Source organism: Rhizobium sp. 3T7 (assembly GCF_020166565.1).
Lineage (GTDB): Bacteria > Pseudomonadota > Alphaproteobacteria > Rhizobiales > Rhizobiaceae > Rhizobium.
On sequence record NZ_JAIQXS010000003.1, the window covers coordinates 333,694 to 389,057 of the forward strand.

General features: G+C 61.1%; 56 protein-coding genes (2 of these 56 only partly in view). 16 read left to right on the forward strand and 40 right to left on the reverse strand.

Annotated features, from left to right (window positions below):
• Both dnaA and K9B32_RS06865 read left to right on the forward strand, forming a co-directional pair.
• Positions 1-503, forward strand: the 3' portion of a protein-coding gene (gene dnaA, locus K9B32_RS06860) for a chromosomal replication initiator protein DnaA (RefSeq protein WP_007799619.1). Its footprint begins 1,045 nt before the window's first position; 503 of the gene's 1,548 nt are visible here — the last part of the coding sequence; the start codon falls outside the window, past its left edge; it ends in the stop codon at positions 501-503.
• Between the two features lie 118 nt (positions 504-621).
• Positions 622-1,701, forward strand: coding sequence for a saccharopine dehydrogenase family protein (locus K9B32_RS06865; protein WP_224561122.1), 1,080 nt, complete (start codon positions 622-624; stop codon positions 1,699-1,701).
• On the opposite strand, the gene K9B32_RS06870 is transcribed toward K9B32_RS06865, so the two are convergent.
• The 4 genes from K9B32_RS06870 to gcvA form a co-directional block, all read right to left on the reverse strand.
• Positions 1,698-2,825, reverse strand: a complete 1,128-nt coding sequence (locus K9B32_RS06870) for an ABC transporter substrate-binding protein (RefSeq protein WP_224561123.1) — start codon at positions 2,823-2,825, stop codon at positions 1,698-1,700. The two genes, K9B32_RS06865 and K9B32_RS06870, sit on opposite strands and share 4 nt — an antisense overlap.
• Positions 2,822-3,571 (reverse strand): siderophore-iron reductase FhuF, encoded by a 750-nt coding sequence (gene fhuF / locus K9B32_RS06875; protein WP_224561124.1) that lies wholly within the window; start codon positions 3,569-3,571, stop codon positions 2,822-2,824. Before fhuF ends, K9B32_RS06870 begins: the two co-directional genes overlap by 4 nt.
• Positions 3,572-3,575: 4 nt before the next feature.
• Complete coding sequence (locus K9B32_RS06880) at positions 3,576-5,756, reverse strand: TonB-dependent siderophore receptor (RefSeq protein ID WP_224561125.1); 2,181 nt, start codon at positions 5,754-5,756, stop codon at positions 3,576-3,578.
• Positions 5,757-5,893: 137 nt separating this feature from the next.
• Entirely contained in the window at positions 5,894-6,778 is an 885-nt protein-coding gene (gene gcvA, locus K9B32_RS06885) for a transcriptional regulator GcvA (protein WP_224561126.1), read from the reverse strand.
• A gap of 218 nt (positions 6,779-6,996) precedes the next feature.
• Here gcvA and K9B32_RS06890 point away from each other — a divergent pair, with 218 nt between their 5' ends.
• Positions 6,997-7,914, forward strand: a complete 918-nt coding sequence (locus K9B32_RS06890) for a DMT family transporter (protein WP_224561127.1) — start codon at positions 6,997-6,999, stop codon at positions 7,912-7,914.
• On the opposite strand, the gene hemW is transcribed toward K9B32_RS06890, so the two are convergent.
• Genes hemW through rph form a run of 4 tightly spaced genes read right to left on the reverse strand, consistent with a single transcriptional unit; the run spans position 7,911 to position 10,900 of the window.
• A complete protein-coding gene (gene hemW, locus K9B32_RS06895) occupies positions 7,911-9,113 on the reverse strand; it encodes a radical SAM family heme chaperone HemW (RefSeq protein WP_224561128.1) in 1,203 nt (400 codons plus the stop codon). The genes K9B32_RS06890 and hemW overlap by 4 nt on opposite strands.
• An 8-nt stretch (positions 9,114-9,121) precedes the next feature.
• Positions 9,122-9,760 carry an RdgB/HAM1 family non-canonical purine NTP pyrophosphatase gene (gene rdgB, locus K9B32_RS06900; RefSeq protein ID WP_224561129.1) on the reverse strand — a complete coding sequence of 213 codons (639 nt, stop codon included), beginning with the start codon at positions 9,758-9,760 and terminating at the stop codon, positions 9,122-9,124.
• Positions 9,761-9,767: 7 nt separating this feature from the next.
• Complete coding sequence (locus K9B32_RS06905; protein ID WP_224561131.1) at positions 9,768-10,184, reverse strand: VOC family protein; 417 nt, start codon at positions 10,182-10,184, stop codon at positions 9,768-9,770.
• Complete coding sequence (gene rph, locus K9B32_RS06910) at positions 10,181-10,900, reverse strand: ribonuclease PH (protein WP_224561133.1); 720 nt, start codon at positions 10,898-10,900, stop codon at positions 10,181-10,183. The genes K9B32_RS06905 and rph overlap by 4 nt, the downstream gene beginning before the upstream one ends.
• Before the next feature lie 176 nt (positions 10,901-11,076).
• Between rph and hrcA the strand changes: the two genes are divergently transcribed.
• A complete protein-coding gene (hrcA, locus tag K9B32_RS06915; RefSeq protein WP_224561134.1) occupies positions 11,077-12,165 on the forward strand; it encodes a heat-inducible transcriptional repressor HrcA in 1,089 nt (362 codons plus the stop codon).
• A 5-nt stretch (positions 12,166-12,170) separates the two neighbouring features.
• On the opposite strand, the gene K9B32_RS06920 is transcribed toward hrcA, so the two are convergent.
• Positions 12,171-12,605, reverse strand: coding sequence for a GFA family protein (locus K9B32_RS06920; RefSeq protein ID WP_224561136.1), 435 nt, complete (start codon positions 12,603-12,605; stop codon positions 12,171-12,173).
• Between the two features lie 221 nt (positions 12,606-12,826).
• On the opposite strand from K9B32_RS06920, the gene grpE reads away from it, so the two are divergent.
• Positions 12,827-13,459, forward strand: a complete 633-nt coding sequence (gene grpE, locus K9B32_RS06925) for a nucleotide exchange factor GrpE (RefSeq protein ID WP_224561137.1) — start codon at positions 12,827-12,829, stop codon at positions 13,457-13,459.
• Positions 13,460-13,491: 32 nt separating this feature from the next.
• Here grpE and K9B32_RS06930 read toward each other — a convergent pair whose 3' ends face one another.
• Positions 13,492-14,436 (reverse strand): nucleoside hydrolase, encoded by a 945-nt coding sequence (locus tag K9B32_RS06930; RefSeq protein ID WP_224561138.1) that lies wholly within the window; start codon positions 14,434-14,436, stop codon positions 13,492-13,494.
• Between the two features lie 259 nt (positions 14,437-14,695).
• Between K9B32_RS06930 and K9B32_RS06935 the strand changes: the two genes are divergently transcribed.
• Together K9B32_RS06935 and K9B32_RS06940 are read left to right on the forward strand one after the other, a co-directional pair.
• Positions 14,696-15,127, forward strand: coding sequence for an Hsp20 family protein (locus tag K9B32_RS06935; protein ID WP_224561140.1), 432 nt, complete (start codon positions 14,696-14,698; stop codon positions 15,125-15,127).
• 49 nt (positions 15,128-15,176) lie between these two features.
• On the forward strand, positions 15,177-15,434 hold the full coding sequence (locus tag K9B32_RS06940; protein ID WP_007799651.1) for a DUF1150 family protein: 258 nt from the start codon (positions 15,177-15,179) through the stop codon (positions 15,432-15,434).
• Positions 15,435-15,441: 7 nt separating this feature from the next.
• Here the strand turns inward: K9B32_RS06940 and trmB are convergent, their stop codons facing one another.
• The 17 genes from trmB to K9B32_RS07025 form a co-directional block, all read right to left on the reverse strand.
• The gene (gene trmB / locus K9B32_RS06945; RefSeq protein WP_224561142.1) at positions 15,442-16,143 is read right to left on the reverse strand and encodes a tRNA (guanine(46)-N(7))-methyltransferase TrmB; all 702 of its coding nucleotides are present in this window, start codon (positions 16,141-16,143) and stop codon (positions 15,442-15,444) included.
• Entirely contained in the window at positions 16,140-17,393 is a 1,254-nt protein-coding gene (gene metK / locus K9B32_RS06950; protein ID WP_224561143.1) for a methionine adenosyltransferase, read from the reverse strand. Before metK ends, trmB begins: the two co-directional genes overlap by 4 nt.
• Positions 17,394-17,577: 184 nt before the next feature.
• Entirely contained in the window at positions 17,578-17,997 is a 420-nt protein-coding gene (locus tag K9B32_RS06955; RefSeq protein ID WP_007789368.1) for a helix-turn-helix domain-containing protein, read from the reverse strand.
• 151 nt (positions 17,998-18,148) lie between these two features.
• Entirely contained in the window at positions 18,149-19,750 is a 1,602-nt protein-coding gene (lnt, locus tag K9B32_RS06960; protein WP_224561145.1) for an apolipoprotein N-acyltransferase, read from the reverse strand.
• Positions 19,751-19,827: 77 nt separating this feature from the next.
• Positions 19,828-20,979, reverse strand: coding sequence for a hemolysin family protein (locus K9B32_RS06965; RefSeq protein ID WP_224561151.1), 1,152 nt, complete (start codon positions 20,977-20,979; stop codon positions 19,828-19,830).
• Positions 20,976-21,491 (reverse strand): rRNA maturation RNase YbeY, encoded by a 516-nt coding sequence (ybeY, locus tag K9B32_RS06970; RefSeq protein WP_224561158.1) that lies wholly within the window; start codon positions 21,489-21,491, stop codon positions 20,976-20,978. Before ybeY ends, K9B32_RS06965 begins: the two co-directional genes overlap by 4 nt.
• Complete coding sequence (locus K9B32_RS06975; protein ID WP_224561164.1) at positions 21,491-22,543, reverse strand: PhoH family protein; 1,053 nt, start codon at positions 22,541-22,543, stop codon at positions 21,491-21,493. Before K9B32_RS06975 ends, ybeY begins: the two co-directional genes overlap by 1 nt.
• A gap of 4 nt (positions 22,544-22,547) precedes the next feature.
• A complete protein-coding gene (miaB, locus tag K9B32_RS06980; protein WP_224561166.1) occupies positions 22,548-23,972 on the reverse strand; it encodes a tRNA (N6-isopentenyl adenosine(37)-C2)-methylthiotransferase MiaB in 1,425 nt (474 codons plus the stop codon).
• Positions 23,973-24,020: 48 nt separating this feature from the next.
• On the reverse strand, positions 24,021-24,818 hold the full coding sequence (locus K9B32_RS06985) for a lysophospholipid acyltransferase family protein (RefSeq protein WP_224561167.1): 798 nt from the start codon (positions 24,816-24,818) through the stop codon (positions 24,021-24,023).
• A gap of 30 nt (positions 24,819-24,848) precedes the next feature.
• Positions 24,849-25,277, reverse strand: coding sequence for a Fur family transcriptional regulator (locus tag K9B32_RS06990; RefSeq protein ID WP_007789354.1), 429 nt, complete (start codon positions 25,275-25,277; stop codon positions 24,849-24,851).
• Between the two features lie 36 nt (positions 25,278-25,313).
• Positions 25,314-25,814 (reverse strand): GNAT family N-acetyltransferase, encoded by a 501-nt coding sequence (locus K9B32_RS06995; RefSeq protein WP_224561168.1) that lies wholly within the window; start codon positions 25,812-25,814, stop codon positions 25,314-25,316.
• Entirely contained in the window at positions 25,811-26,470 is a 660-nt protein-coding gene (gene tsaB, locus K9B32_RS07000) for a tRNA (adenosine(37)-N6)-threonylcarbamoyltransferase complex dimerization subunit type 1 TsaB (RefSeq protein WP_224561170.1), read from the reverse strand. The genes K9B32_RS06995 and tsaB overlap by 4 nt, the downstream gene beginning before the upstream one ends.
• Before the next feature lie 101 nt (positions 26,471-26,571).
• Positions 26,572-27,138: a NifU family protein gene (locus K9B32_RS07005; RefSeq protein ID WP_224561176.1), complete on the reverse strand. Its 567-nt coding sequence runs from the start codon at positions 27,136-27,138 to the stop codon at positions 26,572-26,574.
• 111 nt (positions 27,139-27,249) lie between these two features.
• Entirely contained in the window at positions 27,250-27,741 is a 492-nt protein-coding gene (locus K9B32_RS07010; protein WP_007789346.1) for a universal stress protein, read from the reverse strand.
• 80 nt (positions 27,742-27,821) lie between these two features.
• Entirely contained in the window at positions 27,822-28,247 is a 426-nt protein-coding gene (locus K9B32_RS07015) for a cupin domain-containing protein (protein ID WP_224561177.1), read from the reverse strand.
• Between the two features lie 101 nt (positions 28,248-28,348).
• Positions 28,349-29,413, reverse strand: coding sequence for a tryptophan--tRNA ligase (gene trpS, locus K9B32_RS07020; protein WP_224561178.1), 1,065 nt, complete (start codon positions 29,411-29,413; stop codon positions 28,349-28,351).
• A gap of 97 nt (positions 29,414-29,510) precedes the next feature.
• On the reverse strand, positions 29,511-29,906 hold the full coding sequence (locus tag K9B32_RS07025; RefSeq protein ID WP_224561180.1) for a VOC family protein: 396 nt from the start codon (positions 29,904-29,906) through the stop codon (positions 29,511-29,513).
• Between the two features lie 684 nt (positions 29,907-30,590).
• Here K9B32_RS07025 and K9B32_RS07030 point away from each other — a divergent pair.
• On the forward strand, positions 30,591-31,016 hold the full coding sequence (locus tag K9B32_RS07030; RefSeq protein ID WP_224561181.1) for a YcbK family protein: 426 nt from the start codon (positions 30,591-30,593) through the stop codon (positions 31,014-31,016).
• A 12-nt stretch (positions 31,017-31,028) separates the two neighbouring features.
• On the opposite strand, the gene murJ is transcribed toward K9B32_RS07030, so the two are convergent.
• From murJ to mutS, 4 genes are all read right to left on the reverse strand, one after another.
• Positions 31,029-32,609, reverse strand: a complete 1,581-nt coding sequence (gene murJ / locus K9B32_RS07035; RefSeq protein WP_224561191.1) for a murein biosynthesis integral membrane protein MurJ — start codon at positions 32,607-32,609, stop codon at positions 31,029-31,031.
• Positions 32,610-32,619: 10 nt separating this feature from the next.
• Positions 32,620-35,529: a [protein-PII] uridylyltransferase gene (locus tag K9B32_RS07040; RefSeq protein WP_224561193.1), complete on the reverse strand. Its 2,910-nt coding sequence runs from the start codon at positions 35,527-35,529 to the stop codon at positions 32,620-32,622.
• Positions 35,530-35,634: 105 nt separating this feature from the next.
• Positions 35,635-35,910, reverse strand: a complete 276-nt coding sequence (locus K9B32_RS07045) for a hypothetical protein (RefSeq protein WP_224561199.1) — start codon at positions 35,908-35,910, stop codon at positions 35,635-35,637.
• Positions 35,911-35,913: 3 nt separating this feature from the next.
• On the reverse strand, positions 35,914-38,646 hold the full coding sequence (mutS, locus tag K9B32_RS07050) for a DNA mismatch repair protein MutS (RefSeq protein WP_224561206.1): 2,733 nt from the start codon (positions 38,644-38,646) through the stop codon (positions 35,914-35,916).
• 111 nt (positions 38,647-38,757) lie between these two features.
• Between mutS and K9B32_RS07055 the strand changes: the two genes are divergently transcribed.
• Positions 38,758-41,040 (forward strand): NADP-dependent malic enzyme, encoded by a 2,283-nt coding sequence (locus K9B32_RS07055; protein ID WP_224561208.1) that lies wholly within the window; start codon positions 38,758-38,760, stop codon positions 41,038-41,040.
• Positions 41,041-41,094: 54 nt separating this feature from the next.
• Here the strand turns inward: K9B32_RS07055 and K9B32_RS07060 are convergent, their stop codons facing one another.
• The 5 genes from K9B32_RS07060 to K9B32_RS07080 form a co-directional block, all read right to left on the reverse strand.
• On the reverse strand, positions 41,095-41,970 hold the full coding sequence (locus K9B32_RS07060) for a GNAT family N-acetyltransferase (RefSeq protein ID WP_224561209.1): 876 nt from the start codon (positions 41,968-41,970) through the stop codon (positions 41,095-41,097).
• Between the two features lie 110 nt (positions 41,971-42,080).
• Positions 42,081-44,351 carry a hybrid sensor histidine kinase/response regulator gene (locus tag K9B32_RS07065; protein WP_224561210.1) on the reverse strand — a complete coding sequence of 757 codons (2,271 nt, stop codon included), beginning with the start codon at positions 44,349-44,351 and terminating at the stop codon, positions 42,081-42,083.
• Positions 44,352-44,406: 55 nt separating this feature from the next.
• On the reverse strand, positions 44,407-44,910 hold the full coding sequence (gene lspA, locus K9B32_RS07070; protein WP_224561212.1) for a signal peptidase II: 504 nt from the start codon (positions 44,908-44,910) through the stop codon (positions 44,407-44,409).
• On the reverse strand, positions 44,907-45,767 hold the full coding sequence (locus tag K9B32_RS07075) for a TrmH family RNA methyltransferase (protein WP_224561214.1): 861 nt from the start codon (positions 45,765-45,767) through the stop codon (positions 44,907-44,909). The genes lspA and K9B32_RS07075 overlap by 4 nt, the downstream gene beginning before the upstream one ends.
• Complete coding sequence (locus tag K9B32_RS07080; RefSeq protein ID WP_224561215.1) at positions 45,764-46,864, reverse strand: class I SAM-dependent methyltransferase; 1,101 nt, start codon at positions 46,862-46,864, stop codon at positions 45,764-45,766. Before K9B32_RS07080 ends, K9B32_RS07075 begins: the two co-directional genes overlap by 4 nt.
• 118 nt (positions 46,865-46,982) lie before the next feature.
• Here K9B32_RS07080 and K9B32_RS07085 point away from each other — a divergent pair, with 118 nt between their 5' ends.
• Both K9B32_RS07085 and K9B32_RS07090 read left to right on the forward strand, forming a co-directional pair.
• The gene (locus K9B32_RS07085) at positions 46,983-47,435 is read left to right on the forward strand and encodes an SRPBCC family protein (protein ID WP_224561217.1); all 453 of its coding nucleotides are present in this window, start codon (positions 46,983-46,985) and stop codon (positions 47,433-47,435) included.
• A 9-nt stretch (positions 47,436-47,444) separates the two neighbouring features.
• The gene (locus K9B32_RS07090) at positions 47,445-47,918 is read left to right on the forward strand and encodes a GNAT family N-acetyltransferase (protein WP_224561218.1); all 474 of its coding nucleotides are present in this window, start codon (positions 47,445-47,447) and stop codon (positions 47,916-47,918) included.
• Positions 47,919-47,936: 18 nt separating this feature from the next.
• On the opposite strand, the gene K9B32_RS07095 is transcribed toward K9B32_RS07090, so the two are convergent.
• From K9B32_RS07095 to sppA, 4 genes are all read right to left on the reverse strand, one after another.
• Entirely contained in the window at positions 47,937-48,842 is a 906-nt protein-coding gene (locus K9B32_RS07095; RefSeq protein ID WP_224561220.1) for a S1C family serine protease, read from the reverse strand.
• Positions 48,843-48,985: 143 nt separating this feature from the next.
• Positions 48,986-49,342, reverse strand: a complete 357-nt coding sequence (locus K9B32_RS07100; RefSeq protein WP_224561222.1) for a DUF1049 domain-containing protein — start codon at positions 49,340-49,342, stop codon at positions 48,986-48,988.
• 135 nt (positions 49,343-49,477) lie between these two features.
• Entirely contained in the window at positions 49,478-49,777 is a 300-nt protein-coding gene (locus K9B32_RS07105) for an integration host factor subunit beta (RefSeq protein ID WP_003544934.1), read from the reverse strand.
• Between the two features lie 29 nt (positions 49,778-49,806).
• Positions 49,807-50,757 carry a signal peptide peptidase SppA gene (gene sppA / locus K9B32_RS07110; RefSeq protein WP_224561224.1) on the reverse strand — a complete coding sequence of 317 codons (951 nt, stop codon included), beginning with the start codon at positions 50,755-50,757 and terminating at the stop codon, positions 49,807-49,809.
• 212 nt (positions 50,758-50,969) lie between these two features.
• Between sppA and lptC the strand changes: the two genes are divergently transcribed.
• The 5 genes from lptC to hpf all read left to right on the forward strand — a co-directional run.
• Positions 50,970-51,635 carry an LPS export ABC transporter periplasmic protein LptC gene (lptC, locus tag K9B32_RS07115; RefSeq protein ID WP_224561226.1) on the forward strand — a complete coding sequence of 222 codons (666 nt, stop codon included), beginning with the start codon at positions 50,970-50,972 and terminating at the stop codon, positions 51,633-51,635.
• A 13-nt stretch (positions 51,636-51,648) separates the two neighbouring features.
• Positions 51,649-52,257, forward strand: a complete 609-nt coding sequence (locus K9B32_RS07120) for an LptA/OstA family protein (RefSeq protein ID WP_193385373.1) — start codon at positions 51,649-51,651, stop codon at positions 52,255-52,257.
• Between the two features lie 39 nt (positions 52,258-52,296).
• Positions 52,297-53,082 (forward strand): LPS export ABC transporter ATP-binding protein, encoded by a 786-nt coding sequence (gene lptB / locus K9B32_RS07125; protein ID WP_224561302.1) that lies wholly within the window; start codon positions 52,297-52,299, stop codon positions 53,080-53,082.
• A gap of 156 nt (positions 53,083-53,238) precedes the next feature.
• On the forward strand, positions 53,239-54,798 hold the full coding sequence (gene rpoN / locus K9B32_RS07130; protein WP_224561228.1) for an RNA polymerase factor sigma-54: 1,560 nt from the start codon (positions 53,239-53,241) through the stop codon (positions 54,796-54,798).
• 253 nt (positions 54,799-55,051) lie between these two features.
• Positions 55,052-55,364, forward strand: the 5' portion of a protein-coding gene (hpf, locus tag K9B32_RS07135; RefSeq protein WP_224561230.1) for a ribosome hibernation-promoting factor, HPF/YfiA family. The gene runs 263 nt beyond the window's last position; 313 of the gene's 576 nt are visible here — the first part of the coding sequence; its start codon is at positions 55,052-55,054; its stop codon lies beyond the right edge, outside the window.

The following is a 55,364-nucleotide window of genomic DNA, read 5'->3' on the forward strand; positions in this document are numbered from 1 at the left end:
TGAAGCGCCGCCTCGCTGCTGCCCGCGTTGAGGATCCGTCTCTGGAAATCCCGGCGGAATTGATCAACCATGTTGCCCGCAACATCACGGCAAGCGGCCGCGAGCTGGAAGGCGCCTTCAACCAGCTGCTTTTCCGCCGCTCCTTCGAGCCGAACCTGACGGTCGAGCGCGTCGATGAGCTTCTTGCTCATCTCGTTGGCTCGGGCGAGCCGCGCCGTGTCCGCATCGAGGACATCCAGCGGATCGTCGCACGGCACTACAACGTGTCGCGTCAGGAGCTGGTCTCGAACCGCCGCACCCGCGTCATCGTCAAACCGCGCCAGATCGCCATGTATCTGTCAAAGACGCTGACGCCGCGGTCCTTCCCGGAAATCGGCCGCCGCTTTGGCGGTCGCGACCATACGACCGTGCTGCATGCCGTGCGTAAGATCGAGGAACTGATTGCGGGAGACACCAAGCTTTCGCATGAAATTGAGTTGCTGAAGCGCTTGATCAACGAATAGTCGGGCAATCTTCTGTGCAAGCTTGACGGCCGGGCATTGCTCCGGCCGTTTTCTTTTGCGCACAATCTTCTGTACGCTGGAGTGGCGGAAATGTACCGTTTGGCCGCAGGGGGAGCCGATGAGTTTCGACAGGATCGCTGTTCTCGGACTGGGCAAGATCGGGCGCTTGGCCGCAACGCTTCTGCATGAGGGGGGCTTCGACGTTTTCGGCGTCGATATTCAGGCGCCGACGGAAGGCTTGCCGTTCGAATGCAGGAGTGGCGACATCTCCGACCCCACCGTCATCGGTGAACTGTTGTCCAGCGTCGAGGCCGTCCTTTCCTGTCTGCCCTATCACCTCAACATCGGTCTGGCGCGGGCCGCCCATCTCGCAGGGATCCACTACTTCGATCTGACCGAAGACGTGCCGACCACAAACTTCATCATCGAACTGTCCAAGACGGCGCGCGGGCTGATGGCGCCGCAATGTGGCCTGGCGCCCGGCTTCGTAGGCATTGTCGGATCGAGCCTTGCGGACGGCTTTGACAAGTGCCGCTCCATCCGCATGCGGGTCGGCGCGCTGCCGCAGCATCCGACTGGTCTCCTCGGCTACGCCTTCAACTGGTCGCCGGAAGGCGTGGTCAACGAATATCTGAACGACTGCGAAGTGATCGAGGGCGGCGTTCGCAAGTTTGTCTCGCCGATGGAATGGCACGAGACGATCTATGTCGAGGGCGTGAAGCTCGAAGCCTTCACGACGTCAGGGGGCCTCGGAACCATGTGCGATACGCTGCTCGGCAAGGTCGAAAACCTCGACTACAAGACGATGCGCTATCCCGGACACATGGATCTGATGAACTTCTTCTTCCATGAACTCTTGATGCGCGACAGGCGCAAGCTCGCCGGTGAAATCCTGACCAACGCCAAACCGCCGGTCGAGGACGATGTCGTGTATGTCCACGTGTCAGCGGAGGGCACGGAGAACGGCAACCTGCGCCGCAAGGAATTTGTCCGAGCCTACTATCCAATCGAGATCGCCGGCGCCCGCCGCACGGCGATCGCCTGGACGACGTCGGCCTCAGTGGTTGCCGTGATCGAGATGGTGCGCGACGACCTGCTGCCGTCCACTGGTTTCCTGCATCAGGAATACATTCCATTGGACATGTTCCTGAACACGCCGACCGGCAGCCTTTTCAAGACCGGCGCGCCAGGCCGTTAGCTTGTCAGGCTGGTCCAGTATGCCCCCTCGAAGGGGACAGCGGCGAAACGCTCGTTGATCTCGGCGAGGCTACTCGCCGGATCGACGTCGCCGAACAGGTCGGGCCTTACCCAGGATGCGACAGCTTCCGCGGCCAGCACGTTCAGCGGCACGGCGTTGAAGAAGTTCCACATGCCGTGCACGTTGCCTTCGCGCACTGCCTTCAGCGACGCAAAGCTCGGGGCCTTGACGGTTTCCTGCAGCGATTGCAGGGCTTCTTTAGGATCGACCCCGGGACCGATCGAGAAGACGGTGTAGGTGCCGCCCGGCGAGCCGGTGGCAATATAGACATCAGGCTCCGCCGCGATGATATATTCTGCCGTCACCGGCCCGCCCTGTGGCGGCAGGTTTTTGTCCGCGATGTTGCGGCCGCCGGCAAGCGTGATCAATTCGCCGAGGCCCGTCCGACCCACAGCCCAGCTGCCACGTGTCGCGCTTGGGAAGGCATCCATCAGCACGAGCGGCCCATCTCCGCCTTTCCCGATCGCCCTTCCCCTGATGCGCTCCACCCGCCTTTCGAAGAACTGAGCGTAGCTTTCCGCTTGCTGGTCGCATTCCAGAACATGACCGAGGAGGCGAATGTCCCGCGGAGTGCTCTTCAGCGGATCGAGATTGAAATCGACGACGATGACGGGCACGCCGATCGATTCCAGATAGTCGATGGCACGTTTGCCCTGCTCGCCTTCTGCTTGCCACCTGCCCATGACGGCAAGGTCTGCCTCCAGGGAGAGCGCGGCTTCGAAGGACATGCCATCGGCCTGCCCATTGCTGACAAGCGGCACCTTGTCGAGGGTGGGAAACTTCTTGCGAAAGGCATCGTAGATGAACGGGTTGTCCGTCTTCATGTCGGTCGCCCAACCCGCCAGCAGGCTCACCGGATCCGGATGGATCAACGACAGCGCGAAAAGATTGAAACCAGTTCCTAGAATAATCGACTTCGGCTTCTTGGTGATCGTCACCGTTCGCCCGACGGCATCGGTCACGGTCAGCGGCCAGCGCGTCTCTGCCTTCAACAGAGGCGGCGCGCAGAGCGTGGCGGACGCCGCAGCGAGAAAGCCGCGTCGCGTGATCGTGGGCGATGTCATTGCACGTTCCTTTGGCTGGGAAGCGCGCAAAGCTTGCCGCAGCTCTGGATGCCAGGCAGCATGTAGCGCAGGCAGCAAATCTTCCGACGGGCGATCCGCTCACCGTCTTCCTCGACATAGCGCACGCTGCCACAGAGGGGGTTGACGCCGCCGTCGGGCAGGCAGCCGCGGACGAAGACCGCCAGATCGGGACCTTCGGGCGGTCGCGTCAACCGCAGCGCGTAGTCGAGATAAACTGCGGCATTGTTCCAGCACAGCTTGGCCGAAATGCCGGAGGCGGTGAGCTTCCTGACGGCTTTCGGGAGATGCTCTTCCAACAGCGGACCAATAGCTTCGAAATCGTCCTCTTCGCCGCCCTCAGCATTTCGGCCCCGGTGTGGGACGCCGAACGCCCGCGGCAGGCCATTCTCCTGCAATGCGATTGTCATCCCTTCGAAGGCGACCGGAAGCTCCTGCGCTGCGAGACGACGGGCCAGCACATAGGGAATGGAGAGTGACGAGAAGTAGTATAGCGACCACATCGACACGACGGCGCGCCTGTCGCTGTCGCCGCAGGCGTCGGCGTAGCGATCGATTGCCTCTCTGAAGCCATCAGCGCCGAAGAACAGCGGCAGCGGTACCCCGTCCTGCAGGTCGGCGGACAGCGCCATCTTCTCGCCGCACCACGCATGCTCGCCTGCGAAGGCCGGCGAGAGGACCGAGGCGCCGTCGCCGGGATCAGCGACATGGTGCTGCGCGCTTGCCATCAACTCACCAGGTGTATCGCAGGCTGCCGATCACGGCCCGGCCCTGGTCGCGGTAGCAGAATCCAGCCGAGCAGATGGCCTCGCGACGATCGAAGAGGTTGGTGGCGTTCACCTGGAGGCTCAGGCCCTCGTATTTCTTGTCGAGCGCCGCGAAATCATAGCTGATCGCGGCGTCGAAGAGGACGCGCGAGCCGTTCTGGGCCTTATTGTAGTCGCTGGTGTAGCTCTTGCCGAGATACCGGGTGCCGAAACCGACGCCGAGACCGTCGATCGGGCTACTTTCCTGGAATGTGTAATTCGCCCAGAGCGAAGCCATGTGCCTCGGAACCGAGGAGACGGAATTGCCCACCGTCCCGGTCGTTCCCTCCAGGATCTCGGTGTGGGTGAAGGTATACGACGCAACCAACGACAGGCCGTTGTCGAGGCTCGTGTTCGCTTCGAGTTCAAAGCCACGGGAGCGGATCTTGCCGCGCTGTACCTGGATGTTAGCCGGCCCGGTCGGCAGGTTCACGACCTCGTAATAGAGGCTGTTCTTCTGGTCGATATTGAACAGCGCCGCCGTGATGAGTGTATTGCTATTCGGCAGCAGGTACTTGACGCCGATCTCTTCCTGCTCGCTTTCCGTTGGCTTGAAGGGTTGGTCCGTCTCCTGGTTGACGCCGGCATTCGGCGCGAAGGCGGTGGAGTAGCTGGCATAGGGTACGACGCCGAAGTCGGTCTCGTAGCCCAGGCCGACGCGGCTGGAGAATGCCTTGTCCTTTTGCGAAATGGTGGTCAGGGCATTCGTGCTGAGGTCGGTATTGTCGGTGTCGGTGGAGACCCAGTCGTAGCGACCACCGACGGTCAGTATCCAGGCGTCATAACGGATCTGATCCTGTAGATAGGTGCCGACTTGCCATTGGTCCTGGACGGTGCGTGTGTCGAAGTCGATCGGAGCAACAAACGCGCCCGCCGTTGGATTATTGGTGTCGAGCGGCGGCGACACGCCGCGGCCATCGAGCGAGCGCCAGCGCAGCCTGGTCAGATCTAGACCGGCAAGCAATGTATGGTCGACCGCCCCCGTCTCGAACTGGGCTTCCAACTGATTGTCGATGACGAAGGCCGTCAGCCGCTCGTCAAACGTTCCGGCACTGCGGTTAAGCAGACTCGGATTGACCGCATTGGGCGCGTAGGCGAAGGCCCAGTCGGCGTCGATGTTGAGTGTCGAAACGCGGGCGTTCTGACGGAAGATGAAGACGTCGTTCAGTCGATGCTCGAATTCATAGCCGATGCGGGCCTGGTTTTGGATTGAATCGTTGAAGGCCGGATTGCCTGCGAAATAGTCCGTGACGTTGCCAGCTGGATCATTGTAGTACGCCGCCGTGCCGCCGGTCTTGGTTCGGGAGTACTCGCCGAGAATGGTAAGCTTGGTATCTTCGTCTGGTTTCCACATGAAGGCCGGCGCAATATAGATGCGGTCGTCGGGAACGCTGATCTGCTCTGTATTGGCATCGCGGTAGAGGCCCGTCAGGCGATAATAGAAGGGATCCGTATTGTTAACCGGACCCGAGAAGTCGAACTGGGTTTGGTAGCGCTGTTCGGTACCATACTGCAGCTGAACTTCGCGAAAAGGCTCTTCCGTCGGCCGCTTGGTGATGAGGTTGTAGAGACCGCCGGCACCTGTCGCCCCATACAGCGCCGAGGAAGGGCCACGCAGGATCGAGACTCCTTCGAGGCCGTAGGGCTCGGTCTTGAAGAGCGACGAACCTGCACCGGGCTGACGAAGGTTGTCGCGAAAGATCCCGGTATAGGTCACGTCGAAGCCGCGCACCGAGAAAGAATCAAAACGCGGATCGAAGCCGTAGGCGCCGACGCGCGTGCCCGGCGTGTAGGCGACCGTATCCAACAGACTTTGCGGGTTGCGATCCTTGAGTTGCTGTTCGGTCACCGACGAAATCGACTGAGGTACCTCGATGAAAGGCGTGTCGGTCTTCGTGCCTGTCGCGCTGCTCTTGCCGACATAGCCGTCGGCCTGGATCACGCCGCCGCTGCCACCGTTGACGATGATATCTTCGAGAATCGTCGCGCTATCGTGCTGCTGTCCTGTGGCATCCTGTGCTGCGGCTGGTGCGAGAAGATGGATGAGCGCCACGCCTGTCAATGCTGATGTAGAAAGGATTCGCGAGGAAAATCGAAGACTATTCATTGGCTTATCACACCGGGTATGCTTATTGCGGGATTTTATGTGGAGTGTAATAGTCAAGAAAATTCCCGATGAAAAGTCGTTTTTATGATTAAATTACTCCACTTTTTAATCAGCATAACAAATCGGCCACAATCAGGTCAGGCTTGCGCTTCCGACAGTAGCCAGCGGCGGAAAGCGGCCGCGGCTGGCCGCTCCAGCGCAAGGCCCGGATAGACCAGGTGGAAGGCAAGCCGACTCGCAATGCCGAGCGGGAAGGGCGTGACCACCGTGCCTTCGTTCAGGTCCCGCTCCAGAAACGAGCGGCGCACCAAGGCAAAGCCCAGCCCGGCCTTCATCGCGTCATAGGCGCCGTTGCCATGCATGAAGATCGGTCCGCGCGACGGGTCGACCGCCGTGGCGCCGGCGGCTTCCAGCCAGAGCTGCCAGTCATGGCGATAGACGTCGTGGATCAGCTGGAAGCCAGCGAGCGCGCCTGGCGACGGATTGTCCCCCAGTTCAGCGGCAAGCTTTGGCGTGCAGACCGGCACGAGTTCGTCGTCGACGAGACGTTCGCTGATCAGGCGGTCATAACCGCCAAGCCCGTGGCGGATTGCGAGGTCGATCCCGTCGCGTTGAAAATCCAGCACGCGATGCGATGCGCTGATGCGGACGTCGATTTCGGGGTGCATCGCCTCGAAACGTCCTAGACGAGGCACCAGCCAATAGGTCGCAAAGCCCGCCGTGCAGGTAACATTGAGGACGGCGCCGCGCCCTCGCACCGTGATCGCCGCCGTCGCTTCCCTGACGAGACGAAACGCTGCCCTGAGTGTCGAAAAATAGTCCGCACCCTCCACGGTCAGAGCCAGCGCGCGGGTCTTGCGCTCGAACAGCTTAACGCCAAGGGATGATTCCAGATCACGGATCTGCAGGCTAACGGCGCCTGGGGTGACGTTGAGCTCTTTTGCCGCAAGCGTCATGCTGAGATGCCGGGCGGCCGCCTCGAAGGCTCGAAGCGCTGAAAGAGAGGGAAGATAGTCGGTCATGGTTTAGTTCAGCTATATCATGGGTCGAGAAAGACTCGTTTGTCGGCTTATCGACATAGCAATAATATCAGCATGAAGGCCGCCACAAAAGCTGGTTAAAGCTCAGTGAGGAGCGAGATTAGATCGAAGATAGTGGCTCCGCGCCCACGCGCAACAATCGGGTGGCGATAGGCTGTGACGGCATGTAGGTCAGTGACAGGCCGACAAAGGAGAGAACGATGCAGCCGAAACAGATGGGCTTTGCCGAGTGGGGAATGTTGCTAGTGCTTTCCCTGCTGTGGGGCGGATCCTTCCTCTTCAACGGTATTCTGGTGAACACCCTGCCGCCCTTTACCATCGTCACGGGTCGGGTGCTGATTGCCGCGCTGGCGCTGAACCTGATTGTACGCGCGGCCGGCCATGCCATGCCGCGTGACGGCAAGTCGTGGGCGGCGTTCTTCGGCATGGGCATCCTCAACAACATGATCCCGTTTTGCCTCATCGTCTGGGGCCAAACGCATATCGCAAGCGGCCTTGCCTCCATCCTGAATGCCACGACACCGCTCTTCGGCGTTGTTGTCGCGCATTTCCTAACCGCGGATGAAAAGATGACCGGCAACCGCCTGCTCGGCGTCCTCGTCGGCTTTGCCGGCGTTGCCTATATGATCGGCTTCGACGTGTTGGGCGATCTCGGCTCGAACGTGCTGGCCCAGCTTGCCGTGTTGGGCGCTGCGCTCTCCTATTCGTTTGCCGGGATTTTCGGTCGCCGCTTCCGCCAGATGGGCATGGCGCCGCTCATTCCCGCCGCAGGACAGGTCAGCGCTTCGACCGTCCTGATGCTGCCGATCGCGCTCATCGTCGACCAGCCGTGGACACTGGCCGTCCCGTCATTCGAGACCTTGATGGCGCTGTTTGGTCTGGCCTTGCTGTCGACGGCGATCGCCTATGTGCTGTTCTTCCGCATCCTGGCAACGGCGGGGGCAACGAACCTTATGCTCGTGACTTTCCTGATCCCCGTCAGCGCCATCCTGCTCGGCGCAGCCATTCTGGGCGAGCAGATGCAGGCCAAGCACCTGATCGGCATGGCAATGATCGCGATCGGCCTTGCAGCGATCGACGGACGGTTGTTCTCTCTGGGTAGAAAACGGCCAGCTTAGCAGGCGAGATCGGCGACCACGGAATCGAGAATCAGCATGCCTGACGGCGTGCAGCGAAGCCGGGAGTTGCCGATCCGCTCGATAAAGCCGTGCTCCAGGAGGACCTCCTCCCGCTTCGGGTCGGGATCGCGGCCCGAAAGCTGTTGCCAGCGGGCGAGATCGACGCCTTCCTTCAGGCGCAGCCCCATCAAAAGCAGTTCGTCCGCCTGTTCCTCGTAGCCGAGTTGTTCCTGATCGAGGATGCCATGGCCGTCGCGCTCGACGAGGTCGAGCCAGCTTTCCGGCTTGCGCTCCGTTGCGGTCGCGATCTTCATGCCGCCGCGTGTGAGACGGCCATGGGCGCCGGGGCCGATCCCGGCATAATCGCCATAGCGCCAGTAGGTGAGGTTGTGGCGGCTTTCCGCGCCCGGACGCGCGTGGTTGGACACCTCGTAAGCCGGCAGCCCTTCGCGGGCGGTGATCTCCTGCGTCGCTTCATAGAGCAGCGCCGATTGATCGCCGTCCGGAACGATAAGCTTGCCAGCCTTGTGTAGGCCGTAGAAGGGTGTGCCTTCCTCGATCGTCAGCTGATAGAGCGAGAGGTGATCGACCGCGTAGGAGATCGCCTCTTTGAGCTCGCGTTCCCATTCGTCGACGGCCTGGTTCGGGCGGGCATAGATCATGTCGAAGGACATGCGCGGGAAGATGTCGCGCGCCAGCTTGATCGCCTTCAGCGCGTCGGCAACATCGTGCAGCCGCCCGAGAAACTTCAGGTCGCGGTCGTTCAACGCCTGGACGCCGAGCGACACGCGGTTGACACCGGCGGCGCGATAGCCGCGGAAGCGCTCCGCCTCGACGCTGGAGGGGTTCGCTTCCATGGTGATCTCGATCCCGTCGGGGACATGCCAATGCTTGGCGATACCGTCGAGAATGGCCGACACTGTCGCAGGGTTCATCAGCGAGGGCGTGCCGCCGCCGAGGAACACGCTGGTCACCGTCTTCGGTCCGCTCATCTGGCGCACTGTCGCCATTTCCTTCAGGAAGGCTGCGGTGAAGCGCTCCTGGTCCACCGGCTGGTGGCGGACATGGCTGTTGAAATCGCAATAGGGGCACTTGGCGGCGCAGAACGGCCAATGCACGTAGACGCCGAAGCCGGGTTCGCCGGTGTCGGGCAGAAGAGCGGCATAGCGCGTCAGATCAGGCTGTTCCAAAGTGTCCACGTTTGCCCTTATGCTTCCAGGCAAGTTTCGACGAAAATCTTGAACGCGCGGGCGCGGTGCGACAGTGCCTCTGTATGCTTCCAGCCGTGCTTCTCTTCCGCGCTCATCTCGCCAAAGGTAGTCTCATAGCCGTCGGGTTGAAAGACCGGATCGTAGCCGAAGCCCTGGCTGCCACGCGGCGGCCAGACGACGGTGCCTTCCACTTCTCCGCGGAATAGCTCCTTATGGCCATCCGGCCAGGCAAGGCAGAGCACGCTGACGAAGCGCGCAGTGCGCTGTTCCGGCCTGGAAGCGCCGGCCTTTTCCAGAGCCGTCTCGACTTTTTCCATCGCCATCGCGAAGTCGCGAGTGCCGTCGGGCTTCTCAGCCCAGTTGGCGGTGTAGACGCCCGGATCGCCGCCGAGCGCATCGACGACAAGGCCGGAATCGTCCGATAGCGCCGGCAGTCCGGCGGCTTCGGCGGAGGCGAGCGCCTTGATCGTCGCGTTTTCCTCAAAGGTGGTCCCGGTTTCGTCCGGCTCCACGAAGTTCAATTCGGCCGCTGACTTTGCCGTGAAACCGAATGGACCGATCAGGTCCTGGATTTCCCGGATCTTCCCGGCATTGTGGCTGGCAACGACGATGGTCTTGGTTTCGAGCTTGCGCATGATTGTCCTATTCGATGCCCCAGATGCGGGCTTCAGCGCATTCGAGGCTGTTGCCCGCCGGATCGCGGAAATAGATCGATCGGCCGCCTTGCGGCCAGGTGACTTCGGATTCGATGGCGACACCTTTGGACTTTAGTCGGGCCGCAATCGCATCGAGATTTTCCCCGGAGACACGAAAACAGGCATGTCCTGCACCGCTTGTGCCGTGCGGTGGCACCTGCAGCGCGGTGGGTGAGGGGGGCTTGATCGTTTCCTTAGCGTTGAAGATCAGCAATACGCCGGTGCCGCAGCGAAAGAAGACATGCCGGTTGCCGCCTCGCGAGATCTTCGAAAGGCCGAGAATGCCCTCGTAGAAGGCTTCGACCTCGTCGAGATCGTCCGCATAGAGCGCCGTCTCCAGCATGCCTTCCAGCATGTCGTTCATCCGGCGATCGCCTGCTTCTGCATCGCGACGAGCTCGGCAATGCCTGTTTTGGCGAGTGCCATCAGCGAGGCGAACTCCTCGTCGGTGAAAGGCGCGCCTTCGGCGGTGCCCTGGATTTCCACAATACCGCCCGCGCCCGTCATCACGAAGTTCGCGTCGGTCTCGGCTGAGGAGTCTTCGAGATAGTCGAGGTCGATCACCGACTGGTTGGCAAAGATGCCGCAGGAGATGGCTGCGACGTGGTCTTTGAGCACGCGCTCGACCTTCAGCATGTTGCGGCTCTCCATCCACTTCAGGCAATCATAGAGCGCAACCCAAGCGCCGGTGATGGACGCTGTGCGCGTTCCGCCGTCCGCTTGGATGACGTCACAGTCGAGCGTGATCTGACGTTCACCGAGTTCCTTGAGGTCGACGACGGCGCGCAGCGAGCGGCCGATCAGGCGCTGGATTTCCTGCGTGCGCCCACCCTGCTTGCCGGATGCGGCCTCGCGCTTCATGCGCTCGCCGGTGGCGCGCGGCAGCATGCCGTATTCGGCCGTGACCCAACCCTTGCCGGTATTGCGCAGCCATGCCGGCGGCTTCTCCTCGACGCTCGCCGTGCACAGCACGTGCGTATCGCCAAACTTCACCAGACAGGAGCCTTCCGCGTGCTTGGAGAAATTGCGCTCGAAAGAGACCTTGCGCATCTGGTCGGTTTTTCTGCCTGAGGGCCGCATACTATTCTCCTAATCATGATGCCGAAGACACGAGTGGTTTTCGGTTAGATCGTGCGTGCTTATGCTGTTGAGAGCTTCTACGATTGGCAGCGCCCATTTGCAATTTCCCTTTTGCCGCTGCGGGGAGATTGGCTATATTTTGTCGGATCATCGTCAGCACGGGTATGCAAGGTTTCATGGAGTTCAGATCAACGTCGGTTTCAGATGCAGTGGCTGCGCTGGATGAACGCTCCAAGGAAATCTTTCGCCGCATCGTAGAGGGCTATCTGGAGACGGGTGAACCGCTCGGCTCCCGAAACCTGTCGCGCATCCTGCCGATGTCGCTGTCGCCAGCTTCCGTGCGCAACGTGATGAGCGACCTGGAGGAACTTGGCCTCATCTATTCGCCGCATGTCAGTGCGGGCCGCCTGCCGACGCAGATCGGCCTGCGCTTCTTCGTCGACGCCTTCATGCAGGTCGGCGATCTCTCGGCCGAGGATCGCGCCAACATCGATCGCCAGGTGCGTGCCGAAAGCCGCGACAAGCCGATGGAATTGATGATGAATGAGGCTAGCCGCATGCTCTCGGGCATTTCGCGCGGCGCCGGCCTTGTTATCACTTCGAAGAGCGATCCTGTTCTCAAGCATGTCGAATTCATCCGGCTTGAGCCGACCAAGGCGCTTGCGGTTCTTGTCGGTGATCACGACCAGGTGGAAAACCGCATTATCGAGCTTCCGGCAGGCGTCACGTCGTCGCAGTTGACCGAGGCCGCCAATTTTCTCAACGCCCACATGACCGGCCAGACGCTGCCGGAACTGCGCAATGAATTAAGCCGGCTGAAGGACGATGTTCGCCGCGAGCTCGATACGCTGTCGCAGGATCTCGTCGAGCGCGGCATCGCCGTCTGGTCCGGTAGCGCCGACGAGGGCAAGCCGGCCCAGCTCATCATCCGCGGCCGCGCCAATCTGCTCGCCGGTCTTGCCGGAGCCGACGATCTCGACCGCCTGCGCATGCTCTTCGACGACCTCGAAAAGAAGGACAGCCTGCTGGAGCTTCTCAATCTCGCCGAAAGCGGGCCGGGCGTGCGCATTTTCATCGGCTCGGAAAACAAGCTCTTCTCGCTCTCCGGCTCGTCGCTGATCGTCGCGCCCTATCGTGATGAGGACGACCGTATCGTCGGCGCCGTCGGCGTGATTGGGCCCACGCGGCTCAACTACTCGCGCATCGTCCCGATGGTCGATTACACCGCTCAGCTGATGACGCGATTGTCACGCGGCGCAAAGTAGGGCAACTACTCCGGCAGCATGTCGCCCGAGCCGCCCATCTCAGCAGGCATGTCTCTGTATTTCAGCAGGCCGTCACGGATAGGCAGCACGCTTTCCCGATAGTTCATGTGCAACGCCGGAGCGTAATCGAGATCGGGCAGAAGTGCCGCGTAAACGTTGGTGACGCCCCAGGTCGGGTGGTCGGTGTAGAGATGCCCACCGCACAGCTCGCAGAATTTCCGCACGCTCGTATCGGACTTCTGGTAGCCTTCCACGTGCTCGCCACCTTTGGTGACGTGGACAGCGTGCCGTTGCCAGAGCGCAAAGGCGTTGACCGGCCCTGCCGACCAATGCCGACAGGAGGCACAGTGGCAGTAGCCCATAGCCACCGGTTCGCCGGTAGCAACAATCTCCACGGCGCCGCAGAAGCAGCGCCCCGAATAGCTTTTCTGATCGCTCATGGTAGCAGCTCCTTGACCCTGGATAAGGCCGAAGCACCAAAGATTTAGATTTCGCTAAAATAAAAGAACTTTAGCGCGAGCAAGTCAAGGCGGCCCTCTCGGTCAACCCTGCATGAGTTGTGCCTTGCATCGCGTGCTTTTCAGTCACGCAGACTTGATTTTTGCCCGTCAAAGCTCGATATCGGGCACATCCTAAAAGACACCAATCACCGGAGAACGTCATGACTGACGAAACGACGAAGAACGGACCTGACGCCGCCGCGGCCGAAGCCGCGGCGGACGCCGCCGCAAACGTCGAGAACGAAGCCGCGGCTGAAGCCACAGCACAGCCCGATCCGCTGGAACTTCTGAAGGTCGAAAATGTTGAGTTGCGCGACCGCTATCTGCGCCTTGCCGCAGAAATGGATAACCTGCGCCGCCGTACAGAGCGGGAAGTCAAGGACGCCAAGACCTATTCAGCGGCTGGCTTTGCCCGCGACATGCTGGCCGTTTCGGATAACCTGCGCCGCGCCATCGACGCGATCCCCGAGGAAGCCAAGGCTGGCGCGGACGCCGGCCTGACAACGCTGATTGAAGGCGTCGAGATGACGGAACGCTCGATGTTATCGGCGCTCGAGCGCCACGGTGTCCGCAAGTTGGAGCCGGTTGGCCAGAAGTTCGATCCGAACTTCCATCAGGCCATGTTCGAAGTGCCGAACCCCGACGTGCCGAACAACACCGTTGTTCAGGTCGTTCAGGCCGGTTACACCATTGGTGAGCGCGTTCTGCGTCCCGCCATGGTCGGCGTCGCCAAGGGAGGCCCGAAGCTCGTCGAACCCGAAACCAATTCGGTCTTCGACCAGAAGGACGCCTGATCTCTCAGGCGCGCCCGAAAGGCAATCGAAATTCAGATGCGGGCGAAACGCTCGATCAGCAGATCGAAGAAGCCGTCCGCATCGACATCACGCATGACCTGCACATTGCGCTTGCGGTTGGTAACGTGCCACCAGTCGACGACGGTCATGCCGGCCGTCAGTTCCGACTTCACCTCGATCTCGACATTGCAGGTCCGGCCCTTGAAAAGATCAGGCTTCAAGAGGTAGGCGACGACTGTCGGATCGTGCAGCGGGCCGCCGTCCGAACCGTACTTCTCGACATCGAAACGTTCGAAGAATTCCAGCATCTCGACCATGGCGATGGCCGGGCGCGTGCCGAGATCGGCCATGCGCTTGACCCGGTCCTTGCGGGTCAGAAGCTTGTGCGTGACGTCGAGCGGCATCATAACGATCGGGATGCCGGAGCGGAAGACGATGTCGGCTGCCTCGGGGTCCACGTAGATGTTGAATTCGGCGGCCGGCGTAATGTTGCCGCCCTCGAAGAAGCCGCCACCCATCATCACCAGTTCACGGACACGCGGGATGATGTCGGGCGCCTTCTGGAAGGCCAAGCCGATGTTGGTCAGCGGCCCCAGCGTGCAGAGCGTTACGGTGCCTTCAGGCTCGCTACGCAGCGTCTGGATGATGAAATCAACGGCGTGCTGTGCCTGCAGCGGCATATCGGGCTCGTCGAGAACAGGGCCATCGAGACCGGTCTTGCCGTGCACATGTTCTGCCGTCACCAGCTTGCGCGCGATCGGCTTTTCGGCGCCGGCAAAGACCTTCGTATCGTTGCGGCCACAGAGTTCGCAGACGATGCGCGCGTTGCGGCTCGTATAGGATAGCGGCACATTGCCAGCGACCGTGGTAATCCCAAGTACTTCGAGCTCTTCCGGGCTGCCAAAGGCCAGCATGATGGCGGCTGCGTCGTCCTGACCGGGGTCGGTATCAATGATGATCTTTCTAGGGTCTGCCATTCCGATCGTTCCATCCTCGTGGTGCGCGGCTTCGTGGCATGCACCGTTTGTTTATATTCCCGTCGCAAATCGGCGCAGCCGGCACGGGCAGATTTTGATGCGAGGCAGCGCTTGCTTTGTCAAGGTCGGACCTGCGGGCTTTCCGGCAACGAGTGCGGACATCCGCCTTGCGCTCGCCTCCAGCAATTCCCATATTGACGGCAACCGGATGCTATCTTTCAGGTCCGGCAAGGTCGCTTGAATCAAGGACTTGAAGACGATGAGCCGGATTACGCCTTTCGCGAGCCCTTTGCTCTTGGGCTTTGACGCCATGGAAAAGACGCTTGAGCGCCTTTCCAAGACCAGCGATGGATACCCCCCCTACAATATCGAGCGCGTCGCCGCCGATCGCGCGTCCGGCGATCCGGAAAGGTTGCGCATAACCCTTGCCGTGGCCGGGTTTAGCGAAGAAGAGCTCGACGTGTCCGTCGAGGAAAATCAGCTTTCGATCCATGGTCGCCAGGTCGATCAAGGCGAGCGTGATTACCTTTATCGCGGCATCGCCGCGCGTCAGTTCCAGCGGACTTTCGTTCTGGCCGATGGGATGCAGGTTTTGGGCGCTTGCCTTAAGAACGGATTGCTCTCGGTCGATCTCATCCGCCCGCAGCCGAGCCGTATGGTGAAGAAAATTAACATTTCGGTCTCACAGTAGGACAACGGCGCAAGTTGAGCCGTTGGTCCCTTCTCTTGGAGGTACAGGAATGTTGATGAAAGAAGCCAATTCGCACCTGACCAAAACCGAACTTGCCGGCATCGGCAACGGCGAGGTCGCCTACATCCGCAAAATGCGCAACGAAGAAGTTGCCAAGTGCTTCCCGGAAGCGCCGGACATCGATCCGAGCGTTGACCTGTGGGCGTTATTCGGCGCCGACGGCACGCCGATCCTGTTGACGGACAACCGCTCCAGCACCTTCTTCAAGGCTGCCGAGGATGAACTGAAAACGGTGAGCCTGCACTAACGCAGGCTCAGACGCGCTTGAATGTCAGATAGGCGGAAGATCTGCCTTCGCGCCGTGCCTTGGCCTCGTAGCGTGTGCTCGGCCAACCCTCGTAGGGCGTCAGCCAATCCGCAGCATTCTGGGCCAGCCATTCGAAGCCGCCGTGGTCGCGGCACTTGAGCAGCGTCCAGTTGATGTACGTGTCGATATCGGATGCGAAGCAGAACAGCCCGCCCGGCTTCAATACGCGGTGGAAGCGGTCGAGATTGGTCTTCGAGACGAAGCGGCGCTTCCAGTGCTTCCGCTTCGGCCACGGATCCGGGTAAAGCAGATCGATATGGTCGATTGAGGCATCGGGCAGCCAGTCCAGCAATTGCGTCGCATCGTCGTCGTAGACGCGGACGTTCTTAGCGCGCGCCCTGTCAACGCTCGTCAGCAGCTTCTGCATGGAATTGATGAAAGGCTCGACACCGATAAAGCCGGTGGACGGCATTTCCACGGCGCGATGGATCAGATGCTCGCCGCCGCCGAAGCCGATTTCCAGGCGCAGCCTGTCTGTCGGCACAGGAAAGAGGGTCTTCAGCGGCTCGGGCGGAGCCGCTGAAAGATCAATGAGAAACGCCGGAAGCAGGGTGTTCAGTCGCTCTGCCTGATGTTCGCGCAGAGCCTTTCCCTTGCGACGACCGAAGAAGGCTTCGGTCGCGCGTCCGCGGCGTTCCATATCGGTCATGCTGCTTCCTTGACCTTGACTGCTTCCTTGAGCGCCTTGACAAGGTCGGTGCGCTCCCAGGAGAACGAGCCGTCGCGGCCAGCCTTGCGGCCGAAGTGGCCGTAGGCCGAGGTCTTGGCGTAGATCGGCTTGTTGAGGTCAAGGTGACGGCGGATGCCGGTCGGCGACAGATCCATGTTCTTGCGGATCGCGGCTTCGACCTGGTCTTCCGTCACGCCCTTGCCGGTGCCGTGCAGGTCGACATAGATTGACAGCGGCTGTGCGACGCCGATCGCATAGGAAAGCTGGATCGTGCAGCGGTCGGCAAGACCAGCAGCAACAACGTTCTTCGCGAGGTAGCGGGCGGCATAGGCAGCCGAGCGGTCGACCTTGGTCGTGTCCTTGCCGGAGAACGCACCGCCGCCGTGCGGAGCAGCGCCGCCGTAGGTGTCGACGATGATCTTGCGGCCGGTGAGGCCAGCGTCGCCATCAGGGCCGCCGATCACGAACTTGCCGGTCGGATTGATATACCACACGCAATCGTCGGCAATCGGCAGATCGCCGAGAGCTTCGCGGATATAGGGCTCGACGACGGCGCGAACCTTCTTCGAATCCCAGCTTTCGTCGAGATGCTGGGTGGAGAGAACGATCGACGTGACTTCGGCGGGCTTGCCGTTGACGTAGCGCACCGTCACCTGGCTCTTCGCATCGGGACCAAGCTTTGCGACGTCGCCGTCGCCCTTCTTGCGAGCCGTGGCAAGCAGCTGCAGGATCTTGTGGGAGTAGTAGATCGGCGCCGGCATGAGGTCCGGCGTTTCCTTGCAGGCGTAGCCGAACATGATGCCCTGGTCGCCGGCACCTTCGTCACCCTGCTGGTCGGCGGCATTGTCGACGCCCTGGGCAATGTCGGCGGACTGCGAGTGCAGGAGCACGTCGATCTTCGCCGTCTTCCAGTGGAAGCCGTCCTGCTCGTAGCCGATGTCCTTGATGGCGCGGCGGGCAGCGGCCTTGAACTTTGAAGGGTTGATGACGTCGTTGCCGTTCTTGTCCTTCTTCATCAGACTCGGCGGCAGGCGCACTTCGCCGGCGATCACGACGCGGTTGGTGGTTGCCAGTGTCTCGCAGGCAATGCGCACGCCCCAGGGGTTGACGCCGGTCTTGGCGGCTTCGCGGTACACCAGATCCACGATCTCGTCGGAGATCCGGTCACACACCTTGTCCGGGTGACCTTCGGCAACTGACTCGCTGGTAAAGAGGTAATTGGCGCGCATTTCGGGATTCCCCTCAAAGAACAAAAGCTGCGTAGTAGGTACTCAGTTCGCACGGGAAAAACAAGCGTAGAAGGACATAAATATATCTTTATATCTGCGGCTAAGTGGCAAATTATGCCCAAAAAATGCCAGAAAGCGGCCGTTGCGACCGCTTTCTTGTTTAGCACCAAATTTTCAGTGGCGATTATTCGCTGTCGGCTTCGGCGGCGAGTGCCTTCACCAGTTCGACGACTTTGCGGCGAACCTTGGGATCGGTAATCTTCACGAAGGCGCGGTTGAGTTGAAGCCCTTCGGACGACGAAAGAAAGTCGACCACGTAGTTGGAGCTGGAGGCTTCCGCCATTCCGGACAGGCCGGAGGACTGGTCGCCGGGCGCATCTTCGAAGAAGAAGGAAACCGGAACGTTCAAGATGCTGGAGATGTTCTGGAGGCGGCTGGCACCGACGCGGTTGGTGCCTTTTTCGTATTTCTGGATCTGCTGAAACGTGATGCCGAGGCTCTCCCCGAGTTTTTCCTGACTCATTCCTAGCATTGTTCGACGAAGGCGAATGCGACTGCCAACATGGATGTCGATGGGGTTCGGCCTCTTCTTGTTCTCAATCATGGTCCTGCCCTAACAATAATTTTCAACCTTGTTCAAACCGGCATGCCCAAACCCACCCCAAAACGCCACGTTGCAAAGTCTTGATTAACCACCTTGAAACATACGCTAAGAACGCCGATCCCAACCACTATGCAATTTTAGGGGTTTTCGGTCAATTCTGCTTGAAAACAAAACCAAAACGCGAAACCAGCGCAATTGCAAACAGAAGTAATTCCAGCAACCAGAAGTAAGTTTGGCGTGGGTAGCCCGGATCGCGTTGCGCGCCGAAGCTCTCAATGGTTGCGTCGACGAAGCCTGTTTCATTGAGGCCGAGGCCGGCAATAACCTCGCCGCGAGCGTTCACGATGGCAGAAATACCGCTGTTGCCGTTGCGAATCAGCGGCAAACCGGTCTCCACAGCACGCAACCTGGCCTGCTGAAAGTGCTGATACGGGCCGGGGGTTGCGCCGAACCAGGCATCATTCGTGACATTGAGGATGGCATTGGCCGCGCCAAGGTCGCCTGTCATCTCGTTGGGGAAAATGATCTCGTAGCAGACGAGCGGATAGAAGTTGATCCCCGTCGGCAAGGTCAGCAGCCGACGCGTCGCGGCGGGCGAGAAGCCGCCCGGCATCTCGACCACGTTCTGGATGCCGAAATCGTCGAGGACGCTCTCGAAGGGTACGTATTCGCCGAACGGCACGAGATGCACCTTGTCGGCGGCTCCGGCGATCTGGCCACGGCCGTCGATGACGTAGATCGAATTGTAGTAGCGGGGCGGATTGCCGGGGCCCGTGTCTTCCACCCGAACGGCGCCGGCGATCAGGATCTGATTGTCGTCGAGCGTGTCGGCGATCCGACTGAGCGCGTCCTGATTGTCGGTCAGGATGAAGGGAATGGCCGTTTCCGGCCAGACGATGATGTCGGGCTTCCGGCCGCCGTCCTTCGGTGGCTCGACGGAGAGCTTCAGGTGTTTCTCGAAGATTGCCGCGCGGTCGGCGTCATTGTCCATCTTCGCCGTCTGTTCGATCATCGGCTGAACGAGACGGATGACCGGGCTCTTGGTGTCCGATGCTGGCGCAGGCTGCAGCCCATAGAGGATATAGGCGCCGTAACCGATATGCGCTGTAAAAAGCAGGGCTGCCAGTGAGAGGCCGAGCTTCGCGCCCTGGCGGGTGCCGAGGAGCGCGGGAGCGGCGAAAGTGAAGACCGAGAGCGAGGTGATGCCCATGATACCGATGACGTGCGCAGATTGCATCATGAGCGGCACGGGCGTCATACCGTAGCCGACAGCGTTCCAAGGAAAGCCGGTGAAAAGTACGCTCCTCAGCCACTCCAGCAATCCGAAGCTCGCCGCAAGCGCCGCAATCCGCCCCATGCCATCGGACCACATGGTTCGCGCCAGCGCGGCAGCAACACCGTAGAAGATGGCGAGTACAGCAGGCAGGCCGAAGATTGCCAGCGGCAGCGCCCAGGCGAAGGCCTCGGCATCGATCATCAAGGCATGGCCGAGCCACCAGAGGCCGGCAACGAAATAGCCGAAGCCGAAGAGCCAGCCGACGGCGAAGGAAGGCCACAGTCGGCCGATGTGGCCGCTTTCGGGAGCGGCGGCCGAGCCATCGATCAGCCAGACGAGCAGTGTGAACGATACGAACATGGCGGCAAAGAAGCCGAATGGAGGTAGGGCCAGAACGCCGATGGCGCCTGCGAGGACGGCCAGTGCAACCCTCTTGAACCCCCAGGCCAGGATAACCCTGTCTGCAAGCCGCTCCATGCGCACTCCCATCACGCTGCGAATCAACCCGACCGCAGTCTTTCAAAAAAGCCACCGTTTGTCGTGGTTTGCGACAATCAGTTTGTTGTGGGAGCGTCTGTTTGCCGCTCTTCGCCGTGATCCGAACCCGGTGCGCCGTCACCGTCGATCTTGACGCGGCGGCGGATCGCCTGGCGCTTGCGGGTGATCCTCACGCGCTTGATCCGGCGCGGATCGGCATCCAGAATATGGAATTCGAAGCCGGGCAGCGCCTGTACCACCTCGCCGCGAACGGGAATGCGCCCGAGTTCGGAGAAGATCAGGCCGCCCAGCGTGTCCACTTCCTCGACCTGCTCGGTGATGTCGAAGTCCGGTCCGATCGCTTCTGCGATCTCCTCCAGTTCGACACGGGCGTCCGCGACGAAGACATCTTCGGACACACGCTTGAACATGACTTCGTCGTCGTCGTGCTCGTCGTCGATGTCACCGACAACCATCTCGACGATATCCTCGTGCGATGCCAATCCATCGGTGCCGCCGTATTCGTCGATGACGAGCGCCATCTGCGTGCGGTTCACCTGCATGCGGCGAAGGAGATCCGAAGCAAGCATTGACGGCGGAACGAACAGGATCTTGCGGATAATGCCGGCCTCCGAAAGCGTCTTCTGCAGGTCGACGCGGCTGAGGTCGAAATTCGGCTTGGCGACGCGCGTCGGCTTTTGCAGGTGTTCGGGGGAAACCTCGACCAGAGGCTCTGCCGGCTTGAGCGTCTTGGTGCTGCCGCGGCGCTTGTTGCGCGCCTGCTTGGCGATGTAGGACAGGAGATCACGGATATGCACCATGCCGCGCGGGTCGTCGAGCGTATCCGCGTAGACCGGCATGCGCGAACGGCCGGATTCCTCGAACAGGATCATCAGTTCGCCGATGGTGATGTTCTGATCGACGGCCTCGATATCGGCGCGGGGCACCATGACGTCGGCGACACGCACTTCACGGAAGCGAAGGATATTGTGCAGCATCGCCCGTTCGTCGGGCGAAAAGACGTCGCCGTCAGCTGCGTCGGTCATCAGCGCATCGGCGATGTCCTCGCGAAGGCGCGAGCCCTGTTGTGGTCTCAGGATACGCGCCGCGCGCGACCAGAAGGATTGGGATCGTCCGGACTGCCTACTACTACTGCCACCCTCGTCAGAGGAGGATGATTGGTCGGCGTCCTTGGCCTCGGCGGCCGGTCTCGTCGTAAAGTCGCTCATGGTTCCATTTTAAGGTCTTGACCCTCGTATGGGTCAGATAGGCCGAGTACCGCCAAAATGCGAGTCTCAAGCCCCTCCATTATCTCGGCTTCAGCGTTATTATTATGATCGTAGCCGAAGAGATGCAAGAAACCATGCACCATCAGATGCGTTAGATGGTCGTCAAAGCTCTTCTCGAGCTCGATTGCCTCCCGCCCCACGGTCTCACTTGCGATGATGATGTCGCCCAGCATCGGGCCTGGCACCTTGCCCGGCTTCACAGGGAAGGCGGGAAACGAAAGTACATTGGTCGGCTTGTCCTTGCCGCGCCATTCCGCATTGATGTCCTGGATCGAGGCATCGTCGGTGAAAACCAGCGAGACTTCGGGGACCATCTTGGGAAAAGGCTGCTTCTCACTTTCGCGAAGATAGGTGGCGGCCACTTCCAGTACGCGATCCGCCAATGCATGCAACGCATCTTCGGAGGGCCAATTGCCCTCCTCGATGCTGATCTGGATATCGAGTTCCGCCATCAGCCCTGCTGACTATCCTCTTCGGTATCCGTTGCATAGGTGGAATCATACGCCCTGACGATGCGCCCCACGAGCGGATGGCGCACGACGTCCGTATCCTTGAAGCGGACAATCGAGATGCCCTCGACGCCGTTCAGCAGTTGCAGCGCTTCCACGAGGCCGGATTTGACGCCCCGCGGCAAGTCGATCTGGCTTGGGTCGCCGGTGACGATCATCCGCGAATTCTCGCCAAGACGCGTCAGGAACATCTTCATCTGCATCGACGTGGTGTTCTGCGCTTCGTCGAGGATGACGGCGGCATTGGCGAGCGTACGGCCACGCATGAAGGCAAGCGGCGCAATTTCGATGACGCCGGCGGTAATGGCGCGATCGACCTTGTCGGCTGGCATCATGTCATAGAGTGCGTCATAGAGCGGACGAAGATAAGGATCGACCTTTTCCTTCATGTCGCCTGGCAGGAAGCCGAGACGTTCGCCAGCTTCGACGGCTGGGCGCGAAAGAATGATTTTCTCAACGACGCCGCGTTCCAGCAATTGAGCGGCGTGGGCGACCGCGAGATAGGTCTTGCCGGTACCGGCCGGACCGCAGCCGAATACAAGTTCAGCGCGCTCCAGTGCCCGGAGATAGGCATCCTGCGTCGGCGTGCGGGCGATGATGGTCTTCTTGCGCGTGGAAACCTGGGCCATCGTCAGCTTGGCCTTTCTCTCCATCGTCGGCAGGCTAAGCTGATCGTCGGCGGCCACTGCCATACGGATCGCGCCCTCAACGTCGGAACGTTCGACGCTGCCGCCTTTCTGGAGTTTCTCATAGAGATAGTCGAGCGTACGCCGCGCCTGGTTGGTGGCGACGATGTCTCCAGAAATGACGACGGAATTGCCCCGCGCTCGAGCGTCGATGTGCAGGCGCTCTTCAAGGAGCTTGAGGTTCTGGTCGAACTGGCCGAACAGTTCACTGGCGAACCGATTGTTCTCGAACGTCAGAATAAAGTGATTGGCGTCGCTCGCAATGCGTGGGTGGCGCGGTGAAGAAGAAACCAATTCTTGTCCGTTCAAGCGGTCAGGCTCCTTGGGTTAGACCTCCAGCCTCTGCAATCTCGGCAAACAGGCTGTTGGTTCCGGTTCCGGTGATTCGCACATTGATAATGTCACCGATTTGCAATTCTTTTGCATCAACATTCACCGACTGAAGCCAGGGTGAACGCCCGATAAGTTGTTGAGACATGCGACCGGGCTTTTCAAGCAACAGTTCGATGATTTTCCCGACACAGGATTCGGCAAATTCCTGCTGCTGCTTCAGGAGAAGCGCCTGCAGGCGTTCCAGCCGTTCTGCCTTGATTTCTTCCGGCACCTGGTCCTTCAGTTCCGCACCGGGCGTGCCCGGCCGTGTCGAGTACTTGAAGGAGAAGGCCTGCGCATATCGCACCTCCTCCACCAGACGCAGTGTATCGTCAAAATCCCGGTCTGTCTCCCCCGGAAAGCCGACGATGAAGTCGCCGGAAAGCGCGATATCAGGGCGGGCAGCGCGGATGCGCTCGACCAGCGTCAGATACTCGGCAGCCGTATGGCGCCGGTTCATCGCCCTCAGGATGCGGTCGGAGCCGGCCTGCACCGGCAAATGCAGGTACGGCATCAGCGCGCGCAGATCCCGATGCGCCTCGATCAGGCGATCGTCCATGTCACGCGGATGGCTGGTGGTGTAGCGCAGACGTGCAAGCCCGGGAATTTCGGCCAGCCGGTAGAGCAGATCACCGAGGGTCCATTCCTGACCATTGGCGCCGACACCATGCCAGGCGTTGACGTTCTGGCCGAGCAGCGTGATCTCGCGCACGCCGCTTTCGACGAGCTTCTGCGCTTCCTCGACGATCTGGCTGACCGACCGCGACACTTCCGAACCGCGCGTATAAGGCACGACACAGAAGGTGCAGAACTTGTCGCAACCTTCCTGAACGGTGAGGAAGGAGGTTACGCCGCGCGAGCGGATTTTCTTGCTCTCGGCGATCGGCAGATGCTCGAACTTGTCTTCGAGCGCATATTCGGTATCGACGATGCGCTGCCCTTCCTTCGCCTTGCGCAGCGCCTCCGGCAGGCGATGATAAGTCTGAGGCCCGATCACGACATCGACAGCAGGCGCGCGTCGAAGGATTTCCTCGCCCTCGGCCTGCGCCACGCAGCCGGCAACCCCGATCATGAACTCCCGGCCTTCCTTGTTGCGTTCCTTCTTCATGTCGCGCAGGCGCCCGAGCGCCGAGTAGACCTTTTCGGCAGCCTTCTCGCGGATATGACAGGTATTCAAGAGAACGAGGTCGGCCTCTTCCATAACCTCCGTCGGCTCGTATCCGTCGCGCGCGAGAGCGTCGCTCATGCGCGTCGAGTCATAGACGTTCATCTGACAGCCATAGGTCTTGATGAATACCTTGCGGCTGTTGCTGCCATCACGGAGATCGGTCTCTGGGGCCGGAAGAAGGGCGCTGTCCTGGGTCATGGCCGGCTATTTAGTGGTTTTTCATGCGCGAGAAAAGGAAATCTTGCCTCAGGCTGGTTTGTGGCCGCGCAATGCGGCGCCAAGCATCGTGCGGATGCGTCGGGCAATCGTCGCGCTGACTTCCTTGCGGTTGCTGTCGCCGCGATATTCGACCGCCTCGCCGAAACAGACGTCCACCTCAAAGGCGCCGCATCGCAGCATGTCCTTCAGGTGCGGGAGCATCTCCACGTCGCCGGGCCAGGAGGCGAGCGGGCGATGATAACGTCCCATTGGCAGACCATAGACACCCGTATAGGCGACCGCGACTGGCTGGATCACGACGGCGCCGGTTGGCGAAGCGGGAACTGCCATGGCAGCAGCGCCGAACAGCGAGGATTTGACCTCCAGAAGTCGGTTCCCATCCGAGGTCGTGCCCTCCGGAAACAATACGACAATCTCGCCGTCCGCCATGCGGGTGGCAATCTCGTTCGCCTGATGGCCGGTTTTGCGCTTTTCCTCGCGCACCACGAAGACGCTCTTCTGCAGCTTCGCCAGTGTGCCGAAGATCGGCCACTCGCGTACCTCGATCTTGGCGATGAAGGCAACGTCGGCGACAGCCGACAACACCATGATGTCCATCCACGACGAATGGTTGGCGCAAAGCATCAAGGGCCTGTGCGTTTCCATCTTGCCATGCACGCGGATGCGGATGCCGAGGCAGAAACAGACGATCCTATGCCAGATGCGGGGCAGCCAGCGCCGCAGCTTCCAGTTGAAGCGGAGCGCCAAAAGCTGCCAGGGCATGAGCAGGATGCTGGCAAAGAGGATGATGATGCCGGCGAGGGCGACGCGCAGCCAGGCGATCAAGACGAAGACTCCGCGCCTGCGATCATGGCCTCAGCGCTCGTCCGGCTTGAGCGGGATGCCATAAAGTTCCAGCCGATGGTCAACCAGCTTGAAGCCGTGTTCGCGGGCGATGCGTTCCTGCAATGCCTCGATCTCGGGCGAGTGAAACTCGATGACGACACCCGACTTGAGGTCGATGAGGTGGTCGTGATGCTCTTCGGGCACCGTCTCGTAGCGCGAGCGGCCGTCTCGGAAGTCGTGGCGTTCGATAATGCCGGCGTCCTCGAACAGTTTCACGGTGCGATAGACCGTGGAGATCGAGATCTTGGCATCGACCTTCACCGAGCGCCGATAGAGTTCTTCCACGTCAGGGTGGTCGGCGGATTCTTCGAGAATACGCGCGATCACCCGGCGCTGCTCGGTCATGCGCATGCCGCGTTCAGCGCAAAGCTCCTCGAGGGTCTTGGCGACGTCAGTCATGGGCTGCCTTCCGATAGTCAACGTTCAAGCAACGGACTAGCGAAGAACGCGCTTCATGACAAGCGCTGTGGAAACCGCGCCCCTGGCATCCTTATAGTATCCCCTGCGTTCGCCGACTTTCTCGAAGCCGAGCTTGCGGTAGAGGCCGAGCGCCGCCGCATTGCCGTCATCGACCTCCAGAAAGATGCTCTCGCCGCCGCGCGCGTGTGCTTCGCGCATCGCGGCCTGCATCAGCCGCCAGCCGAGGCCGGCGCGTGCGACCTTCGTCTGCACGGCGATCGACAGGATTTCCGCCTCGCCGGCGACCTGACGCGCGAGCACGAAGCCCGGCAGCGGCTTCTTGAGAAACGCATTGGTCTGGCGGGCTACGAAGCCGAAGACATTGTCCTGGCTGAGCAGGCTGTAGAACTCGCCGTCGCCCCACGCACGGGCGAAACGTTCACCATGCAGGGCCGCGACAGCGCGGCAGTCATCGGCATCCATCGCGACGATTTCGAATTCCGCCTTCAGCGTCAAATAGGATTCCAACATGGTCATACTCGCGCAATGGCAAACCCGGCCTGCGGCTTGGCGTCGGGTCCACGCAGATAAAGAGGTTTAGGCTTTCCAGCAGATGGATCAGCAGCGGCGCCGAGGCGCGCCACCATGGAAATCGGGAAATGATTGGCGTAATCGCCGGTCGCGTCCGGCTTCAGGAGAGGCGTCGCCGAACCGATGACTTCGCCTTCGAATGTCGCGGCGAATGCCTGCGCTTCCTCGACGTTGACGGCGCGCGCCTCATCAAGCGGCTCACCGTCGGCATCGAAGGCCTGCAGGTAGATCTCATTTCGCTTGGCGTCCATGGCAGCGAGCACCGGGCGGCCCGGCGCCTTCAGCCGCTGCGCTTCGGCCATCACCGCAAGCGTGGTGACCCCGACCGCCGGAACGCCGAGCGACAGCGCAAAGCCGCGGGCGGCGGCGACCCCGACGCGAATGCCGGTAAACGAGCCTGGACCGACGGTGACGGCAATGCGATCGACAGCCGAAAGCGCCACGCCCGCCTGGTCCAGCGCGCGGTCGACAATCCCCATCAGATGCTCAGCATGCCCCTTGCCGATCATGTCCGATGCCTCCCCCAGCATCGTATCCCTGCCGCTGTCATAGAGAGCGGCAGCGCAATCCACACCTGCGGTGTCGAGCGCCAGTATGATCATGGCATCAATTTCCGAATAAAGCGTTCCTGAGCGTCCATACATTCACCCTGCCGCGCTTGCAAATGCTGCGCCAGGACGAGTGCCGGGACAGAGTGTCGTCGTCAGGCGGCGACGACTTCCTCGACTTCCGGAACGAAATGGCGAAGCAGGTTCTGGACGCCATGCTTCAGCGTCGCCGTCGAAGACGGGCAGCCGGAGCACGAGCCCTTCATATTGAGGTAGACCTTGCCATCCTTGAAGCCGCGGAAGGTAATGTCGCCACCATCCTGCGCAACGGCCGGGCGTACGCGGGTATCGAGCAGCTCCTTGATCGTGAGAACGATCGACTCGTCTGCTTTGTCGAAGAACTCGCCTCCGGCATCGAGGTCTTCGGAAAGGATCGATGCATCGCCCATCACAGGCTTGCCCGACATGAAATGTTCCATGATCGAGCCGAGGATCGCCGGCTTCAGATGCTGCCACTCGGCATTGTCCTTGGAGACGGAGATGAAATCGTAGCCGAAATAGACGCCGGTCACGCCCGCAATCTCGAACAGCCGAGCGGCAAGCGGCGAAGCCTGCGCTTCGTCGACGCTACGGAATTCGGCCGTGCCGTTTTCCATCACGACCCGGCCCGGCAGAAACTTCTGCGTGGCGGGATTCGGCGTGGCTTCGGTCTGAATAAACATGTCGCTCTCCGTGCGGCGGGCAGTGGTCCCAAGCCGTCTTTAGAATTCTTCAAAAGAGAAAATAAGCCGATTGGCAACTCTATTCAAGAGATTGGTACTCAAGAAATCGCTTTATGCGAGGGCATCCAGTTCCTCGTCGGTCAATGTATCAGGCAACACGGTGACGGGGATGGGAAATGTCGCGCCACGCCCGGCGATCGACGACACCAGCGGTCCTGGACCTTCCTTGGCCGAGCTTGCGGCCAGTACCAGGATCGCGATGTCGCGGTCTTCTTCGATGACGGCGTTGATCTGCTCGGTGGCGCTTCCCTCGCGGATGACGATTTCCGGGTCGATGCCGATCGTTTCGCGAACCACGTGCGCCGCCTTGGCGACCACGGCCTCGGCCTCCTCGCGCGCCTCGGCCCGCATGATCTCCTCCACCCCCAGCCACTGCTGGAAGTCGCCCTCCGGAATGACGTACATCAGCACAAGGCCGCCATTCGAGTTCTTGGCGCGCCGGCCGGCATAGTGGACGGCGCGCGAGCATTCGGGCGTATCGTCAATGACCGCCATGAATTTGCGGCGATGACCTTCGAGCCGGGAGAGTCGTTTTGATACCATGGCGCGGACTCTGACACCTGAACCTGAAAATTTGCAAGCCCTCGTTTTGATCCTTGCGGGGTCCGCTATCTGGGTCTGCGTCAGGCCGGAACCAGTCCATAAAGGCGCATGATTGCCTTCACATGCTCGATATCCGGCTTGCCCTGAACGTTGATGGCCAGAGCCATCTCCTCGAAGTAGCGTCTGCCGATCAAGCCCGGTGTCATGGTGATCAACGCCTTGGCGGATTCACCGTGCAGGTTCTCGTGGGCGTGGACATAGCCACGCGGGATGAACAGGGTGCCCCCCGGTGCGATCTCGTGTTTGCGCCCGTCCAGCGTCGTCGTCATTGTGCCGGACAATCCGTAGATCACTTCGTCGACGTCGCGGTGATAGTGAGCGGCCGGGACACGTGCCTGAGGCGGGACTGTGAATTCGAACATCACCAAGCTGCCGGCACTCTGATCCTCGTCGATCAGAAGCCGGATCTCCATGGCGCCGATCTGGATGAGGTTGCGATCTCGCATCGAAGCCTCCTGACGGACCGTTCCCAAAAGATTACGCTGCAGGTCCGGGTTCGACAAGTCCGGGGCGACAACCGCCCCGGACAAGCTCGTGAGGCCGTATTTCAGTACAGGAAGCCGACGATGTCACGCACTTCCTTCATCGTCACCTCGGCGCGCGCCCTTGCGCGCTCGCCGCCATTGCGCAGAATCGCGTCGATATGGCTGGTGTCCGACATCAGGCGGCGCATCTCGGCGGTGATCGGCGAGAGCACGTTGACGGCGAGATCGACCAGCGCCGGCTTGAAGACCGAAAACTGCTGACCGCCGAACTCCGACAGCACGTCCGCCTTCGACTTGTCGGCTAGCGCCGCATAGATGCCGACTAGGTTGTCGGCCTCCGGGCGACCCTTGAGGCCGTCGACTTCGCAGGGCAAGCCTTCCGGATCGGTCTTGGCTTTGCGGATCTTCTTCGAGATCGCGTCCTCGTCGTCCATCAGGTTGATGCGCGAGAGATCGGACGGATCCGACTTCGACATCTTCTTGGTGCCGTCGCGAAGTGACATGACGCGTGGCGCCGGGCCATCGATCAGCGGCTCGACCATCGGGAAATAGGCATGCACCGGCTCGTCGCCGACGGTGATGTCGATGCCGTAGCCCGTCTTGCGGATGTGCTGCGCATAGTCGAGGTTGAACTTCATGGCGATGTCGCGGGCGAGTTCAAGGTGCTGCTTCTGATCGTCGCCGACCGGGACATGCGTGCCGCGGTAAACGAGAATGTCGGCAGCCATCAGGCTCGGATAGGCGTAGAGGCCAAGCGAGGCCTGCTCACGGTCCTTGCCGGCCTTGTCCTTGAACTGCGTCATGCGGTTCATCCAACCGAGGCGCGCGACGCAATTGAAGATCCAGGCGAGCTCGGCATGCTGCGGCACGGCCGACTGGTTGAAAACGATGTGCTTTTCCGGATCGATGCCGGACGCAATAAAGGCGGCGGCGATCGAACGGATCTGGTTCGGCATGTCGTCATGGACGAGCTGCGCCGTCAGCGCATGCATATCCACGACGCAGTAGATGCAGTCGTTGCCTTCCTGCAGCGCCACGAATTTGCGGATTGCGCCGAGATAGTTGCCGAGATGGAGATTGCCGGTCGGCTGGACGCCGGAGAAAACGACTTTCTTGAATTCGCTCATTATGTCCTCGATTAGGCTGGTGGAGGGCCCCAGGGTTTGTAACCCATGTTGCTAACGGGCGCGCTTATGCACGCGGAAGACAGGGCAATCAAGGGGTTCAGCCTGTGGCGTGTTCGATCAGATCGAAGGTGTTGCCGTAAGGATCCGAAAACACGGCGACCGTCCCATAAACCTCGTGCCGTGGCCCCTCGAGAAATTGCACGCCCTTGGCCAGCATCGACGCATGGTCGCGCGCAAAATCATCGGTTTTGAGGAAGAAGCCAACGCGCCCGCCCGTCTGGTTGCCCATCGCGGCCATTTGCCGATCGTTGGCGGCGCGCGCGAGCAGAAATGCCGCGCCGTCTTCGCCCTTGGGCTTGACCACAACCCATCGCTTGCCGTCCGGCTGAACATCGTCCTGGAGGCAATCGAAGCCGAGCGCACCGCAGTAGAAGTCCTTGGCGCGATCGTAGTCGTCGATGACGAGCGTTACGAGGAAAAGCGATTGGGACATTGTGGGCTCCGATCTGTGGTGTGGTGTTGTCGCCAAGGATGAGTGGCCGGTCAAGGGGACGACTGCTGCCTTCGAGGCCGCCACGACGCCTTCACCTTCGCGCGATCATTGCGGCCCGTGGCTTGATCCTGCATGTCACTCGGACGGGGCGCTGGAAATAGCCTCGCTGGAGTAAAGAACATATGGCGCTTCCCAGCGCCCCGTTCAGCGGTTGGTGCCCGCAACTCCAGTTGACGCTTGCGCGCCGCCGACACCCTTGTGTGCCACACAGGCACGTCCGGAGCGACACTCAACGCAGCATTGGCGTCGCGCCGCCGTCCTCGGCGGGAAACCATTTTCTGCGAACCCCGAATGCGGAAGCTCACGTCCTGCCTCCGCGCCTGGCGCCGGTCCCGCCTCGCCGCAACGCCTTGCAGTGTATCCGTGACGGGACGATCTCATTGTAGGAGGAACCCCACCGGGAAATTTCGAGGCGGATTTTTTTGTGAGTATTCCTCACAAATTTACGTGAACGAAAATTTATACCTCTTTTGAGGTATAGGTAATTCATCAATTAGCAGTAAATTGTGGCATGCTTCCGTTACGGAAGGTAAACAATTTCACAAAAAGGCCATTTTTGAGGAGAGCGTTCCATCCGCCAAAAGCTACGCCGGCCGCTCCGGCGTATTTCGAGGGGAGGGAACCATGCAATCCGCATTTTCCATCGCGCTCGCCGGCCTGTTCTGTCTGTCGTGTTTCGACGGTGCCGACGCCCAGAATGTCAGAAGAGTTGCAATACCGCCGCTGAAGCACAATGAAACGCTCGCCTATTCTCTGCAGACCGTCAGCGTCAAGGCGAACTGCTTTCCGCCGCAACTGCGCGGCGTTCTCGCCTATATCGCCGCCAAGACCGGCCGCCGTCCGATGGTAACCTCGGGGTTTCGGGCGCGCGGGCGATCACACTCTCAACATCGCCATTGCGCGGCCGCCGATATCCGCATCCCCGGCGTATCGGAGCGAACGATCATCGCGATCGCGGCGTCGGCACCAGGCATCGGCGGAATCGGCCGCTACTGCAATGGCATCGTTCACGTGGACATAGGTCCCAAACGACGATGGACCTATTGCTGAAGCGTGGCGCCGCTAGCCGTCGACCTTTGCTGCCGGCTTGCGGTTCAGGTTGCGCCGGATCATGCCGAGGTTTGCGCCGCCGATCAGGAACGCTGTTGCGAAATAGACGGCCATGGCGATGACGATCAGTAGGCCGAGTGTGCCGACCTTCGTCGCCAAGTGTGCGCCTGAGGCAAGCCACGGCTCCCAACGGTGTTGCAGATACATGATCACGCCGCCCATGATGGCTGCGGATACGACGAGCAGCGCCGTGCGCCGCGCCAAGGCCCATTCCCAGGTGAGGTGACCGCGACGCAGCAGCGTGGTGAAGAGAAGCACAGTACTGATCCAGCCGGCTGTCGCTTCCGCAACCGCAATGCCTGGCGCGCCGAGGAACGGGAAGAGCGTCAGCGCCGTCGCGCAGTTGACCCCAACAGCAACGGCGGAAAAGCGCATCGGCGTCTTGGTGTCCTCGCGGGCATAGAAGCCCGGCTGCAACGCCTTGATCAGCACGAAGGCGGGCAGGCCGATGCCGTAAACGGCGAGGATGGAGCCGACGATCGCCGTGTTTTCCTGATGGAAGGCACCGCGCTCATACAGCACGCGGATGATCTCGTCGGAGAGGATCCAGAGCGCAAAGGCGGCCGGGATGGTCAGGAACAGCACGAATTCCATCGACCGGTTCTGCAAATTAGCGGCCTCGCGGAGACTGCCGCCCCTCAAGGCGCGCGCCAGTTCTGGCAGCAGCACCACGCCGACGGCAACCCCGACGACGCCGAGCGGCAGCTGGTAGATGCGGTCCGCATATTGAAGCGCGGCGATCGCGCCTTCGCGAGATGAAGCGATCGCCTGGCCGATCATCTGATTGATCTGGGTAATGCCACCGGTAACGGCGGCCGGAACCGCAAGAATGAGCAGCCGCTTGACGTTCGGCGTGATGCGGGGGAAGCGAAGCCCGATGCTCATGCCGGCATGCAGAACACCGACATACACGACCACGAGCTGCAGGATACCCGCAACGAGCACGCCCCAGGAGAGGTACCAGGCGGTCTGAAGCGGCTCCGCGCCGGTGTAGAGCGCATAAAACAGCGCCCCGATCATCACCACGTTGAGGAAAACGGGTGCGATGGCCGCCGCGAAGAAATGATGCAGCGAATTCAGCATCCCGCTCATCATCGCCGTCAGCGACATGCACATGAGATAGGGGAACATCACCGCCGCCATGCGCACGGTGATCGAGAATTTTTCCGCATCGTCGGCAAAGCCCGGCGCGATGACGAAGCGCACCAGCAGCGGCATGCAGAGCTCCATCACGATGGTGATGAGCAGCAGCACCGAAAACAGCACGCCGAACACTTCTTCGGAGAAGCGCTTGGCGCCATCCGTGCCGTTCGCCTCGATCTCCTTGGCAAACAGCGGCACGAAGGCGGCGTTGAACGCACCTTCGGCAAACAGCCGGCGGAAGAGGTTCGGAAAGCGGAAGGCGGCGTAGAAGACGTCGGCCATCGGGCCGGTGCCAAGGGCCGCTGCCATCAGCGTTTCACGGGCAAAGCCGAAGATGCGGCTGCCGAGGGTGGCGCCGCCGACGGTGGCGAATTTTCTGACGAGGCTCATGCGTTTTGGCTCATGCGGGCGAATCCGCCTTCTTTTCCGTCTGCGTCGCGGCCCGGACCGGAGTCGGTTGCGCGATAATGCCGGAGGGCATGCGTTCGCGAAGCTCGTCCTGTTCTTCGGCCATCACGGCCTTGAGGCGCGCGGTGATATTCGAGCGCTTGCTGTCGCCCGAGATCTTCTGGCCGACAAGGTCGGTCACGTAGAAGGTATCGATGACCTTCTCGCCGAAGGTGGTGATCCGGGCCGATTGAATGTCGAGCGAAAGATCCGAGAGAACCGCCGTGATTTCCGACAGCAGGCCCGGCCGGTCGAGGCATTCGACCTCGATGACCGTGAACTTGTTCGACAGGCTGTTGGAGATATTGACCGACGGCGGGATGACGAAGGCCTTGCTCTTCTTGCGGTTCTTGGTCCGCGTCGCAATCACTTCCGGTAGCCGCTTGCGGCCGGAAAGCACGTCCTCGATCATCCGCCCGATGGTGCCGGCACGGCGCAGCTCGTCGGCATCGTCCTTGAACTCGCGACTGACATGGATCGTATCGAGGGCGCGGCCATCCGAGGTCGTGAAGATCTGCGCATCGACGATGTTGGCACCCGCCGCGGCACAAGCGCCGGCGATGACGGCCAAGAGGCGCGGATGGTCGGGCGACAACACGGTGATTTCGGTGATCGCGTGGAAACTGTCGGTCCGCACCATCGTTGCCAGCGCCTGGCCGGCCTTGTCCGCCTGGCGGATGAAGCCGGCATGTCGAACCTGGTCTTCCAGCGGAACGGAGAGCAGATAGGGCTGATAGTGCAGCTTGCTGTAGATCTTGCGATCCTTCTGGCTCCAATCGGCGAGCGCATTGTAGAGCGCTTCGGCCGCGAAATTGGCGCGCTCCTTGCGCGAAACCTCCGAGAAGCCGCCGGCAAGCAGCAGTTCCGTTTCATAGTAGAGCGTACGCAGCAACTGGCCCTTCCAGCCGTTCCAGACCCCGGGTCCGACAGCGCGGATGTCGCAGATCGTCAGGATCAGCAGCATCTTCAGCCGGTCGAGCGATTGCACGACATCGGCGAAGTCGGTGATCGTCTTGCGGTCGGTGAGGTCGCGTGTCTGCGCGACCATCGACATCGCCAGATGTTCCTCAATCAGCCAGACGACGATCTCCGTCTGCTTCTGCGAAAGGCCGAAGCGGGCGCAGAGCTTGCGGGCGACACGGGCGCCGGCGATCGAATGGTCTTCCTGGCGGCCCTTGGCAATGTCGTGCAGCAGGACTGCGACGTAAAGCGCCTCGCGGTCCTCGATGCCGGGCATCAGCTTGTTGGCGAGTGGATGCAGATCGTCGGCCTTGCCCTTGTCGATCTCCGACAGCACGTCGACGGTGCGGATCAGATGCTCGTCCACCGTATAGTGGTGATACATGTTGAACTGCATCATCGCGACGATCTTGCCGAATTCCGGGATGAAGCGGCCGAGCACGCCGGCCTCGTTCATGCGCCGCAGGATCAGCGCAGGATCGCGTTTAGAGGTCAGGATCGACATGAAAAGGCGGTTTGCCTCGTCGTTTTCGCGCAGGTTATTGTCGATCAGGCTGAGGGAGCGGGTGACGCGCTTCAGCGCATCGGGATGGAATTCCAGGCCATTGATGTCGGCGACATGGAACAGGCGGATGATGCTGATCGCGTCGCGCTTGAAGACATCGGGGCTGGCAAGAGCGATACGGCCGCGATCCTCGACGAACTCCGTGCTGCCGGCGATCTTGCGGCTGCGATGCGCAAAGCGGCTGATGACGCCGGTCAGACCTGGCGTCGACTTCGCCTGCTGATCTTCGAGCGCCGCGCACAGAATGCGCGTCAGGTCGCCGACATCCTTGGCGACAAGGAAGTAGTGTTTCATGAAGCGCTCGACGGCGGAGAGGCCGGGTCGCGAATGATATCCGAGTGCCTCGGCGATCTCGCGCTGAATATCGAAGGACAGCCGTTCCTCGGCTTTCCCCGTCAGGAAATGCATGTGGCAGCGCACCGCCCAGAGGAAGTCGTCCGCCTTCTGGAAAAGGTGGTACTCGTGCTTCGAGAGAACGCCGAGCGGCACGAGTTCGGCCGTGTCGCGGACATGGTAGTAGTATTTCGAGATCCAGAAGAGCGTATGCAGGTCACGCAGGCCACCCTTGCCCTCCTTGACGTTGGGCTCGACCAGATAGCGCGTGTCGCCGGCCTTGCGGTGCCGTTCGTCACGTTCGGCAAGCTTGGCAGCGATGAACTCCGGGCCGGTGCCGGTGACGATTTCCTTGTCGAAGCGCGTCGCGAGCTGGGTTTCCAGCGCGCGCTGGCCGCAGATGTAACGCATTTCGAGGATCGCCGTGCGGATCGTCATATCGGACTTCGACAGCGCGATGCATTCTTCAATCGTGCGTGTGGCATGGCCGACCTTGAAGCCCATGTCCCAGAGCACATAAAGCATGAATTCGACGGCCTTATGTGTCTCCTCGACCGGCTTCGGCTGGAAGAGGAACAGCAAGTCGATGTCGGAGCCCGGCGCCAGCGTGTCGCGGCCATAGCCACCGACGGCGGTGACGGCGAACTTGTCCTTCTGCTGCGGGAAGACGTGGGCGCAGACGAATTCGTAGAGAACCGTGATGATCTGGTCCTGCAGCCAGGAGATGCGGCGGGCGCAATTGATGCCGCTGCCGTCGGCCGAGAGCAGCGCGCGCGCCTTCTGGCGTCCCTCGCTGCTCGCCTTCTTGAGGATTGCTAGCAGATCGGACCGCATGACGTCAGGCCGCGTCTTGTTGGCCTCGGCAACGGCGTCACACATCTTCAAGAGACAGTCGGTGTCGAGGATATCGGAGAAATCGATGTCGTTCGTCGTCGCCATGCGCAAGGCGGCTTCCTGTTCGCGCGGCGCAGCCGCTTCCTGCTGTGCCTCTCGTTTCGTCTGCATGCGCTATAGCCTCTTTGCCCGCCGATGACACGGGCTTTCATACTGCAGAACCTTTAATTTTGGCGAAAAGGTGTTGCCATGCCCGAAACCGCCCGCGTGCGGCAATCAGGCTACCACCTGCGCCTGTACGGAATAGAGCACCTGACGGGTCTCGCTGGAGATCGCCTCCAGCGTCTCGCGGTCGCATTCGCGGTACCCGGCTTTGGCAACGCACGAGGAGAGTTCCAGAATCCTGGCGCAGCAGCGGATGATCTGGAGCAAGCCAAAGGGCGAGGCCCAGCCGCGCGGAGTGCCGCGCTCGTCGGCAAGCCGCAATGCTTCGATCGCGCTGAAGATCGCCGCAAGCCTCTGAGTCTCGTTGAACAGCCGGTCCATGAACATCGGCTAGCCCTGCTTCAGCTTCTTCTTGAGTTCGTAAAGCGCGTCCATCGCTTCGCGCGGGGTCATGTCGTCGAGGCTCATGCCCTTCAGCGCTTCCTCCACCTTCGAGGGGCCGCGGTTGGCATCCTCGCGGCGCACCGCCACCTGAAACAGCGGTAGATCGTCGATCAGCTGGCTTGCCGGGTTCTTGCGATCGGCGTCCTCGAGGCGCGTCAGCACGTCCCGGGCGCGCGCCACCACAGAGGCCGGCAGGCCGGCAAGCCGGGCGACCTGGATGCCATAGGAGCGGTCGGCAGCGCCGGGGCCGACCTCGTGCAGGAAGATCACATCGCCGTCCCATTCCTTCACCCGCATCGTCGCATTCGATAGCCGCGCAAGCTTTTCGGACAGCACGGTCAGTTCGTGGAAGTGGGTCGCGAAGAGACCACGGCAGCGGTTTGCCTCGTGCAGGTGCTCGACAGCGGCCCAGGCGATCGACAGGCCGTCGAAGGTGGCCGTGCCGCGGCCGATTTCGTCGAGAATGACCAGCGAGCGGTCGGTCGCCTGGTTGAGGATCGCCGCCGTCTCGACCATTTCGACCATGAACGTCGAGCGGCCGCGCGCGAGATCGTCGGAGGCACCGACGCGCGAGAACAGCCGGTCGACGATGCCGATATGGGCGGACGTCGCCGGCACGAAGGAGCCCATCTGCGCGAGGATCGCAATCAGCGCGTTCTGGCGCAGGAAGGTCGATTTACCGCCCATGTTCGGACCGGTCAGCAGCCAGATCGCGCCATCCTTGCCGTCGGCGACCGGCGACAGGTCGCAATTGTTGGCGACGAACGGGCCCGACGATTGCCGCCGCAGCGCCTGCTCGACGACCGGGTGGCGTCCGCCCTCGATCGCAAACATCTTCGAGGCATCGACCAGCGGCCGGCAATAGGCCTGTTCATCGGCAAGACGCGCGAGGCCCGCCGCGACGTCGATGACGGCAAGCGCGCGGGCGCCTGCCTTGATTGCGTCCGCCTCGGCAACGACGGCTTCCGTCATGTGATCGAAGGCCGCGAGTTCGATGGCAAGCGCCTTGTCGGCGGCGTTGGCAATCCGGCTTTCTAGGTCGGCAAGCTCGGTCGTGGTAAACCGCATCGCGTTTGCCATCGTCTGGCGGTGGATGAAACGGCCTTTCGCCTCCGGCGTATCGGTCATCGGCCCGGCATTGCCGGCGGTAACCTCGATAAAGTAGCCGAGGATATTGTTGTGCTTGATCTTCAGCGACTTGATGCCGGTTTCCTCGGCATATTGCAGCTGCAGCCCGGCGATGACGCGGCGCGACTGGTCGCGTAGCGCCCGGACCTCGTCGAGTTCGGCATTGGCGCCGTCGCGCAGAAAGCCGCCGTCGCGCTTCAGCAGCGGCAACTCGTCGCCAAGCGTTTCGGAAAGCAGCGCTGCGAGACCGGCGGGGAGGGCCTGGAGGCTCGTAAGCGCAAGCTTTAGCTCTTCCGGCAGCAGCGCTTCGGCCAGCAATCGGGCGAGATCGCCCGCAGCACTCAAGCCCTGTCGGATGGCGGCAAGGTCGCGCGGCCCGCCACGGTCGAGCGCAAGGCGCGAGAGCGCGCGCGGCATATCGGGTACATGCTTGAGGTGGTGCCGCAGGTCGCCACACAGCGACGGCTCCTCCATCAGGAAGCCGATCGAATCCAGCCGCTCATTAATGCGCGCGGGGTCGGTCAGCGGCGACATCAGCCGCTCGGCGAGCAGCCGCGCTCCGCCGCCGGTTACGGTGCGATCGATTGCCTTTAACAGCGAGCCATGGCGGTCGCCGGAGAGCGTGCGGGCAAGTTCGAGATTGGCGCGGGTCGCGGGATCGATGAAGAGCGTCGAAGCGGCGCTCTCGCGCTCCGGGCGCCCGAGTGGCGGCCGTTCGGCGATTTGCGTCTTCTCGACATAGGCCACGGCTGCCGCTGCCGCGGCGAGCTCGGCGCGCGAGAAGGTGCCGAAGCCATCGAGCGTCGAAACATTGAAATAACGTGCGATCCGCCCTTCGCCAGTGGCACTGTCGAACAGGACGGCCGGCTGCGGAACGGCCGTGCGACCGAGCACATCGAAGACCGGCTTCAGCTCGGGATCGTGAAAGATCGTGTCCGGCACGATCAGTTCGCGTGGATCGATGCGCAGGATATCGGCAAGCAGCCGCGAGCTTTCGGTCTCGGCCAGCCGGAAAATCCCGGTCGAGATGTCGATCCAGGCAAGTGCCAGCACGGGCTCGGATGCGCCGCGAATCCGGGTAAGTGCCATCAGATAGTTCGATTCCGACGGCGAAAGCAGCTTTTCCTCGGTGATCGTACCCGGCGTCACAAGCCGGATGACGTCGCGTTTCACCACCGATTTGGAGCCACGCTTCTTGGCTTCGGCGGGATCTTCAACCTGCTCGCAGACGGCGACACGAAAGCCGAGCCCGATCAGCTTCTGCAGGTAGTCGTCGGCTGCATGCACCGGCACGCCGCACATCGGAATATCCTGCCCCATATGCTGGCCGCGCTTGGTCAGCGTGATGCCGAGCGCGCGGGAGGCTTCCAGCGCATCCTCGAAGAACAGCTCGTAGAAATCGCCCATGCGATAAAACAGCAACGAGTCAGGGTTGTTGGCCTTGATCTCGATGAATTGCTCCATCATCGGCGTTGCCGAGGCACGGCTTTCTTCCGTGGCCAGCTCGGCAGCCGAAAAGGCTTCTAGTCCAGTGTCTATTCGTTCGTTCACGGAGATGCATTTTTTCCAAAAAAGAGGTGCCAACCCTAGCCGCCCGCGGCTATAGATGACAACCGCGATTGAGGAAGAGCAAGGCGTCACCCACAAGACGTTGGAGGAAAAATGCCCGATACCGAGAAGAAGCAGCGGCCGGTTACATCAGTGACCGACAACGAGGCTCTTGAGTTTCACGCCATGGGGCGACCCGGAAAGCTGGAGATCAACGCCACGAAGCCGATGGCAACGCAGCGCGATCTGTCGCTCGCCTATTCGCCCGGCGTTGCCGTTCCGGTGAAGGCAATCGCCGCCGATCCCGCTACCGCCTACGACTACACGACGCGTGGCAACATGGTCGCGGTGATCTCCAACGGTACGGCAATCCTCGGTCTTGGCAATCTCGGCGCGCTGGCCTCGAAGCCGGTGATGGAGGGCAAGTCGGTGCTCTTCAAGCGCTTCGCCGACGTCGATTCCATCGACCTGGAAGTCGACACCGAGAACGTCGACGAGTTCATCAACTGCGTCCGTTTTCTCGGGCCTTCGTTCGGCGGCATCAACCTCGAAGACATCAAGGCGCCCGACTGTTTCATCATCGAGCAGCGCCTGCGAGAGCTGATGGACATTCCGGTCTTTCACGACGACCAGCACGGCACGGCGATCATTGCCGCCGCCGGTCTCATCAACGCGCTGGAATTGACCGGTCGCGACGTGAAGACGACGAAGCTCGTCTGCAACGGCGCGGGTGCAGCAGCGATCGCCTGCGTCGAGCTGATCAAGGCCATGGGCTTCGCGCCCGAAAATATCGTCCTTTGCGACACCAAGGGCGTGATCTACCAGGGCCGCACCGAAGGCATGAACCAGTGGAAGTCGGCGCATGCGGTCAAGACCAAGGCGCGCACGCTCGAAGAAGCGATGAAGGGCGCGGATGTCGTCTTCGGCCTCTCGCAGAAGGGCGCCTTCTCCGACAAGATGATCCGCTCGATGGCCGACCGCCCGATCATTTTCGCCATGGCCAACCCCGATCCTGAGATTACCCCCGAAGAGGTCGCCCGCGTCCGCGACGACGCCATCATGGCAACCGGCCGGTCCGACTATCCGAACCAGGTCAACAACGTCCTGGGCTTCCCCTATATCTTCCGTGGCGCGCTGGACGTTCGCGCCACCACCATCAACGACGCGATGAAGATCGCTGCCGTCCAGGCCCTGGCAAACCTTGCGCGCGAAGACGTGCCGGACGATGTCGTTGCCGCCTATCAGGGCAATCGTCCGCGTTTCGGCGCGCAGTACATCATTCCCGTGCCGTTCGATCCGCGCCTAATTTCGGCGATCCCGGTCGCGGTGGCGCAGGCCGCAATTGATAGCGGCGTCGCCCGCAAGCCGATTACCGACATGGCGGCCTATTCCCGCGAGCTTTCTGCCCGCCGCGATCCCATCGCCTCAACGCTGGCGAGCCTCTACGAGCGCGTTCGTCGCCGTCCGAAACGGGTGGTCTTTGCCGAGGCTGAAGAAGAGCAGGTCATGCGTGCGGCAATGTCCTATGCCAACCAGCAGCTCGGTACGGCGATCCTGCTTGGCCGTGAGGACCTGATTCACGCGACCGCCGAACGCGCCGGCATCGATCTCAATCGGCCGGGACTGGAAATCGTCAATGCGCGCATTTCAACCCGTGTCGAAGCCTATATCGACTACCTCTATGCGCGCCTGCAGCGCAAAGGTTACCTGCACCGCGATGCCCAGCGCCTGATCCATCAGGACCGCAACCACTTCGCCGCATGCATGGTGGCGCTGGGCGACGCCGACGGGATGGTTACCGGCATCACCCGCAACTATTCGACGGCGCTCGAAGACGTGCGCCGCTGCATCGACATGAAGCCCGGCCACCGCGTCATCGGTGTCTCTATCGCGCTCTGCCGCGGCCGCACCGTTTTCGTCGCCGATACGGCGGTTCACGACATGCCGAATGCCGAGGAACTGGCGGATATCGCCGTGGAAGCCGCTGGCTTCGCACGCCGCATGGGCTATCAGCCGCGTGTCGCGATGCTTGCCTATTCGACCTTCGGCCATCCCTCGGGTGAGCGCTCCGAGCGTGTGCGCGAGGCTGTGAAGATCCTCGACAAGCGACGCGTCGATTTCGAGTATGACGGCGAGATGGCGGCCGACGTGGCGCTGAATCGCAAGGTGATGGAGCAATACCCATTCTGCCGTCTGTCGGGACCCGCCAACGTGCTGGTCATGCCGGCCTTCCACTCGGCCTCGATCTCCACGAAGATGCTGCAGGAACTTGGCGGCTCGACCGTCATCGGCCCGATTCTCGTCGGCCTCGACAAGGCGGTTCAGATCACCTCGATGGGCGCGAAGGATTCCGACATCGTCAACATGGCCGCAATCGCGGCCTACGCTGGATCGTGAAATAGAAACGGAGCGGGAGGCATGCTCCCGCTCCGTCGTTATATCGGTGGAAAATCAGCTCGCGAACCGTCCGGCGTCGGCGCCGTAGTAGTTCAGGTAACGATCGGAAATGCTGGCGATCGGTAGGACGATCAAAACGTCCGTCGTGTTGAAGGCCTCGTCGACCACGGCGGCCGAACCGACCACGGCGCCGAGACGCAGATAGCCCTTGATCAGCGGCGGCAGGGCCATCAGCGCCCGCTTCGGGTTCACCGCCTCCGAGGGCATCAGATCCATGTCACGGGCAAGGTGTGGAAGGGCGGTGACGGCCCACTCATCCTTGGCGGCGACGTTGTGATGCAGGAAGGACAGCGCCAGAGCATGGCTTTCCGGGTGGATGCCCGGGAAGGAGGCGCAGCCGAACATGGCGCTCATGCCATGCTTCAGCGCATAGGCCCAGTTGCCCTGCCACAGAAGCTCGACCGTGCGCTTGGTGCGGTAGTCGGGCAGCACACAGGAGCGGCCGAGCTCCATGAACCGCTTATCCGGGTGGCGGGCAAGCAGCTCGTCGATCGCGAATTCCGAAGCCGAGTAAAAGCCACCATTCGCCATGGCGACTTCCTGTCGCAGCAGGCGATAAGTGCCGACGATCTGATCCTCGCTGTCGCCCTCGATCGAGCGATCGAGCACGAGCAAATGGTCGCAGAATGCGTCGTAGGAATCGAAATCGCGCCCGCGGCGCATGGCTTCCGGCGAAAGCTGTGCACCCATTTCGTCGACGAAGACGCGGAAGCGGATGGCCTGGGCAGCATCGATCTCGCTGGCCGTGCGGGCAAGGCGGGTCTCAAGACTGCCGATGCGGCCAAGAATGTCGCCTTCCTTCGGTGCAAGCGTGCCAGACGGCCGATGGATGTCGGCGACGGCGTCACAGTTGAGGGCGTCTACTGGCATGGCGATTCTCCCGTTGCCGGCTTTTGACACGCCATAAAACACTTATATGCGACAGGAAAGTGACATCATACAGTCGCCACACGCAAGAAGTGTGCCGGTTGTTTGATGGCTTACCGCGCTTCCGCGCGGCGGGCCGAAAGCGCAGCAACAGCTTGGACTTCCGTCAGCAACCTTATCGGGTCAACCGGCTTTACCATGACGCGGTTTGCACCATTCAGCAAGACTTGTCTACGGGATTCGTCGCGCTTGTCGGCGGTCAGCACAATGATCGGGACGGGCGGAACATCAAGCCGGCGCTCATGGCCGCGTAGCCGGCCAAGCATATCGATGCCGTCGCCGCCGGGCATGGAAAGATCGCTGATGACGATATCGGGGCGCACACTTCCCTCTGACAGGGCACGGTCGAGAAGCATCTCGAAATGTTCGACGTGCTCGACGGTATGGCCGGCCTTTTCGAGCATGGCACGGATGAGCATCGCGTTGATCGGATCGTCTTCCGCCAGCAGAATCCGCAACCCGCTCTGGATTCCTGCTTCGGGGATGGAGACGCTAAATCCGGGTTGGTTGTCGTTGAGCGCATCGCGCTTCTCCATGCCGCGCATCCGGCCACGCAGCACATCGATCAGCGATTGCTCTCGCAGCGGCCGGATCAGCCAGGCGTCGAACAGGTCGAGTGCATGGGCGTTTCGCTCTTCGGGGTTGACCAAGAAGATCTTGCGCAGTCCCAATGCCGCGATCTCGGTTCGGTCGGCCAGGTGCTCGGCAAACTCCGCCGACATGCGGTGGTCGACGATGATGTCGGTTGGCCGGCGACCGAGAGAGGCCATCGAAAGCAGCATCGCATGTGCACTCGCGCCGTCGGTGACGAGGTGACAATCGCCGCCGAGTGTTGCGATCGTCTCTGATATCGCCATGCGCGCCGCGCCGGTAGGCGCCAGCAGCAGAACGACGCTGCCGGCCAGCACGCCGTTGCGGCTGCCGCGGCTTTCCTCTGGAATGTCGATCGGAAAGCGGATGCTGAACTCGCTGCCGGTTCCTCTCTCGCTGGCGACCGTAAGCGAGCCGCCGAACTCGCGCATGATGCGGGCGGAAATCGAGAGGCCAAGACCCGTCCCGGCGCTCTTCTCGATCGGCGTTCCGCCCTGCTCGAACTCACCGAAAATGCGGTTCTGTTCCTCCTCGGTCATGCCAGGCCCGGTGTCGGTGACGCTGATCAGCGCATCGTTGCCCTGCAGCGATGCCCGCACGAAAACACCGCCTGCCTGCGTGAATTTCACGGCGTTGCCGATGACGTTGAACAACACCTGACGCAGGCGCGCTGGATCGAAGCTCATCAATTCGGGCAGGTCGGAGGAAACAGTGGCGCCGATCTCGATACCTTTTTCATGGGCGCGATGGGCGAGCATTTCGACGACGCTCTCGAGCAGCTTGCGCAGCGATTCGGCTCGCGGCCGCAGTTGAAAGCGACCGACTTCGATGGTCGAGAAGTCGAGCAGGTCCTCGACGAGCTGCGTTAAAGCAAAGCCGGATTGGCGGATGCCTGTGAGATAATTCTGCTGTTCCTGCGTCAGTCGGGTTTCGGTCAGCAGATGCGTCATGCCGAGGATGCCTGAAAGCGGCGTGCGGATTTCATGGCTGACGGTGGCAAGCAGGCGCGACTTGGCAGCGCTGTTGTATTCGGCCTTCTGCCGGGCCTCCTCGCGGGCTTGCGCGGTCAGCCGCTCTTCGGTCACGTCGCGGGCGATGCTCTGCAGCAGCAATCGTCCATCGCCAGGGTCGCGGGTAACGACGTCACGCCAGAAGTAGATACGCTGGCCTTCGGGCGTCGAGATCTCCACCTCGAAGCGATGCGGTGCCGGGCCGGGACGAAAGGCGATCCCGATCTCCTCACAGGTCAGTCCCTCTGGATTGAGCCTGCCGGTCAGCCGGCGAAACGCCTCGTTGGCGCCGACGATACGCCGGTCCATGTTGCGCGTGACGGTAATGTCTCCAAGTGCATCATGGATATCGGCGAAGAGCGCCGCACCCTGGCTCCATGTGGATGAGACGCCGGTGGGGTGTTTCCGCGCGGTTCTCTGCCTGGCAGTCGAAAGGATTGCGAGAAGGACTGTAGCGGAAAGCGCAGCGGCGCCGAGGCTGATCGAAAGCAGCAGTGGACCGCCCGCCTGTGCCGCGACGACAACGGCAGAGCCGGCAATCGTTCCAAGGCCGCCCAACCACCATGACAGCAGCTTGCGGCCCAAGCGCTCACGTTGGAGTGGCGGAGAAACGACCTCGGTTTGATAAGCAACAGCGTCCGAAATCCGCTCGCCGTCGCGATGAGCGGTAAGCCGCCGGAACGCGGCGGCAAGTCTTTCGTGCAATTGACCGAGACCATGCATGGTTCCGGGATAGCATAACGGCGGTTCTAAATGCCTTCAGCAAACCGCTAAGATTTTAGCGGTTTGCGTTTTTAGGTTGTATCAGCTCGTCTAGAATCACGCATCCCGCGCCGATTGTGATGAAACTGTCGGCCAGGTTGAAGACGGCGAACGACCATGTCTCCGTGTGAAACAGGATGTAGTCGATCACGTGGCCGTAGAGGAAGCGATCGACCAGGTTGCCGAGCGCGCCGGCGATGATCAGCGCATAACCGAGATGGGCGAAGGTGCGTTGCTTGTCGGTGCGGTTCCAGAGCCAGATGACGAAAGCGACGATGATCAGGCGCATGCCGACGATAAACCAGCTGTCCATGCCCGACAGCATCGAGAAGGCGACGCCGAGGTTGTAGGTCCGGTAGAGGGCCAGCATCGGGATGAGATGCACCGGCTCCTGCAGCGGTAGCGTATGGTCGACGACGATCTTGACGATCTGGTCGAGCACGACGGCGATGATGATGAAGATCAGGATCGGCAGGGGCCGGGCAAACAGGGTCGGTCGTTCTAGCGTCTGTTCGGTCATTTGGCCTCGTCGAGTGAGAGGAGATGGCGGCGTGCCTCGAACAGCATGACGGCGCTCGCGACGGCAAGATTAAGCGAGTCGGCGCGGCCCTGCTGCGGAATGCGGGCAAGCGCATCGGCTTCCTTGGCAAGATGCTCCGGCAGACCGGATTGCTCGTTGCCCATCAGGATCACCACCGGCTTCTTCTTGTAGTCGATCGTGCGGTAATCGACCGACCCAGCGAGGTGCGTCGCGACGACGGAAACGCCGGCGTGCTTCTTCCAGGCAATGAATTCTTCAGGCGTGGCGCGCGCAACGGGAACGGCAAACACCGAGCCCATGGTGGCGCGCACCGTTTCGAGCGAGAAGGGATCGGTCGTCTCGCCGACGAGGATGACGCCGGAGGCGCCGGTGGCGTCGGCCGTGCGGATGATCGTGCCGAGATTGCCGGGATCGCGCACGCGATCGAGAGCGATCCAGGTTTCACCCGGCTTCGGATGGATTTCGCGCAGTGGCTTCCAGCGGCTTTCGAAGATGCCGACGACCATCTGCGGATTGTCACGGCGGGTGATCGAGGAGATCACCTTTTCGCTGACCTCGAGCACCAGTCCGCCCGAAGCGACGGTCTTTGCCGCCATCTGCTCGACAAGCGGCTTGCCTTTGGCGGCCTTGGCGTAAACCAGCGTGCGGATCGTCCAGCCGAGTTCGATGGCATCGATCACCAGCTTCAGCCCTTCGGCCATGAAGGTGCCGCTTTGCTCGCGCGTCTTCTTGTCGCTGAGCGCCTTGATATCCTTGATGATGGGATTGGCGAGTGAGGTGACCTCTTTCACGTGCCCGACTTTATGCGGGCCGTGGCCCTTGTGTTCATGGCTCATTTCGGCACCCAGCGGGAGAAAAGGGAGGTGGAGAGCGCGCGTCCCGGCGCCTTGCCGTCCAGACCGGCCTCGCGAATGACGAGCTCGCCTGACTCGACAACGCCGCCGGCACCGCGCATCGTCTCGCGCATCAGCTCATGGATCGAATAGAAGCTCGCGCGGATCGAATAGGCGGTCAGCACCAGCCCGACCGCCTTGGGCGACAGGATTTCGCGGCAGATATCGAGCATGACAGGCAAATGCTCGAACAGATGCCAGACTTCGCCATTCGGCCCACGGCCGAATTTCGGCGGGTCGGTGAGGATGATGTCGTAGCTGTTGCCGCGGCGTTCTTCGCGCTGGATGAACTTCATCGCATCTTCGCAGATCCAGCGGATCGGCGCCTTCTCAAGCCGGCTCAGCGCCTGGTTTTCGCGCGCCCAGCCGATTGCCTTCTTCGACGCATCGACATGGGTAACCTCTGCGCCCGCTGCCGCCGCAACCAGCGAGGCGACGCCAGTGTAGCCGAAGAGGTTCAGCACCTTTAGCGGTCGTCCGGCGGCTTCGACCTGCTGCTTCATCCAGGTCCAGTGGACGATCTGCTCCGGAAAGACGCCAACATGCCGGAAGGAGGTGAAGCGGCCGAGGAAGTCTACGCCGAGCAGATTGAGTGGCCAGGTCTCGCCGAGCGCTTCCTTGGGAAAGCGCCAGCGCCCGGTGCCTTCCTCGTCGGTATCGCCGGTGAAGACGGCATTGACCTTTTCCCAGGCCTGCTTTGGCAAGGACGGCTGCCACAACGCCTGGCCTTCAGGGCGTACGATCCTGTAGGGGCCGTATTGCTCCAGCTTCTCGCCATTGCCGCTGTCGATGAGATGAAAGTCGCCTGCGCCAAGGGATTCGAGAATGACGGGCACGCGCTCGGCCGGACGCTCGCCGGTGCGCTCCATCAGCGGTCGCTCGATCGCCGTCGGCACCGAGGCCGGTTCACGCACCTTTTCACGAGCCGGCGCAGGCTTGGCTGCAGGCTTTGTCGGTCGCTGGCCACGATCGTCGGTGCGGCGCCCGCCGGAGGGGCCGGCGGAGGATTTCTGCCCCGGCCGGCGTTCTTTCTGTCTCAACGTGATCTTCCGCGTGCTTCAATTCGATAGAGCTCGTGCAAATAGCATTCCGTTTCACCTTGGCAAAGCGCTTTCCGGCTGTGATAAATTGAGGCAGGTCGAAATGGGAGGATTTCGGATGGACTTGACCGGCGAAGAACGGATCACCGCACCCCGGGATGTCGTATGGGCAGCGCTCAACGACCCTGAGATATTGAAGCAGTGCATTCCGGGCTGTCAGAGCCTGGAGATGAAATCTCCGACCGAGCTGACAACGGTGGTGAAGGTCAAAATCGGTCCGGTTTCGGCAACGTTCAACGGCGAGGTCTTGCTATCCAACATCAAGGCGCCGGAAAGCTATACGATCTCGGGCGAGGGCAAAGGCGGTATTGCCGGTTTCGCCAAGGGCGGAGCTGACGTCGTGCTGAAGGACGACGGTGGCGAAACTATCTTGCAGTACGAAGCAAAAGCCCAAGTCGGTGGCAAGATCGCACAGCTAGGCGCGCGATTGATCGATTCGACATCGACGAAGCTGGCGCAGCAGTTCTTTTCCAGTTTCAACACTGCCGTCAGCGCCAAGGCCGCAGAGTAAGGGTCCAAATTGACAGATTTCTCCATTCAGACGCAGCCGCAATCCGTAAAGTGGACCATCAGATCGCCCCGCCAGTCGGACTTGGAAACACTAGCCGGCATTTATCTGGCCGTACGTCGTGAAACCTTCGTGTGGGTCGATCCCTCAAGCTTCCGCCACGAAGATTTCCAAGCCCACACGCAAGGCGAACATCTGTGGCTTGCGGAGGCCCCGAATGGGGAGACTGCGGGCTTCATGACGCTATGGCCGCCGGACGATTTCATTCACATGCTCTATGTCAGCAAATCCTGGCAGGGGCAGGGTGCTGGTGCCGCGCTGCTTAGGGCGCTGCCGGATTGGCCGCACAACAAGTATCGTTTGAAATGCTTGGTGAAGAACGGCCGCGCGAAGGCCTTCTATCGTTCCAAGGGGTTCGTCGTTACGGGATCAGGCACATCAGCGGAAGGCGACTACGAGGAGATGAGTTTTTATCCGGGTGGGTAGAATCGGCCTTCGCCGACCCTACTGCAGCTGCGGCTTCTTGAGGAACGCGTTGCGATCGGCGGACCTGATGCGCAGCCACGCCTCGCGGCCATCGCGCAGAACTCGCATGGGGATTTCCGCGCCCGCGGGTCCGCTGCTCCAGACTTTGCGATAGAAATCGGCGAGTCCATCAACTTCGCCATCGCGGATCTCGGAAATGATGTCGCCCCGCCGCAAGCCGGCGTCAGCCGCCGGGCTTCCCTCGGCCACGCTCATCACGACCACATCGCCATTGCTTTCCGCGGAGAAGGCTCCGAGCCACGGTCGCGGCGGCTTGTTCACGCGGCCGCGGGTCATCAGATCGTCGAGAATTGGCGGAAGCAGGTTGATCGGTACGATCATGTTGATATCGGCGACCTCGTCGTTCTGGCTCATCTGCAGGCGCAGTGAACCGATCCCAAGCAACTTGCCCTCGGCGTCAATGAGTGCCGCGCCTCCCCAGGAGGGATGCGCGGGTGTCGTGAAGATCGCCTCCTCAAGCAGATATTCCCAATAGCCGGCGAACTCCTGCTTTGCCACGATCCTGGCTTCCACGAACTGGCCGATGCCGTCTGCCAGCACAACGGGGTCGCCGAGGCTGGCTCCGGTGCCATCGCCGAATTCCAATGCCGGCAGGCCGAGATCGCCCAGCGCCTGAAGCAGGCCGAACCCGGTCTCCTGGTCATAGGCGAGCGGATGGGCTGCGATGACACGCCCGTCAAGCGTGGTCAGCCACACTTCCTCGGCCTCGGTGATCAGGTAGCCGATGGTGAGGACCAGTCCGGGCTCCCTGATGACGACGCCGCTGCCTTCCCGGCGTGTGCCGAGCGTGCCGGCTGTAAAGGCATCTTCCGGAATTGAGGAGCGAACGGCCACAACTGACCGCAGGACTTCGTCGATACTCATGGTCTCATCCTCGCAAGGCGCGGCGCGTGTGTCGCGAAACGACTGTGCCTGGCAGATGTGCAGTGGGGCCTATTTTCTTATATAGCTATGGAGGTGGGTCTGTGGCTGCAAGTGTTTGCGCCCCCGGAATTTCAGCCTGCGCTCTAGCCTTCGGCCCTGGCGAGCGCGTCACCGCGAGGCAGCTGCCCGACAATTTCCTCGGCGCGGTTCTTGTGGCGATCCGCCTCGGCCTGCCAGCGAACGGCTTCCTTGGCCTCGGTGCGAGCACGCTTACGGTATTTGCCCTGGTTCAGCCAGGTGGCCGCCGAGCCGACGACCATACCGATGATCAGCGCGATGAAGATGAACACGAAGAATGGCGCCGACAGCGAGAGCACTCGGTCTTCCGGCAGGAAGGGATTGAAGGCGAGCGTCACGACCTGCCTGTTGGCGACGCAAAAGACGATCAGGATGATTCCAAGTGGCAGAAAAATCAATAGGTTAGTGATCTTTTTCGCCATGCTCGGCCTCCGTATTTCAACGCGCGCCGTCTTTGGCGCGGCGCTTTGCTCTGATCAGCAGGATAATGGGCCGAGGGCCAAGTTCAAGTGCGGGGTTGCCGCAGGCAGCCATGTAGCAGCCATGTATAAGAGGGATCAATCCTCTTCGTCGGCCTGTCCCGGATTGAGGCGCTCGCGAAGCTCCTTGCCGGTTTTGAAGAAGGGAACCCACTTCTCCTCGACGAAAACGGTATCACCGGTGCGCGGGTTGCGGCCGGAGCGGGACGGGCGATTTTTTACCGAGAACGCACCGAATCCGCGCAGCTCGACGCGGTTACCCGCGGCGAGCGCGTCGGTGATCTCATCGAGCACCGCGTTGACGATATTCTCGACGTCGCGATGGTAAAGATGGGGGTTGCGGGCTGCAACTATCTGCACCAGTTCGGACTTGATCACTTTCGCCCCCTTAAATTATTGATTTCTTATCAGTCATGGCCAACCTGCCAAACTGAAAGGAGCCCGTCAAGGAGCAACTTTTGAGGCAGGATTCCGCCGAGATCGCGAGCCTTGGCAAGATCGTCGTAGCCAAGCAGTGTCAGGATCTGAGACGCGCTGTCTGCGAGCAGGAAGGGTGTGCTGCTCTTCTTGTCCCAATCGACCTCAGGCAGGCTCTTGCTGACCTTGCGTGTCTCAAGATAGGCCCTGATCTCGTCATCCCCGCCAATCTGGTCGATCAGCTTTGCCTTGAGCGCCTGACGGCCGGTGAAAATCGTGCCGTCCGCGAGCTTCTGCACTTCGTCGCGTGGCAGTTTGCGTCGCTCGGCGACGAGATCGACGAACCAGCCATAGCTATCGATGATCATGTTGTTAATCATCGCCTTGGCCTCTTCGCTTGCCGGATGGAATGGCGAGGGTTCGGCCTTCAACGGTGACGATTTGATTTCTTCCAGCGAAACGCCGATCTTATCGAGTAGCGGCTTAACCTGCGGATATTGGAAGATCACCCCGATCGAACCGGTGATCGAACTGTCTCCGGCAATGATCATGTCGCCGGCGGTCGCGATCATGTAGCCGGCGGAAGCAGCCAGCGTGCGCACGTCGGATACGACAGGCTTCTTGGCGGCAACGGCGCGGATTGCCTTGAAGACCCGCTCGCCGCCATAAGTGGTGCCGCCGGGCGAGGAAATCGAGACGACGACGGCCTTCACCGCATCGTTCTTTTCAATCTTCTTCAGCCGCTCCAGGAGTTCGTCATCATCGGTGATCAGCCCGGAAATGGTCACATGGGCGACGTGCGGCCGGCGGGTTGCGATGTCGCCGACGAATGCCCGATAGGCGGCAAAACCCAGTGCTACAAGCAATAATACCGCAACGACGCGCCAGAAACCGACCTTTCGGCGAAGCCTGCGGCGATCGGCGATCATCGAACTGTCCATTCATTCCTCCAGGGGCGGCGAGCACGCGCGATCCCATAAATCTAGGGCTCGAGCGCCGTTCGGACACGTTGATTTACCACGCGTCGGCGCCTTTCTTGCTTGTTGCAGAAAAAAATCCATATTGGCAAGTCAGTGTAATAATGCGAAACGAACTGTGATCGAGCGCGACAATGCCTATATACGTCGCCTGATCACCGATACGGACCTTGTTTATGCTCAACACTTTGAACACCAGCGGAAAGGCTGACTATGTGAAGCCGGAGCGAAGCGCCTATGGTGCTGCGCGCTTCCATTCCGCGCGTGTGCGCCGCCTGAAGATCATACTTCCGATCGCTGCCGTTGTGGTGTCGTTGGTCTTTATTGGTGTTTCCGTGGTCCGCACCTATCTGCCGGAGAACATCAAGATCGAGGGTGCAAAGATCGAGAACGGCAAGGTGGTGATGGAGAAGCCCGCAATCTCCGGCCGCAATTCGAATGGGATCAACTATTCGATGCTGGCCGAACGGGCGCTTCAGGATATCAAGAATCCCAACCTGATGACGCTGGAGAACATCAAGGCTGCGGTACCGATGAAGGACGATCTCATTGCCCGCGTCGAAGCAACGGCTGCAGATTACGACCGTTCGACCGATAATCTCGATGTCAAATCACCCTTTGCCATCCTTTTGAGCAACGGGCTGACAGCCAACTTCCAGAGCGCCAAGGTCGACATTAAGGGCGGGAAGCTCACGAGCGAGGATCCCGTAAGTATTCAGAAAGATGGCGCGTCTATTGTTGCACGCTCGATCAAGATGACGGATAAGGGGCAGACGATCACATTCGAGGGGAATGTACGCATGAATGTCGATCCGTCCGCTATTCACAAACAGGGCACTTAACAGCCGGGTCACCATGACAAACGATTGTCGCATTTCTACCCGCAAGGCGGGAGCAGTATTTCTCAGTGGCGCGGTGGCGCTGCTGCTGTTGGCCGGGGGCGCCCTGGCGCAGGCAACGACCAGTCAGATGGACGGCTTGAAGCTGAACAGTGACGAGCCGATTCAGATCGAGAGCGACAAGCTGGAGATCCACGATCAGGAGCACACGGCCGATTTCACGGGCAATGTGAAGGTGGTGCAGGGTAAGACGACACTGCAGGCCGGACATATGACGGTCTATTACAAGCCGAAGGGCGGCGACGCGAATGCGGCCCCGGCGGATGGCGCCAAAACCGCTTCGGCCTCGATATCATCGGGCAACGCCGATATCGATCACATCATCGTGACGGACAAGGTGTTCCTGAACTCAGGCACGCAGACAGCCACGGCCGATAATGGTTCCTTCGACATGGCCAAGCAGCTTTTCATCCTCAAGGGCGATAAGGTGATCCTTACCGATGGACCGAACGTCTTTACGGGTTGCCAATTGACGGTGCACATGGAGACGGGACAGGCACAGTTGGACAGCTGCGGGGGGCGCGTCCAGATTCAGCTTGATCCGAAGTCACAGAAACAGAACTGACCCCGGCCTTACCACGTGAAGTTATTCTCGCTATCGACCATGTTCGGCAAGTCCGGGCTCCAAGTGGCTGCAGAGACCCCCGCCGGTGACAACAGCCGTTACCAGGGCACGCTGATTGCGCGCGGTCTGACCAAGACCTATAGCACCCGGCGTGTCGTGAACGGCGTGTCGCTGGTCGTTCGACGCGGCGAGGCCGTTGGCCTGCTGGGTCCGAACGGCGCCGGCAAGACGACCTGCTTCTATATGATCACCGGGCTTGTGCCCGTTGACGAGGGCACGATCGAGATCGACGGCAATGAGGTTACGACGATGCCGATGTATCGCCGCTCGCGGCTGGGCGTTGGCTACCTGCCGCAGGAAGCGTCGATCTTCCGGGGATTGACCGTCGAAGAGAATATTCGCGCCGTTCTGGAGGTGCATATCAACGATAAGGCTGCGCGCGAAAAGAAGCTCGACGAGTTGCTCGATGAGTTTCACATTCGTAAGCTGCGCAAAAGCGCGGCCGTGTCGCTTTCCGGCGGCGAGCGTCGCCGCCTCGAAATCGCCCGTGCGCTGGCGACAGATCCGACATTCATGCTGCTTGACGAGCCGTTCGCGGGCGTCGATCCGATCTCCGTCGCCGACATCCAGCATCTCGTTCATCATCTGACGGCGCGCGGTATCGGTGTGTTGATCACCGACCACAATGTGCGCGAGACGCTGGGGCTGATCGACCGCGCTTATATCATCCATGCTGGCGAAGTCCTGACGCATGGTCGTGCCAACGACATCGTCAACAATCCGGAAGTGCGCCGCCTGTACCTGGGCGACAATTTCAGCCTTTGACGCGCTCCGGCGCCGCGGAAATTCACCTTCTGTGACAGTTCCGCTTGACCAAATAGAATAAAAAAGCAATTTTTGGGCCAACTTGGATTTCCGTGGCCTGAGCCCGTGACAGGACGCGGTTTCCCGGAGGAGACGAACGGGAGTTTCGCGTCCGCTATGGCACTGTCGGCCAATCTTTTCCTGCGCCAGAACCAGTCGCTGGTCATGACACCGCAACTGATGCAGTCCATTCAGTTGCTGCAGATGACGCATTTCGAGCTGATGCAGTTCATTGCCCAGGAAGTCGAAAAGAACCCACTGCTGGAGCTTCCGTCAAATGATGCGGACGCAGGCACCGAGCGCGGTGGCGCGGAAGACGAGGCCTATCCACATCAAGCAGAAGAGTCCTCCGATGACGGTTACGACAGCCGCACCGAGGTTTTGTCGGGCGACTGGTACGAGGGTGGCAACGGCGCCAGTGCAAGCCGCCTCAGTGATGAGCTCGACGCCAACTATGCGAACGTCTTTCCCGATGATGGCGCCCCGCAGCGTGCCGATGCTCCCGAGCTGATCAGCCAGTGGAAGTCGATGCCCGGCAACGGCGAAGGGGCCGAGAGCTACGATCTTGATGATTTCGTCGCCGGTCAGATCTCGCTGCGCGATCACCTTGCCCAGCAATTGCCCTTTATCCTGCCCGACATGTCCGATCGCCTGATCGCCCAGTACCTCGTCGATCAGCTGGACGAGGCAGGCTATCTCCAGGGCGATGCGACGGAAGCTGCCGATAGGCTGGGCGCGATCGTCGACGATGTCGAGCGCGTGATCGCCGCCTTGCAGACGCTCGACCCGCCCGGCGTTTTCGCCCGCAACCTGGCCGAATGCCTGGCGATTCAGCTCCGGCAGAAGGACCGCTTTGACCCCGCCATGCAGGCGTTGGTCTGCAATCTCGAGCTTCTGGGCCGGCGCGACTTCGCGACGCTGAAGCGGCTGTGTGGCGTGGACGAAGAAGATCTGCTCGATATGCTGGGCGAGATCCGCCAGCTCAATCCGAAGCCGGGCGCCGGCTTCGAAGCCGGAATGTCGGAGGCGATCATGCCCGACGTCGTCGTGCGCGCGGGCTCCGATGGCGGCTGGCTGGTGGAGCTCAATCCGGACACGCTGCCGCGCGTTCTGGTCAATCAAGCCTATTTTTCCAAAGTCACAAAGAGTGGTGACGATCACGCCTTTCTGTCGGAATGCTTGCAGACCGCCAATTGGCTGACCCGGAGCCTCGACCAGCGGGCCAAGACGATCATGAAGGTCGCAAGCGAGATCGTTCGACAGCAGGATGCCTTCCTGATGCATGGTGTTGATCACCTGCGGCCGCTCAACCTTAAGACGGTAGCCGACGCCATCAAGATGCACGAATCCACCGTCAGCCGCGTGACGTCAAACAAGTATATGCTGACACCGCGGGGGCTCTTCGAGCTCAAGTATTTCTTCAGCGTCTCGATCAGTGCCGTCGAGGGCGGTGACAGCCATTCGGCCGAGGCCGTGCGCCATAAGATCCGGACGCTGATCTTGCAGGAAAGCCCGGATGCCGTGCTTTCTGATGACGATATCGTCGATATCCTGAAGCGGGGCGGCGTCGACCTTGCCCGCCGTACGGTGGCCAAGTATCGCGAGGCGATGAGTATCGCTTCGTCCGTCCAGCGCAGGCGCGAGAAGCGGGCTTTGGCGAAGGTCGCCGGGTTTTGACTGTTGCCCGAGGCGACCACTGCGTGTATTCCATCGTTCTAATGCATGTGTCTGTTGACATTTTGGTAACTTCTGGCTAGAAGCGCGCCGCAATTGGCGCTGTGGACAGCGTTGGAAGTTATCCCCATCATCCTCAGGGCGCCTGAAGCCGGGAACTTCGGCCGATCTTGCTTGGGGTCGCGCGAAGTGCTTGGATGAGGGTGAGCCTTGGCGTAGACTGGTACTCGCAAACCACCATAAGAAGGGAAACTCCATGAGTGTGCGTGTATCCGGTAAACATATGGAAATTGGTGACTCGTTCCGTCAGCGGATCGAGAACCAAATCGGTGTCGCCGTCACGAAATACTTCGACGGAGGGTATTCCGGTCAAGTGATCGTGCAGAAGGCCAACGCCCGGTTTTCCGCCGATTGCAAGCTTCATCTCGATAGCGGAGTTGTATTGCATGCCGCCGGGGAGGCGATGGATCCGCAGTTGGCCTTCGATGCAGCGTCCGAACGGATTGAGAAGCGTCTTCGCCGTTACAAGCGCAAACTTAAGGATCACCACTCCGGAAATCACCAGAATG

What these genes read in the sequence shown, in the direction of transcription:
- K9B32_RS07095 (WP_224561220.1), bottom strand. Translation starts at nt 48,842, where the DNA reads ATGAGTATCGACGAAGTCCTGCGGTCAGTTGTGGCCGTTCGCTCCTCA.
- murJ (WP_224561191.1), bottom strand. Translation starts at nt 32,609, where the DNA reads ATGAGCCTCGTCAGAAAATTCGCCACCGTCGGCGGCGCCACCCTCGGC.
- lptC (WP_224561226.1), top strand. Translation starts at nt 50,970, where the DNA reads ATGCTCAACACTTTGAACACCAGCGGAAAGGCTGACTATGTGAAGCCG.
- K9B32_RS07060 (WP_224561209.1), bottom strand. Translation starts at nt 41,970, where the DNA reads ATGCCAGTAGACGCCCTCAACTGTGACGCCGTCGCCGACATCCATCGG.
- trpS (WP_224561178.1), bottom strand. Translation starts at nt 29,413, where the DNA reads ATGAGCGAATTCAAGAAAGTCGTTTTCTCCGGCGTCCAGCCGACCGGC.
- lspA (WP_224561212.1), bottom strand. Translation starts at nt 44,910, where the DNA reads ATGACCGAACAGACGCTAGAACGACCGACCCTGTTTGCCCGGCCCCTG.
- grpE (WP_224561137.1), top strand. Translation starts at nt 12,827, where the DNA reads ATGACTGACGAAACGACGAAGAACGGACCTGACGCCGCCGCGGCCGAA.
- K9B32_RS06920 (WP_224561136.1), bottom strand. Translation starts at nt 12,605, where the DNA reads ATGAGCGATCAGAAAAGCTATTCGGGGCGCTGCTTCTGCGGCGCCGTG.
- rph (WP_224561133.1), bottom strand. Translation starts at nt 10,900, where the DNA reads ATGCGGCCCTCAGGCAGAAAAACCGACCAGATGCGCAAGGTCTCTTTC.
- K9B32_RS07055 (WP_224561208.1), top strand. Translation starts at nt 38,758, where the DNA reads ATGCCCGATACCGAGAAGAAGCAGCGGCCGGTTACATCAGTGACCGAC.
- rpoN (WP_224561228.1), top strand. Translation starts at nt 53,239, where the DNA reads ATGGCACTGTCGGCCAATCTTTTCCTGCGCCAGAACCAGTCGCTGGTC.
- K9B32_RS07025 (WP_224561180.1), bottom strand. Translation starts at nt 29,906, where the DNA reads ATGTCCCAATCGCTTTTCCTCGTAACGCTCGTCATCGACGACTACGAT.
- K9B32_RS06965 (WP_224561151.1), bottom strand. Translation starts at nt 20,979, where the DNA reads ATGAGCGACTTTACGACGAGACCGGCCGCCGAGGCCAAGGACGCCGAC.
- K9B32_RS06905 (WP_224561131.1), bottom strand. Translation starts at nt 10,184, where the DNA reads ATGAACGACATGCTGGAAGGCATGCTGGAGACGGCGCTCTATGCGGAC.
- K9B32_RS06940 (WP_007799651.1), top strand. Translation starts at nt 15,177, where the DNA reads ATGTTGATGAAAGAAGCCAATTCGCACCTGACCAAAACCGAACTTGCC.
- K9B32_RS07010 (WP_007789346.1), bottom strand. Translation starts at nt 27,741, where the DNA reads ATGGTATCAAAACGACTCTCCCGGCTCGAAGGTCATCGCCGCAAATTC.
- K9B32_RS06865 (WP_224561122.1), top strand. Translation starts at nt 622, where the DNA reads ATGAGTTTCGACAGGATCGCTGTTCTCGGACTGGGCAAGATCGGGCGC.
- miaB (WP_224561166.1), bottom strand. Translation starts at nt 23,972, where the DNA reads ATGACCCAGGACAGCGCCCTTCTTCCGGCCCCAGAGACCGATCTCCGT.
- K9B32_RS06935 (WP_224561140.1), top strand. Translation starts at nt 14,696, where the DNA reads ATGAGCCGGATTACGCCTTTCGCGAGCCCTTTGCTCTTGGGCTTTGAC.
- K9B32_RS06870 (WP_224561123.1), bottom strand. Translation starts at nt 2,825, where the DNA reads ATGACATCGCCCACGATCACGCGACGCGGCTTTCTCGCTGCGGCGTCC.
- K9B32_RS07100 (WP_224561222.1), bottom strand. Translation starts at nt 49,342, where the DNA reads ATGGCGAAAAAGATCACTAACCTATTGATTTTTCTGCCACTTGGAATC.
- K9B32_RS07045 (WP_224561199.1), bottom strand. Translation starts at nt 35,910, where the DNA reads ATGTTCATGGACCGGCTGTTCAACGAGACTCAGAGGCTTGCGGCGATC.
- K9B32_RS06880 (WP_224561125.1), bottom strand. Translation starts at nt 5,756, where the DNA reads ATGAATAGTCTTCGATTTTCCTCGCGAATCCTTTCTACATCAGCATTG.
- gcvA (WP_224561126.1), bottom strand. Translation starts at nt 6,778, where the DNA reads ATGACCGACTATCTTCCCTCTCTTTCAGCGCTTCGAGCCTTCGAGGCG.
- K9B32_RS07065 (WP_224561210.1), bottom strand. Translation starts at nt 44,351, where the DNA reads ATGCATGGTCTCGGTCAATTGCACGAAAGACTTGCCGCCGCGTTCCGG.
- lnt (WP_224561145.1), bottom strand. Translation starts at nt 19,750, where the DNA reads ATGGAGCGGCTTGCAGACAGGGTTATCCTGGCCTGGGGGTTCAAGAGG.
- K9B32_RS07075 (WP_224561214.1), bottom strand. Translation starts at nt 45,767, where the DNA reads ATGAGCCATGAACACAAGGGCCACGGCCCGCATAAAGTCGGGCACGTG.
- K9B32_RS07015 (WP_224561177.1), bottom strand. Translation starts at nt 28,247, where the DNA reads ATGCGAGATCGCAACCTCATCCAGATCGGCGCCATGGAGATCCGGCTT.
- K9B32_RS06890 (WP_224561127.1), top strand. Translation starts at nt 6,997, where the DNA reads ATGCAGCCGAAACAGATGGGCTTTGCCGAGTGGGGAATGTTGCTAGTG.
- metK (WP_224561143.1), bottom strand. Translation starts at nt 17,393, where the DNA reads ATGCGCGCCAATTACCTCTTTACCAGCGAGTCAGTTGCCGAAGGTCAC.
- tsaB (WP_224561170.1), bottom strand. Translation starts at nt 26,470, where the DNA reads ATGATCATACTGGCGCTCGACACCGCAGGTGTGGATTGCGCTGCCGCT.
- K9B32_RS07040 (WP_224561193.1), bottom strand. Translation starts at nt 35,529, where the DNA reads ATGCAGACGAAACGAGAGGCACAGCAGGAAGCGGCTGCGCCGCGCGAA.
- K9B32_RS07120 (WP_193385373.1), top strand. Translation starts at nt 51,649, where the DNA reads ATGACAAACGATTGTCGCATTTCTACCCGCAAGGCGGGAGCAGTATTT.
- hrcA (WP_224561134.1), top strand. Translation starts at nt 11,077, where the DNA reads ATGGAGTTCAGATCAACGTCGGTTTCAGATGCAGTGGCTGCGCTGGAT.
- lptB (WP_224561302.1), top strand. Translation starts at nt 52,297, where the DNA reads ATGTTCGGCAAGTCCGGGCTCCAAGTGGCTGCAGAGACCCCCGCCGGT.
- K9B32_RS06995 (WP_224561168.1), bottom strand. Translation starts at nt 25,814, where the DNA reads ATGACCATGTTGGAATCCTATTTGACGCTGAAGGCGGAATTCGAAATC.
- K9B32_RS06930 (WP_224561138.1), bottom strand. Translation starts at nt 14,436, where the DNA reads ATGGCAGACCCTAGAAAGATCATCATTGATACCGACCCCGGTCAGGAC.
- K9B32_RS06955 (WP_007789368.1), bottom strand. Translation starts at nt 17,997, where the DNA reads ATGATTGAGAACAAGAAGAGGCCGAACCCCATCGACATCCATGTTGGC.
- rdgB (WP_224561129.1), bottom strand. Translation starts at nt 9,760, where the DNA reads ATGCGCAAGCTCGAAACCAAGACCATCGTCGTTGCCAGCCACAATGCC.
- K9B32_RS07085 (WP_224561217.1), top strand. Translation starts at nt 46,983, where the DNA reads ATGGACTTGACCGGCGAAGAACGGATCACCGCACCCCGGGATGTCGTA.
- ybeY (WP_224561158.1), bottom strand. Translation starts at nt 21,491, where the DNA reads ATGGCGGAACTCGATATCCAGATCAGCATCGAGGAGGGCAATTGGCCC.
- fhuF (WP_224561124.1), bottom strand. Translation starts at nt 3,571, where the DNA reads ATGGCAAGCGCGCAGCACCATGTCGCTGATCCCGGCGACGGCGCCTCG.
- trmB (WP_224561142.1), bottom strand. Translation starts at nt 16,143, where the DNA reads ATGACCGATATGGAACGCCGCGGACGCGCGACCGAAGCCTTCTTCGGT.
- sppA (WP_224561224.1), bottom strand. Translation starts at nt 50,757, where the DNA reads ATGGACAGTTCGATGATCGCCGATCGCCGCAGGCTTCGCCGAAAGGTC.
- K9B32_RS07005 (WP_224561176.1), bottom strand. Translation starts at nt 27,138, where the DNA reads ATGTTTATTCAGACCGAAGCCACGCCGAATCCCGCCACGCAGAAGTTT.
- K9B32_RS07030 (WP_224561181.1), top strand. Translation starts at nt 30,591, where the DNA reads ATGCAATCCGCATTTTCCATCGCGCTCGCCGGCCTGTTCTGTCTGTCG.
- K9B32_RS06990 (WP_007789354.1), bottom strand. Translation starts at nt 25,277, where the DNA reads ATGACTGACGTCGCCAAGACCCTCGAGGAGCTTTGCGCTGAACGCGGC.